This is a genomic window from Sinorhizobium psoraleae, from assembly GCF_013283645.1.
Taxonomy (GTDB): domain Bacteria; phylum Pseudomonadota; class Alphaproteobacteria; order Rhizobiales; family Rhizobiaceae; genus Sinorhizobium; species Sinorhizobium psoraleae.
Window position 1 is genome coordinate 1 of record NZ_JABEKV010000001.1, and the last position, 57,671, is coordinate 57,671.

The 57,671-nt window shown below is 62.7% G+C and carries 50 protein-coding genes (1 of these 50 running past the window's edge); 29 read left to right on the forward strand and 21 right to left on the reverse strand.

The window, feature by feature from the left end:
• The 8 genes from ILFOPFJJ_RS34640 to ILFOPFJJ_RS00035 form a co-directional block, all read left to right on the forward strand.
• A partial coding sequence (locus ILFOPFJJ_RS34640) for a hypothetical protein (protein WP_210267297.1) occupies positions 1-250 on the forward strand: 250 nt, incomplete at its 5' end.
• A 32-nt stretch (positions 251-282) separates the two neighbouring features.
• Positions 283-1,230: a bifunctional Delta(1)-pyrroline-2-carboxylate/Delta(1)-piperideine-2-carboxylate reductase gene (gene lhpI, locus ILFOPFJJ_RS00005; protein ID WP_173508542.1), complete on the forward strand. Its 948-nt coding sequence runs from the start codon at positions 283-285 to the stop codon at positions 1,228-1,230.
• Positions 1,231-1,396: 166 nt separating this feature from the next.
• Entirely contained in the window at positions 1,397-2,623 is a 1,227-nt protein-coding gene (locus ILFOPFJJ_RS00010; protein WP_173508543.1) for an ABC transporter substrate-binding protein, read from the forward strand.
• A complete protein-coding gene (locus ILFOPFJJ_RS00015; protein ID WP_173508544.1) occupies positions 2,607-4,325 on the forward strand; it encodes an ABC transporter permease in 1,719 nt (572 codons plus the stop codon). The genes ILFOPFJJ_RS00010 and ILFOPFJJ_RS00015 overlap by 17 nt, the downstream gene beginning before the upstream one ends.
• Positions 4,326-4,991, forward strand: coding sequence for an ATP-binding cassette domain-containing protein (locus ILFOPFJJ_RS00020; RefSeq protein ID WP_173508545.1), 666 nt, complete (start codon positions 4,326-4,328; stop codon positions 4,989-4,991). It abuts the gene before it with no gap.
• Positions 4,991-7,450, forward strand: coding sequence for an ATP-dependent helicase HrpB (gene hrpB / locus ILFOPFJJ_RS00025; protein ID WP_173508546.1), 2,460 nt, complete (start codon positions 4,991-4,993; stop codon positions 7,448-7,450). Before ILFOPFJJ_RS00020 ends, hrpB begins: the two co-directional genes overlap by 1 nt.
• 110 nt (positions 7,451-7,560) lie before the next feature.
• The gene (locus ILFOPFJJ_RS00030; RefSeq protein WP_173508547.1) at positions 7,561-8,859 is read left to right on the forward strand and encodes an ActS/PrrB/RegB family redox-sensitive histidine kinase; all 1,299 of its coding nucleotides are present in this window, start codon (positions 7,561-7,563) and stop codon (positions 8,857-8,859) included.
• A 104-nt stretch (positions 8,860-8,963) separates the two neighbouring features.
• Positions 8,964-9,548, forward strand: a complete 585-nt coding sequence (locus tag ILFOPFJJ_RS00035; protein WP_173508548.1) for an ActR/PrrA/RegA family redox response regulator transcription factor — start codon at positions 8,964-8,966, stop codon at positions 9,546-9,548.
• A 42-nt stretch (positions 9,549-9,590) separates the two neighbouring features.
• Here the strand turns inward: ILFOPFJJ_RS00035 and ILFOPFJJ_RS00040 are convergent, their stop codons facing one another.
• Positions 9,591-10,118: an MmcB family DNA repair protein gene (locus tag ILFOPFJJ_RS00040; RefSeq protein ID WP_173508549.1), complete on the reverse strand. Its 528-nt coding sequence runs from the start codon at positions 10,116-10,118 to the stop codon at positions 9,591-9,593.
• A 198-nt stretch (positions 10,119-10,316) separates the two neighbouring features.
• On the opposite strand from ILFOPFJJ_RS00040, the gene ILFOPFJJ_RS00045 reads away from it, so the two are divergent.
• Complete coding sequence (locus tag ILFOPFJJ_RS00045; RefSeq protein ID WP_173508550.1) at positions 10,317-10,991, forward strand: L,D-transpeptidase; 675 nt, start codon at positions 10,317-10,319, stop codon at positions 10,989-10,991.
• A 244-nt stretch (positions 10,992-11,235) separates the two neighbouring features.
• Here the strand turns inward: ILFOPFJJ_RS00045 and ILFOPFJJ_RS00050 are convergent, their stop codons facing one another.
• The 7 genes from ILFOPFJJ_RS00050 to hslV form a co-directional block, all read right to left on the reverse strand.
• The gene (locus ILFOPFJJ_RS00050; RefSeq protein WP_173508551.1) at positions 11,236-13,407 is read right to left on the reverse strand and encodes a malate synthase G; all 2,172 of its coding nucleotides are present in this window, start codon (positions 13,405-13,407) and stop codon (positions 11,236-11,238) included.
• A gap of 417 nt (positions 13,408-13,824) precedes the next feature.
• Positions 13,825-15,828, reverse strand: coding sequence for a hydantoinase/oxoprolinase N-terminal domain-containing protein (locus tag ILFOPFJJ_RS00055; protein WP_173508552.1), 2,004 nt, complete (start codon positions 15,826-15,828; stop codon positions 13,825-13,827).
• 170 nt (positions 15,829-15,998) lie between these two features.
• Positions 15,999-17,399 carry a cytochrome P450 gene (locus ILFOPFJJ_RS00060; RefSeq protein WP_173508553.1) on the reverse strand — a complete coding sequence of 467 codons (1,401 nt, stop codon included), beginning with the start codon at positions 17,397-17,399 and terminating at the stop codon, positions 15,999-16,001.
• A 120-nt stretch (positions 17,400-17,519) separates the two neighbouring features.
• Positions 17,520-18,470, reverse strand: coding sequence for a DUF1402 family protein (locus tag ILFOPFJJ_RS00065; RefSeq protein WP_173508554.1), 951 nt, complete (start codon positions 18,468-18,470; stop codon positions 17,520-17,522).
• Between the two features lie 247 nt (positions 18,471-18,717).
• Positions 18,718-20,022, reverse strand: coding sequence for an ATP-dependent protease ATPase subunit HslU (gene hslU, locus ILFOPFJJ_RS00070; RefSeq protein ID WP_173508555.1), 1,305 nt, complete (start codon positions 20,020-20,022; stop codon positions 18,718-18,720).
• Complete coding sequence (locus ILFOPFJJ_RS00075; RefSeq protein ID WP_173508556.1) at positions 20,019-20,537, reverse strand: GNAT family N-acetyltransferase; 519 nt, start codon at positions 20,535-20,537, stop codon at positions 20,019-20,021. The genes hslU and ILFOPFJJ_RS00075 overlap by 4 nt, the downstream gene beginning before the upstream one ends.
• On the reverse strand, positions 20,527-21,084 hold the full coding sequence (gene hslV, locus ILFOPFJJ_RS00080) for an ATP-dependent protease subunit HslV (protein WP_173508557.1): 558 nt from the start codon (positions 21,082-21,084) through the stop codon (positions 20,527-20,529). The genes ILFOPFJJ_RS00075 and hslV overlap by 11 nt, the downstream gene beginning before the upstream one ends.
• Positions 21,085-21,609: 525 nt before the next feature.
• Here hslV and hisB point away from each other — a divergent pair.
• The 7 genes from hisB to coaA all read left to right on the forward strand — a co-directional run bounded on the left by hisB (position 21,610) and on the right by coaA (position 26,333).
• Complete coding sequence (gene hisB / locus ILFOPFJJ_RS00085; protein ID WP_173508558.1) at positions 21,610-22,218, forward strand: imidazoleglycerol-phosphate dehydratase HisB; 609 nt, start codon at positions 21,610-21,612, stop codon at positions 22,216-22,218.
• Positions 22,219-22,244: 26 nt separating this feature from the next.
• A complete protein-coding gene (locus ILFOPFJJ_RS00090) occupies positions 22,245-22,721 on the forward strand; it encodes a DUF2628 domain-containing protein (RefSeq protein ID WP_173508559.1) in 477 nt (158 codons plus the stop codon).
• Positions 22,721-23,371: an imidazole glycerol phosphate synthase subunit HisH gene (gene hisH / locus ILFOPFJJ_RS00095; protein ID WP_173508560.1), complete on the forward strand. Its 651-nt coding sequence runs from the start codon at positions 22,721-22,723 to the stop codon at positions 23,369-23,371. Before ILFOPFJJ_RS00090 ends, hisH begins: the two co-directional genes overlap by 1 nt.
• Positions 23,372-23,404: 33 nt before the next feature.
• Entirely contained in the window at positions 23,405-24,142 is a 738-nt protein-coding gene (gene hisA / locus ILFOPFJJ_RS00100) for a 1-(5-phosphoribosyl)-5-[(5-phosphoribosylamino)methylideneamino]imidazole-4-carboxamide isomerase (RefSeq protein ID WP_173508561.1), read from the forward strand.
• Positions 24,143-24,146: 4 nt separating this feature from the next.
• Positions 24,147-24,923, forward strand: a complete 777-nt coding sequence (gene hisF / locus ILFOPFJJ_RS00105; protein ID WP_173508562.1) for an imidazole glycerol phosphate synthase subunit HisF — start codon at positions 24,147-24,149, stop codon at positions 24,921-24,923.
• A 94-nt stretch (positions 24,924-25,017) separates the two neighbouring features.
• On the forward strand, positions 25,018-25,341 hold the full coding sequence (locus ILFOPFJJ_RS00110) for a phosphoribosyl-ATP diphosphatase (RefSeq protein ID WP_173508563.1): 324 nt from the start codon (positions 25,018-25,020) through the stop codon (positions 25,339-25,341).
• On the forward strand, positions 25,338-26,333 hold the full coding sequence (coaA, locus tag ILFOPFJJ_RS00115; RefSeq protein ID WP_173508564.1) for a type I pantothenate kinase: 996 nt from the start codon (positions 25,338-25,340) through the stop codon (positions 26,331-26,333). Before ILFOPFJJ_RS00110 ends, coaA begins: the two co-directional genes overlap by 4 nt.
• A gap of 219 nt (positions 26,334-26,552) precedes the next feature.
• Here the strand turns inward: coaA and ILFOPFJJ_RS00120 are convergent, their stop codons facing one another.
• The 4 genes from ILFOPFJJ_RS00120 to ILFOPFJJ_RS00135 all read right to left on the reverse strand — a co-directional run bounded on the left by ILFOPFJJ_RS00120 (position 26,553) and on the right by ILFOPFJJ_RS00135 (position 30,281).
• Positions 26,553-27,164: an alpha-ketoglutarate-dependent dioxygenase AlkB family protein gene (locus ILFOPFJJ_RS00120; RefSeq protein ID WP_173508565.1), complete on the reverse strand. Its 612-nt coding sequence runs from the start codon at positions 27,162-27,164 to the stop codon at positions 26,553-26,555.
• A gap of 208 nt (positions 27,165-27,372) precedes the next feature.
• A complete protein-coding gene (lysM, locus tag ILFOPFJJ_RS00125; protein ID WP_173508566.1) occupies positions 27,373-27,846 on the reverse strand; it encodes a peptidoglycan-binding protein LysM in 474 nt (157 codons plus the stop codon).
• A 111-nt stretch (positions 27,847-27,957) separates the two neighbouring features.
• Complete coding sequence (arfB, locus tag ILFOPFJJ_RS00130; protein ID WP_173508567.1) at positions 27,958-28,392, reverse strand: alternative ribosome rescue aminoacyl-tRNA hydrolase ArfB; 435 nt, start codon at positions 28,390-28,392, stop codon at positions 27,958-27,960.
• A 278-nt stretch (positions 28,393-28,670) separates the two neighbouring features.
• Positions 28,671-30,281: a phosphoenolpyruvate carboxykinase gene (locus ILFOPFJJ_RS00135; protein ID WP_173508568.1), complete on the reverse strand. Its 1,611-nt coding sequence runs from the start codon at positions 30,279-30,281 to the stop codon at positions 28,671-28,673.
• Positions 30,282-30,611: 330 nt separating this feature from the next.
• On the opposite strand from ILFOPFJJ_RS00135, the gene chvI reads away from it, so the two are divergent.
• The 12 genes from chvI to trxA all read left to right on the forward strand — a co-directional run bounded on the left by chvI (position 30,612) and on the right by trxA (position 48,592).
• Positions 30,612-31,337 (forward strand): two-component system response regulator ChvI, encoded by a 726-nt coding sequence (gene chvI, locus ILFOPFJJ_RS00140; protein WP_173508569.1) that lies wholly within the window; start codon positions 30,612-30,614, stop codon positions 31,335-31,337.
• 205 nt (positions 31,338-31,542) lie between these two features.
• Complete coding sequence (gene chvG, locus ILFOPFJJ_RS00145; RefSeq protein WP_173508570.1) at positions 31,543-33,327, forward strand: two-component system sensor histidine kinase ChvG; 1,785 nt, start codon at positions 31,543-31,545, stop codon at positions 33,325-33,327.
• Positions 33,324-33,782, forward strand: coding sequence for an HPr kinase/phosphorylase (locus tag ILFOPFJJ_RS00150; RefSeq protein ID WP_173508571.1), 459 nt, complete (start codon positions 33,324-33,326; stop codon positions 33,780-33,782). Before chvG ends, ILFOPFJJ_RS00150 begins: the two co-directional genes overlap by 4 nt.
• Positions 33,783-33,940: 158 nt before the next feature.
• Positions 33,941-34,342: a PTS sugar transporter subunit IIA gene (locus ILFOPFJJ_RS00155; RefSeq protein WP_173508572.1), complete on the forward strand. Its 402-nt coding sequence runs from the start codon at positions 33,941-33,943 to the stop codon at positions 34,340-34,342.
• On the forward strand, positions 34,339-34,632 hold the full coding sequence (locus ILFOPFJJ_RS00160; RefSeq protein ID WP_173508573.1) for an HPr family phosphocarrier protein: 294 nt from the start codon (positions 34,339-34,341) through the stop codon (positions 34,630-34,632). Before ILFOPFJJ_RS00155 ends, ILFOPFJJ_RS00160 begins: the two co-directional genes overlap by 4 nt.
• A gap of 205 nt (positions 34,633-34,837) precedes the next feature.
• The gene (gene ahcY / locus ILFOPFJJ_RS00165) at positions 34,838-36,238 is read left to right on the forward strand and encodes an adenosylhomocysteinase (RefSeq protein ID WP_173508574.1); all 1,401 of its coding nucleotides are present in this window, start codon (positions 34,838-34,840) and stop codon (positions 36,236-36,238) included.
• A 403-nt stretch (positions 36,239-36,641) separates the two neighbouring features.
• Positions 36,642-39,125: a PAS domain-containing sensor histidine kinase gene (locus tag ILFOPFJJ_RS00170; RefSeq protein WP_173508575.1), complete on the forward strand. Its 2,484-nt coding sequence runs from the start codon at positions 36,642-36,644 to the stop codon at positions 39,123-39,125.
• Entirely contained in the window at positions 39,126-40,634 is a 1,509-nt protein-coding gene (gene tsaE / locus ILFOPFJJ_RS00175) for a tRNA (adenosine(37)-N6)-threonylcarbamoyltransferase complex ATPase subunit type 1 TsaE (protein ID WP_173508576.1), read from the forward strand.
• 8 nt (positions 40,635-40,642) lie between these two features.
• On the forward strand, positions 40,643-41,374 hold the full coding sequence (locus ILFOPFJJ_RS00180) for a nucleotidyltransferase family protein (protein ID WP_173508577.1): 732 nt from the start codon (positions 40,643-40,645) through the stop codon (positions 41,372-41,374).
• Position 41,375: 1 nt separating this feature from the next.
• Entirely contained in the window at positions 41,376-44,552 is a 3,177-nt protein-coding gene (gene addB / locus ILFOPFJJ_RS00185; protein WP_173508578.1) for a double-strand break repair protein AddB, read from the forward strand.
• Entirely contained in the window at positions 44,542-48,108 is a 3,567-nt protein-coding gene (addA, locus tag ILFOPFJJ_RS00190; RefSeq protein ID WP_173508579.1) for a double-strand break repair helicase AddA, read from the forward strand. The genes addB and addA overlap by 11 nt, the downstream gene beginning before the upstream one ends.
• A 160-nt stretch (positions 48,109-48,268) precedes the next feature.
• A complete protein-coding gene (trxA, locus tag ILFOPFJJ_RS00195; protein WP_153440576.1) occupies positions 48,269-48,592 on the forward strand; it encodes a thioredoxin in 324 nt (107 codons plus the stop codon).
• Positions 48,593-48,690: 98 nt separating this feature from the next.
• Here trxA and ILFOPFJJ_RS00200 read toward each other — a convergent pair whose 3' ends face one another.
• The 5 genes from ILFOPFJJ_RS00200 to ILFOPFJJ_RS00220 form a co-directional block, all read right to left on the reverse strand.
• Positions 48,691-50,034 carry a bifunctional folylpolyglutamate synthase/dihydrofolate synthase gene (locus ILFOPFJJ_RS00200; RefSeq protein WP_173508580.1) on the reverse strand — a complete coding sequence of 448 codons (1,344 nt, stop codon included), beginning with the start codon at positions 50,032-50,034 and terminating at the stop codon, positions 48,691-48,693.
• A 107-nt stretch (positions 50,035-50,141) separates the two neighbouring features.
• Entirely contained in the window at positions 50,142-51,056 is a 915-nt protein-coding gene (gene accD / locus ILFOPFJJ_RS00205) for an acetyl-CoA carboxylase, carboxyltransferase subunit beta (RefSeq protein ID WP_173508581.1), read from the reverse strand.
• 50 nt (positions 51,057-51,106) lie between these two features.
• The gene (gene trpA, locus ILFOPFJJ_RS00210; RefSeq protein WP_173508582.1) at positions 51,107-51,946 is read right to left on the reverse strand and encodes a tryptophan synthase subunit alpha; all 840 of its coding nucleotides are present in this window, start codon (positions 51,944-51,946) and stop codon (positions 51,107-51,109) included.
• Between the two features lie 5 nt (positions 51,947-51,951).
• Entirely contained in the window at positions 51,952-53,172 is a 1,221-nt protein-coding gene (gene trpB, locus ILFOPFJJ_RS00215; protein ID WP_173508583.1) for a tryptophan synthase subunit beta, read from the reverse strand.
• Positions 53,169-53,843 carry a phosphoribosylanthranilate isomerase gene (locus ILFOPFJJ_RS00220; RefSeq protein WP_173508584.1) on the reverse strand — a complete coding sequence of 225 codons (675 nt, stop codon included), beginning with the start codon at positions 53,841-53,843 and terminating at the stop codon, positions 53,169-53,171. Before ILFOPFJJ_RS00220 ends, trpB begins: the two co-directional genes overlap by 4 nt.
• A 235-nt stretch (positions 53,844-54,078) precedes the next feature.
• Between ILFOPFJJ_RS00220 and ILFOPFJJ_RS00225 the strand changes: the two genes are divergently transcribed.
• Positions 54,079-54,273 carry a YqaE/Pmp3 family membrane protein gene (locus ILFOPFJJ_RS00225; protein WP_173508585.1) on the forward strand — a complete coding sequence of 65 codons (195 nt, stop codon included), beginning with the start codon at positions 54,079-54,081 and terminating at the stop codon, positions 54,271-54,273.
• A gap of 58 nt (positions 54,274-54,331) precedes the next feature.
• On the opposite strand, the gene ILFOPFJJ_RS00230 is transcribed toward ILFOPFJJ_RS00225, so the two are convergent.
• The 4 genes from ILFOPFJJ_RS00230 to ILFOPFJJ_RS00245 all read right to left on the reverse strand — a co-directional run.
• Positions 54,332-55,087 carry a M48 family metallopeptidase gene (locus ILFOPFJJ_RS00230; RefSeq protein ID WP_173508586.1) on the reverse strand — a complete coding sequence of 252 codons (756 nt, stop codon included), beginning with the start codon at positions 55,085-55,087 and terminating at the stop codon, positions 54,332-54,334.
• 88 nt (positions 55,088-55,175) lie between these two features.
• Entirely contained in the window at positions 55,176-55,601 is a 426-nt protein-coding gene (locus tag ILFOPFJJ_RS00235) for a DUF2852 domain-containing protein (RefSeq protein ID WP_173508587.1), read from the reverse strand.
• 166 nt (positions 55,602-55,767) lie between these two features.
• Positions 55,768-57,042 carry a polyhydroxyalkanoate depolymerase gene (gene phaZ, locus ILFOPFJJ_RS00240; RefSeq protein ID WP_173508588.1) on the reverse strand — a complete coding sequence of 425 codons (1,275 nt, stop codon included), beginning with the start codon at positions 57,040-57,042 and terminating at the stop codon, positions 55,768-55,770.
• A gap of 213 nt (positions 57,043-57,255) precedes the next feature.
• Positions 57,256-57,671 carry the final stretch of an amidohydrolase family protein gene (locus ILFOPFJJ_RS00245; RefSeq protein ID WP_173508589.1) on the reverse strand. The gene runs 418 nt beyond the window's last position, so 416 of the gene's 834 nt are visible here — the last part of the coding sequence; its start codon lies beyond the right edge, outside the window — the gene reads right to left on this strand; the stop codon is at positions 57,256-57,258.

Genomic DNA, 57,671 nt, shown 5'->3' on the forward strand with positions numbered 1-57,671 from the left:
TGATCGGGCTTATAGACCCGCACCCTTTCCCCAGTCAACAGCCATTTTCAAAAAATCGTCAAAAAAACACAACACGCTGAAATCATTGCATAATTTTATGAACAGCGGAAAATCACGGCGAAACGCACCGCAGATGGGGGAGAAAAACGTTGACCGCCCGGTAAAATTTCCGGTCGCAGCCTCACTGCCACCAAATGGCGCCTTTTTCCCTCTCCACAGACGCTTTCCGGCAGCAGCCAAAGACTGCTAGTGTTGCGTGGATCTGGCACAGGGAGACTTCGAATGCTGGTACTGGATGCGGCGCAGACGCGCGCGGCTCTGCCATGGGAGGGGCTCGTCAAGGCGCTCGGCGACATGTTCGCGAAAGGATGCGTCATGCCCGTGCGCCATCATCACGATGTCGAGGTTCCGAGCGAGGCGGACGCCACGCTGCTCCTGATGCCGGCGTGGCAACCGGGTGCCTATATCGGCGTCAAGATGGTTTCGGTGTTCCCGGGCAATCAGATGCGTGGCCTCCCCGCCATTCATGGCAGCTATCTCCTTTCCTCCGGCAAGACCGGCGAGATGCTGGCGATCGTCGATGGCGGCGAACTGACTGCGCGGCGTACTGCCGCCGCGTCCGCACTTGCCGCCCGCTATCTCGCGCACGAGGGCGCGAGCCGGATGCTGATGGTCGGCACCGGCCGGCTGTCGGCGAATGTCATCGAGGCCCACGCTTCGGTACGCCCGATCCGCAACGTGACAATCTGGGGCCGCGATCCGAAAAAGGCGGAAGCAACCGCCAGGGAGCTCAGCCTCAAGAACATATCGGTGACCGTCGCGACCGACCTCGAGACGGCGGCGCGCGAAGCGGATGTCGTCTCCTGCGCGACGCTTTCCTCGGAGCCGCTGATCCGCGGCGATTGGCTGAAGCCGGGCGCGCATCTCGACCTGATCGGCGCGTTCAAGCCGAGCATGCGGGAATCGGACGACCGCGCCGCCGAGCGCTCCAGCATCTTCGTCGATACGCGCGAAGGCGCGCTCAGCGAGGGCGGCGATATCGTCCAGCCGATCCGCTCCGGCGCCATCACCAGGGATGCCATCCGCGCCGATCTTTTCGAGCTCGCCCGCGGCACGCATCCTGGCCGCACGAAGCCGGACGAAATCACCCTGTTCAAATCGGTGGGCGCGGCGTTGGAGGATCTGGCAGGCGCCGTACTTGCCTTCGAGACATATCGGACGAAAGCTTGAACCGGGTGGCGCGGGCTTAAACCGCGCCGTGCCTTTCCACACCCGGCAGCCGTGGTCCGTTTCACCGAATCGTGAGAGCGGCTGCCGCTCGCGCGCATTGACGGCTACGGCATGCAGCTTACCTTCGCCCGACTCTGGTGCGAAGACGACGGGAACGAGACATTTCATGATCAGGCGGGCAAGACAGTTCATCACGGCCGTTATGCTGGCGCTCGGTCTCGCCGGGCATGCGGCCGCGACCGACGTCGGAGACTGGTATTCAGTCGCCGCTGAGGCCAGAGGGCAGACCGTCTATTTCAACGCGTGGGGCGGTTCCGAACCCATAAACGCCTATATCAAGTGGGCCGGCGACCAGATGAAAGCGCGCTACGGCGTCACCGTCGTCCATGTGAAGCTCGACGACACGGCAAAGGCGGTTGCCACGGTCGTGGCGGAAAAGGCGGCGGGGAAGGATGCCGGCGGGGCTGTCGATCTCATCTGGATCAACGGCGAGAATTTTGCGGCGATGAAGCGCGAGCGCCTGCTCTTCGGTCCCGATTGGGCAACCAAGCTGCCGAACTGGGTCTATGTCGATCATGAGACCAAGCCAACCATTCTCACGGATTTCACAATACCGACCGGGGGACTGGAGAGCCCCTGGGGCGGCGCCAAGCTTGTTTTCTTCCACGATTCGGCGCGGCCCCCGGGCGGCGAACTGCCAGACTCGGCTGCGGGCCTGCTCAGATGGGCAGAAGCCAATCCCGGTCGCTTCTCCTATCCGCAGCCGCCGGACTTCATCGGCTCCTCGTTCCTGAAACAGGTGCTGATCGAGCTGATCCACGACAAAACCAAGCTGCAAAGACCCGTCGACGAAGCGAGCTTCGCGGCGGATGCGGCGCCGCTCTTTGCCTATCTCGACAAGCTGACGCCGCTGCTCTGGCGCAAGGGCAAGGCCTATCCGCAGAACTATCCCGACATGAAGCAGAAGTTCGCCGACGGGGAGCTCGACATCGTCTTCGCCTTCAACCCCGCCGAAGCCTCGGCGGCGATTGCCAACGGCGAGTTGCCGGACAGCGTGCGTTCCTTCGTCTTTTCGGGCGGGACGCTCGGCAACACGCATTTTGTCGCGATCCCGTACAACGCGTCGGCGAAGGCCGGCGCGCTGCTGCTGGCCAATTTCCTGCTTTCGCCCGAGGCGCAGCTGCGCAAGCAGGACCCGAAAATCTGGGGCGACCCAACCGTCCTGTCATTGGCAAAGCTGCCGGCCGCCGAGCGGCAAGCCTTCAAAGAACTCGAACTCGGCGTCGCGACGCTTCGTCCCGATCAACTTGGACCCGCGCTCGACGAGCCGCATCCGGACTGGATGACGCGGATCGAGGCGGAATGGACCCGGCGATATGGGGCGGCGAACTAGGCAACGGTATCGATACCGAGGAATCACGCACCCGAGCAGCGGGAACGGTCTTCTCGTCCTTATTCTGGGGTTGCCGGTCCTGGCGGGGGTCGCCGGCACAATCCTGCCGGCATTCGGCTATCTACCCGCTCTCGGCGGGCTTCGCCCGACCGTGGCGCATCTCACCGAACTCGCCGGCCAGCCCCATATTCTTCGTTCAGTCCTCATCGCTCTGGCGGCGGGCCTGGTCACGACCTCCGCCGCGCTCGCAATCGTCGGAACCTTTATTGCGGGGTTTGCCGGCACGCCGGTTTTCGCCCGCATCCACCACCTGGTTTCGCCGCTGCTTGCGGTTCCACATGCCGCGGCTGCGTTCGCGCTCGCCTTTCTCATCGCGCCGTCCGGCCTTCTTCTCCGACTGATCTCGCCGGAGCTTACCGGCTTCACGCGACCGCCGGACTGGCTTCTGCCAAACGATCCTCTCGCGCTCTCGATGATCGCAGGGCTGATCACCAAGGAGGTCCCCTTCCTCTTCCTGGTGACGCTCGCCGCCCTGCCGCAACTTCCACTGCGCAGGGCGCGGCAACTGGCGGCGGCGCTTGGCTACGGGCGCGTGTCCGGTTTTATGATCAGCCTGTGGCCCACGCTCTACAGGCAAATCCGGCTGCCGGTCTTCGCCGTGCTCGCCTATTCGGTCTCCGTTGTCGACGTCGCGATGATTCTTGGTCCGCAACTGCCAGCAACACTGCCGGTCCGTATCGCCCATTGGGCGGCCGATCATGATCTCAGGGTGCGGTTCCTTGCTTCGGCGGGTGCATTGCTGCAGCTCTTCGTCGTCGTTGCGGCAATGGCAATCTGGCTTGCGTTGGAGCGGCTCGGAAAGCTTGCGCGGAGCTTCATGACGCTTGCGGGTACACGGCTCCGGAAGGACATGGTAGTTCGCGCAATGTCGGGAATGGCAATGGCCGGCTGCGCCGCCATCATTTTTTCAGGACTGGCCGCCCTTTTCATCTGGTCGGTCGCCGGGCTCTGGCCGTTTCCGAATGCACTGCCGGGGGCGATCACGGGCAAGATCTGGCTGCGCGCACTGCCTCAAATCTCCGAGCCGCTTCTCACGACAGTCGCGCTCGCTCTCTCCGCCTCGGCCCTGGCTTTGATTATCGCGATTTTCTTGCTCCATCGGAATGGCGCTGGCCAAGCCGGAAACGGTGGGAGCTACAAGCTTCTCTACCTGCCGCTGCTCGTACCCGAAATCAGTTTTGTGTTCGGCCTGCAAATCCTGGCAATCGCGGTCGGTTTCACACCCGCTTTTCCAAGTGTCCTCGCCGTCCACTTTCTGTTCGTCCTGCCTTACGTTCTGTTGTCGCTGTCGGCACCTTGGCGCGAACTCGACCCGCGCTACGAGCGGATAGCGGCCGGGCTTGGGAAATCGTCCTTGCGGATCCTTGTCACCGTCCGGCTGCCGCTCCTATTTCGAGCCTGCCTCACTGCGCTTGCCGTCGGCTTTTCGGTATCGGTCAGCCTCTATCTTCCGACGCTGCTGATCGGAGCGGGACGTCTGACCACGATCACCACCGAGGCCGTGGCACTTTCCGCCGGCGGCGACCGGCGTGTCATCGGCGTCTATGCCCTCGTTCAGGCGGCCCTCCCCTTCCTCGCATTTCTCGTTGCGTCGCTTGGTCCCCAGTTGCTATTCCGCAACCGTCGCGCAATGAGGATGTGAATGCAGGCCGTTGATGACCCGATGCCGCTCACGCTGGCGGATGTGACGATCCGACTGGCGGAACGGACGTTGCTGTCCGTGTCGGCGACGGTGTTGCCCGGCGAGGTCCTGACCGTCATGGGCCCGTCCGGATCCGGCAAATCGACCCTGCTCGCCTTTGCCGGCGGGTTTCTCGACCCGGCTTTCCGTGTCAGGGGCCGAATTCTGATCGGAAGCAAAGATCTTACCGACCTGCCGGCAAACGAGCGCCGCGCCGGCATCCTGTTTCAGGATCCCCTGCTTTTTCCGCACCTCTCTGTCGGCGGCAACATCATGTTTGCGATACCGCAGGCGGTGAAAGGGCATCGCATGAGACGGCAAGTCGCCGAGCAGGCACTCGAACAGGTCGGGCTCGCCGGCTTCTTCGACCGCGATCCGGAAACGCTTTCCGGCGGCCAGAAGGCCCGGGTGGCGCTGCAGCGGACACTCGTCTCCGCGCCGCGTTACCTCCTGCTCGACGAACCTTTTTCGAAACTCGACATGGCGCTCCGGCAGCAGACCCGCGCGCTGGTCTTCTCGAAGGCGAAAGCGGCGGGCATCCCGATCATCCTCGTGACCCATGACAGTGCGGACGCAGAGGCGGCGGGCGGCAGGGTGATCGAGGTCGGGACCGAGGGAGAGGCCTGATGCGCGATCTCCCGCCCTTACCGGTGCGCGACATCCTGCCCCGCATGGGAGATGCACTCGCAAATGCGCCGTCCGTCGTGCTCTCGGCACCACCCGGCGCCGGCAAGACGACGCTTGTGCCCCTCTTCCTTCTCGACCAGCCTTGGCTCAACGGCGGCAAGGTCATCCTCCTGGAGCCGCGCCGGCTCGCCGCCCGCGCCGCTGCGGGACGCATGGCCGAGCTTCTCGGAGAAAAGGTCGGAGGCACCGTCGGTTACCGAATGCGGCTCGACAACCGAGTGTCGGCGCGGACGCGGATCGAGGTGGTGACCGAAGGCGTCTTTAGCCGGATGATCCTCGACGACCCCGAGCTCTCCGGTGTTTCGGCCGTGCTTTTCGACGAATTCCACGAGCGCTCGCTCGACGCCGATTTCGGCCTGGCGCTGGCGCTCGACGTGCAGTCGGCTTTGCGCGACGACCTGAAGATCGTCGTCATGTCGGCGACGCTTGATGTCGCGCGGGTCGCCAAGCTGCTTGGCGATGCTCCCGTCATCGAAAGCCAGGGCCGCAGCTTTCCGATCGATATTCGCTACGAGGACAGGAACGCCGGCGAGAGCGCCGAGGACGCGGTCGCGCGGGCGATCGTCGAAGCACACCGAACCGAAGCGGGTTCGATCCTCGCCTTCCTTCCAGGCCAGGCGGAAATCACCCGCACGGCTGAGCGCCTCGCTGGTCGTTTCGACGAAAAGACCGCGATCGTGCCGCTCTACGGCAACTTGAGCCAGAAGGAGCAGGATGCGGCGATCCGCCCGGCACCAGCCGGTACGCGCAAGATTGTGCTCGCGACGTCGATCGCCGAGACCTCAATCACGATCGACGGCGTGCGGATCGTCGTCGACAGCGGGCTGCAGCGGCTGCCGGTGTTCGAAGCCTCGACAGGGATCACCCGGTTGGAAACCGTGCGCGTGTCGCGTGCATCGGCCGATCAACGGGCCGGGCGCGCCGGGCGAACCGAGCCCGGGATCGCCATACGCCTGTGGCACGCGGGCCAAACCGCAGCGCTTGCCGCCTTCACGCCGCCGCAGATCCTCGCGAGCGATCTTTCGAGCCTCCTGCTCGATCTTGCTCATTGGGGCGTTACCGATCCGTCCTCGCTCGCCTTCATCGATCCGCCGCCGGAGACGACATTGCGCGAGGCGCGCAGTCTGCTGATCGAGCTTGGCGCGCTCGAAGCCAACGGTGCGCTGACGCCGCGCGGCCGCAGGATACGCGATCTCGCCCTGCCCATCCGGCTGGCTGCAATGGCAGTCTCGGCAGCCGAAGAGGGCCAGGCGCGAGAAGCCTGCCTGCTGGCGGTGATGCTGACGGAACAGGGCCTCGGCGGCAACAGTCTCGACCTTGAGGAGCGGCTGCGCCGGTTCCGGGCGGACCGCGGCGATCGCGCCGACGCCGCACGGAGTCTCGCAAGACGCATGGCGGCGGATCTCACGACGCAAAAGAACGACGGCGAAAATGCGATGCCCGGTCCGTTGCTGATGCACGCCTTTCCTGATCGGATCGCGCTCCAGCGCGGTGGGCGCGGGCGTTTCGTGATGGCGAACGGCCGCGGCGCCGAGGTGCCCGAGACCGAACGACTTGCCGCGGCGGGCATGCTCGTCATTGCCGACCTGACCGGGAGGGCCGGCGCCCAGCGTGTGCTCGCAGCCGCGGAAATCACCAGGACCGATGTCGAGGCGCATATGCCGGAGGCAATCCGGCGCGAGGAGCAGATTTTCTTCGATCGGGCGAGCCGCCAGGTGCGCGCCCGCCGCGTCACCCGGCTCGGCGCCATTATTTTTGAGGAAACGCCGCTTTCGCGCCCGAGCGGCGAAGCCGCGGCACGCGCGCTCGCCGACGGCGTTCATCAATTAGGGCTTGCCGTCCTGCCATTTTCGAAGGACGCCGCGCAGCTGCGCGATCGCATCGGCTTTCTCCATCGCTCGATCGGCGAACCGTGGCCGGACGTCTCGGATGAGGCACTGCTGTCGCGCCTCGACAATTGGTTCGTGCCGTTTCAGCATGGCGCCGGCAGCATCGACGGCATCAAGGCCTCCGACCTCGCCGAGGGTCTCTTGTCCCTCGTTCCCTACGAGCTTCAGCGCGAGCTTGGTAAGCTGGCCCCGACGCATTTCGAAGCTCCGACGGGGCATCGCCATCCCATTCACTATGACGGCGACGAACCCTTGCTTTCAATCCGCGTGCAGGAGCTTTTCGGCCTGAAAGTGCATCCGACGATCGGTAACGGCAGGCTGCCGCTGTTGCTGGAGCTGATCTCTCCCGGCCACCGCCCGATCCAGACGACGCGCGACCTGCCGGGCTTCTGGGCCGGATCGTGGAGGGATGTAAGAGCCGACATGCGCGGACGCTATCCCAAGCACCCCTGGCCGGAGGATCCGGCAAGCGCGAAGCCGACGACACGCGCCAAACCGCGTGGTACATGAAAGCACGGTATAATTGGTGATCGAAACACGTTTGAGGGATTATATCGAACACGAAGTCCGCGCAGCGATCCCGCATCCGGCGGCGCGGCGTTGAAGCGGAAAGCAACAGCATGGCAGCAGCAATGGCACTCGACCACAACGACATGAACAGCAATCGCAGTCTCAGGCTGCAGACGCTCGTTCGCCTGCGTTGGCTGGCCGTGGGTGGTCAGTCCATCGCCGTCGTCATTACTGCGCTGTGGCTGCAGTTTCCATTGCCGCTCGTTCCCTGTTCGGTGCTGATCGCAAGCCTGGCGCTTTTGAATACCTTCCTCACGATCCGCTTTCCGCCGACGCACCGGCTGACGCCGCCTGCTGCCTTCGCGCTGCTCGGCCTCGATCTCGCGCAGCTGACCGCGCTGCTCTTCATCACCGGAGGCCTCGCCAATCCCTTTGCGCCGCTGCTATGCGTGCCGGTCATTATCTCCTCGGCCTCCCAGCCGAAGCCGCATAGCATCGTGCTGGCGGGCCTTGCCGTCATCGGCGTTACCGCGCTCGCCTTCTCGCCCTTCCCGCTGCCCTGGTATCCGGGAACCGTTCTGCTGATCCCGCGGGTGCTGACGGCCGGCATCTGGTTCGCGATCGTTTCCATGACGGCTTTCGCCGCCTTCTACACCTATCGGGTCTCGCTGGAGGCGAGCGAACTTTCAGAGGCCCTGACTGCGACCGAGCTTGTACTCCAGCGTGAAAAGCACCTGTCGCAGCTTGACGGTCTCGCCGCTGCCGCCGCGCATGAGCTCGGAACGCCGCTCGCGACCATCAGCGTCGTCGCCAAGGAGATGGAGCGGGAACTCGGCGACGACCCTCGCTTTGGAGAGGATGTCCACTTGCTGCGCAGCCAGAGCGAACGCTGCCGCGATATCCTGAAGCGAATCACGACGCTCTCGTCCGAGAGCGAGGAGCATATGCGGCTCCTGCCGCTTTCATCGCTGATCGAGGAAGTGATGGCTCCCCATCGCGAATTCGGGATAGAGATCGAGCTCAAGGAAAAAGGCGATCGCGCTTCCGAACCGGTCGGCATCCGTAACGCGGGCATTCTCTACGGGCTCGGCAACCTGCTAGAAAACGCGGTCGACTATGCGCGCAAGAAGGTGACTGTCACGGCGGAGCATACGGCCGAGCGCGTGAAAGTGACAATCGAGGATGATGGCGATGGTTTTTCGCCGGATATCCTCATGCGCATCGGCGAGCCTTACGTCACCAAGCGCCAGAAGGACGACAGCGCCGGCGGTCTCGGCCTCGGCCTCTTCATTGCCAAGACCCTGTTGGAGCGCTCAGGGGCCCGGCTGCGCTTCGAGAACGGCAGCTCCGGTGCGCGTGTCAGCGTCGAATGGCCGCGCACGCTGATGGATACGAAACTGGCGAAATGACCTTTGGCAGTTTATTGAAGACTGTTGTGAGAAAACCCACATAATTTCAGCGAGAACGCCCGCTTTTTTGCTGAGGGCCAGGTTTTTGCCTAGGGATTGGAAGTATGACGGAAAAATCGACAGCCGCGCCAAGCGCACAGTCTCCGGACGCCGACCTGATCGGGCCCGACAGAACCCTGTTGATTGTCGATGATGACGGTCCGTTCCTGCGTCGTCTGGCGCGCGCAATGGAGGCGCGAGGCTTCACGGTCGATATTGCCGAGTCGGTCGCCGAGGGCATCGCCAAGGCCAAGGGCAACCCGCCGAAGCACGCCGTCATCGATCTCCGGCTCGGCGATGGCAGCGGCCTCGACGTGATCGAAGCCATCCGTGGACGCCGGGACGACACCCGAATGATCATGCTCACCGGTTACGGCAACATCGCCACGGCCGTGAATGCGGTCAAGCTTGGCGCGGTCGACTACCTCGCAAAGCCGGCCGATGCCGACGACATTTTTGCCGCGCTCGTCCAGCGCCAAGGCGAAAGGGTGGAGCCGCCGGAAAATCCGATGTCGGCAGACCGGGTGCGCTGGGAACACATCCAGCGCGTCTATGAGATGTGCGAACGCAACGTCTCGGAAACGGCTCGCCGGCTCAACATGCACCGCAGAACGCTGCAGCGGATCCTGGCGAAACGCGCCCCGAAATAATCAGCTATCGGGGATTTCGGAATGGTGGCGTAAGCGGGGTGCCTAGTCGTCGCGCGTGCCGGCAACGATATCGCGAATGGAATCACCGAGTTCCCCGTTTCGCTCCGCCGCCCATTCGGCGAGCATCAGTCGCTGGGCCGCGGTTCGCGCGAATGCCTGAATGACGGACTTGCGCGTTGCCGCCGCCAGGCGATGTTCCGGCGCCTCGCGCAGCATATGCGCGCCGTAACCATCGGAAAGCAGGAGCCCGCATTCCTCCGGGAAGATGTCCAGCGGTACGTCGCCATGCGTGGCAAAAAACAGCCGGTCGCAATGCAGCCGGTACTCCGGCCACTTGCGGTCCACGCGAAAATCCTCGATCGACGTCTTGATTTCGACAATCCAGATCTCGCCCTTCGCGGAAAGCGTAATGAGATCGGCGCGCCTGCCGCTTGCGAGCGTCAGCTCGGGCAGGACCGCGTGGCGCAATTCGGCAAGCAGCCGCTGGACGCCGCGGCGTACTTTCATCGCCCGTGCGGACTGGCGTCCGTCCGCCAGCGGATTGTCGCCATGGATCGATAGAATTTTCATCGGTTGATTCCCATTCCGGCGCCGTCCACGCCGCCGTTTTGTTGCAAAAAAGCAATCGTCACGGAATTTACACTTTTCGGCCAAATTGCGGCAGCGCAGTCCCTTGCGCGGCGCGGTGCAATAGAAAATAAGCTGTTGTTGCTGACGGCCGGGCACCCTCCCTCCCGTATTTTCCTTACTTCCTTTTACGAGACCCCCATGCGCTTCCGCAACGCTCTCCTTTTGTGCAGCCTGGCCGCCACAGTTGTCCTTGCCGGCTGCTCGCAAACGACGTCCACAACCGGCTCCGCTCCCGAGGGGCAAAAAATTGCGACGAATCAAATCTTCTCCGGGGATTACGGCGCCGTCGAGGACCACGGCTACGCGGTGCCCGCCATTCCGATCAACCGTGTCGACTCACGTTTCCACCGCCAGATCGTCGACTACGCAACGAAAGAACGCCCGGGCACGATCGTCGTCAATACGCCGAATCGCTTCCTCTACTACGTTCTGCCGGGCGGCAAGGCCGTGCGCTATGGCATCGGCGTCGGCAAGGCCGGATTCGCCTGGGAAGGCGAGGCCTACGTTGCCTGGAAACAGGAATGGCCGACCTGGCATCCGCCGAAGGAAATGGCCGAGCGCAAGCCGGAAGTCGCCAAATATGTGGAAGACGGCATGGGTCCGGGCATCAGCAATCCGCTCGGCGCACGCGCCCTCTACCTCTTCAATGACGAGGGCAGGGATACGCTCTTCCGCCTGCATGGCACGCCGGAATGGGCCTCTATCGGCACCGCGGCATCTTCGGGCTGTATCCGACTGATGAACCAGGACATTATCGACCTCTATTCGCGCGTCCGGCCGGGCAAGGGCGCAAGAGTCGTCGTGCAGCAGTAACGCTGCCGCGATTTGATAAATGAGAGGGCCGCCGACCGATGTCGGCGGCCCTTTTTGCTTTTAACACCGCGTGTTCGCGGAGATTATGACCCTCACCCTACCTCTCTCCACGTTCGCGGGGAGAGGGGACGCCTTTGCGGCGCTCTGCAATCATCCACGAGGCAGAAAGGAGCGAGCGGGTGCGGCATCGCACCTTCTCCCGCCTGCGGGGAGAAGGTGGCCGGCAGGCCGGATGAGGGCCTACTTATGCCCCTAACTTCGCCTTCAACTCCAATCGACGGCGGTGCAGCACCGGTTCGGTATAACCGTTCGGCTGCTCGCGCCCCTTGAGCACGAGGTCCAGCGCGGCCTGGAAGGCGACCGATTCGTCGAACCGGCCAGCCATCGGCGTATAATCAGGATCTTCCGCGTTCTGCTGGTCGACGACTGCCGCCATCCGCTTCATCGTGTCGACGATCTGCACCTCGCTGACGATGCCGTGGTGCAGCCAGTTAGCCATGTGCTGCGCCGAGATGCGCAGCGTCGCGCGATCTTCCATCAGGCCTATATTGTTGATGTCCGGCACCTTGGAGCAACCGACACCCTGATCGACCCAGCGCACGACATAGCCGAGAATCCCTTGGGCATTGTTGTCGAGCTCGCGCTGGATTTCGGCCTCCGTCCAGTTAGGCCGCGTCGCCACCGGCACCGAAAGGATATCCGCGAGCTTTGCGCGCGGCCGGCTCCTAAGGCCTGATTGAACCTCGGTGACGTTGACGCGGTGATAATGGGTCGCATGCAGCGTCGCCGCCGTCGGTGACGGAACCCAGGCAGTGTTCGCGCCCGCTTTCGGATGGGCGATCTTCTGTTCGAGCATCGCCGCCATCAGGTCCGGCATCGCCCACATGCCCTTGCCGATCTGCGCATGGCCGGAAAGCCCGCATGCGAGACCGATATCGACATTCCAGTTCTCATAAGCCGCGATCCAGGCCGCCTGCTTCATGTCGCCCTTGCGGATCATCGGCCCGGCTTCCATCGAGGTGTGGATCTCGTCGCCGGTCCGGTCGAGGAAACCGGTGTTGATGAAGACGACGCGCTCGCGGGCGGCGCGAATGCACTCCTTGAGGTTGACCGTGGTGCGCCGCTCCTCATCCATGATGCCCATTTTCATGGTGTTTACCGGCATTCCGAGGGCCGCCTCGACGCGCGCGAAGATTTCGCAGGCAAAGGCGACCTCTTCCGGCCCATGCATCTTCGGCTTGACGACATACATTGAACCCGCACGCGAGTTCGCCCGCCGGCCGTTGGGTCCGATGTCGTGGAGCGCGATCAGGGCGGTGACCATGGCGTCCATGATACCCTCCGGCACCTCGCCCTCGTCGCGGTCGAGGATCGCCGGATTGCTCATCAGGTGGCCGACATTGCGCACCAGCATCAGCGAGCGTCCCGGCAGCGTCAGCGCCGCGCCGTTCGGGCTGGTGTAGCGACGATCGGCATTGAGCTTGCGAGTGAAGGTCCTGCCGCCCTTGGTAACCTCCTCCTCGAGGTCGCCCTTCATCAGGCCCAGCCAGTTGCGATAGACGACGACCTTGTCTTCGGCATCGACGGCGGCGACGGAATCCTCGCAATCCATGATCGTGGTGATCGCCGATTCCAGGATGATGTCGGAAATATGAGCCGGGTCGTCCTTGCCGATTGGCGTCGTCGCATCGAGGACGACGATGGTATGAAGGTTGTTTCGGAAGAGGACGACCTCGGCAGGCGCTTCGGCGGCACCGGAATAGCCGGCGAAGCAAGCCGGGTCGGCGAGCGCCGTCTTCGTGCCGTCCGCGAGCGCGATCGCAAGCACGGCGCCTTCAACCTTCAACGTCGTCACGTCGCTCCAGCGGCCCTTGGCAAGTGGGGCGCTCGCATCCAGAAGGTCGCGAGCCCAGGCGATGACCTTGGCGCCGCGCTTCGGATTGTACCCCTTGCCGCGCTCCGCGCCGTCGGCATCAGGGATTGCATCCGTGCCATAGAGTGCATCGTAGAGCGAACCCCAGCGGGCGTTGGCGGCATTCAGCGCATAGCGCGCATTCATCACGGGGACGACGAGCTGCGGTCCGGCGATCGTCGCGATCTCGGGATCGACATTCGCGGTCGAGATCGAAAAGTCCGCTCCTTCCGGCAGGAGGTATCCGATTTGCCGGAGAAAGGTCTCGTAGGCGTCGAGATCGACGGGGGCGCCGTTTTCGCGATACCAGGCGTCGAGCTGCTCCTGCATATCGTCGCGTTTGGCGAGAAGCGCACGGTTCTTCGGAGCAAGGTCGTGAACGAGTTCCGACAGCATGGAAAAGAACCGTTCCGAGTCGATGCCGCTGCCCGGCATGGCCTCGTCAACCAGGAAATCATGGAGACCGGCATCGATCTTCAAACCATACTTCTCAACGCGGCCCATGCGGCAACTCCTGCGATATCTTTGCACTGGATCACGATACGCCAGGATTGAACCGATCCAAGCCATCGCTTCGATTATCTAGATCGCTGTTTCATGGAAACAGTGACCTAACTTCTGGACATGACGCAATTCCGGACGGAAGACCATCAGACGCTTTTCCTGGAATTGCTCGAACAACAAGAGCGGGATGTATCTGGAAAAACATTGCTGGTTTCCTCATCCCGCTCTTGGCAATGGCAGTTTCTCATCAATTCATTCACTGTCAATTCCGCAAGGATGCGAAGAATTGTTTCCAAACTGGAAAAAATCAGAGCGGGATCAGGAAAAGTGTGCGCGGTTTTCCGCTCCCATCCCGCGTCTCGACTTTTTGGAATCGCGTTTATGATTTGGGTCGATTCGACCCAAAATCATCGTGATCTAGTGATGCGCGATACGCGGCCTGCCGCTTGCCGAAGCGGTGAACCGCGCCTCGATCAGTCTGCGGGCCCCTTCGATCTCCGGCGCGTCGATCTCTTCCCACATGGTCGCCGCCGGCTCTTCGGCGCCGTTCGCGCGCGCGGTTTCGAGCGCCATGGTTTGTGCGCGGTGCCGGGCGACACCGAAAGCCTGTTCCTGATCGATGAAGCGCTCGCTTGCGCCGGCGCCATTGACGATGAAGATGCCCTCCTCGGGCGTCGTCACGAACACGGTGACGGAGGCCCGCACCTGCCCCACGACCGCGCCCACCGCATTCGCCACGTCGGCCTCGGCGGGTATCGCGGCATCGGTGCCCAGCATCACTGCGATAGCCGGATAGTAGACGGGCGCCGAGGCCCCGAGACCGACGAGAGGCCGATCGAGCCCGATCGAAAAACGGACGATGCCGGGTTCGCGCTTCAGCGCGCGATCGACGGCCACCGATGCCGCCGGATCAATGGTGCCGGCGCCGTCCTCGCCAAGGCAGGCCTGCAGGATCACTTCCGAGGATTGGCGCGTCAGCCGGTCGACAATCATCTCAGCCAGGTTTTCGGCGGATGCGGCGATCGGCTGGCCGGAACCGTCCTTCATTCGCGCCGCAATCTCGAGGCCGAGGCGGGCCGCCGCCGCGTTCCATTGCGCCTGTCTGCCAAGTACATGCATCGCATCGGAGGGCGTGATGCCGCAGATATGGACCAGTCCGCGCGCCACGAGGCGATCGAGCGTCGCCTTCTGCGGCGTGCTGACAAGCAGGTCGGCGAGCGCCGACGGTATCATGCCGATCCGATCATAAAGCGCCTGCTCCTGGGGTTGAAGACCGCTTGCGAGGTGATCGGGCAGACCGGTCCGCACGGCGAGCCGGCCGTCGTGACGTCCCGCATGCGTCGCGCGCAACTGCTTCTCGAGCACGGCGAACACGGCATCGCCGTGCAATGCCGCCGCAAGGCTCAACGGCAAAAACCGCCTTGGCCCAAGATCGATCCTTGCCTTGAGGCCGCGATCGTTGATCCGCACTTCCGAATCGCCACCGAGCCCATAGGTGCGCATCGCGACGGCCTCGACCATGGTGCGGAACCCGCCGACGACGGCACCATCGGCGTCGAGCCTCGGACGGCCCTTTTCCAACACGGCGACGTCCGTCGTCGTGCCGCCGATATCCGAGACGACCGCGTTTTCGAGACCGGTCAGATGCCGCGCGCCGACGAGGCTTGCAGCCGGGCCGGACAGGATCGTCTCGATCGGCCTCAGCCGCGCTTCGGCTGCGGAGATCAACGCGCCATCGCCACGCACCACCATCATCGGCACATGAATGCCGCGGCGCTTGAGGAAATCCTCACAGGAGCCGATCAGCCGATCGATCATCGAAACGAGCCGGGCGTTGAGAAGCGTCGTCAGCGCGCGGCGCGGGCCGCCGAGCTTGGACGAAAGCTCATGGCTGCACGTCACCGGCAGGTGCGAAACCTCGCGGATGCGTTCGCGCACGCGCTTCTCGTGCGCGGGATTGCGCACCGCGAAATAACCGGCGATCGCGAAGGACGACACCTGGCTCGCGAGCATCGGCAGCGCCTCATCGAGCGCGCTCATATCGAGCGGCGTCTCGCCACCATGGACGTTATGGCCGCCGGGCAGGAAAAGGACAGGATCCGAGCCCAACGCTTCGAGCAGGCCGTCGCGCTTCAAATCCTCCGGCCCGAAACCGATCATCACCAGGCCCGCTCTGCCGCCCTGCCCCTCGACCAACGCGTTTGTAGCGAGCGTCGTCGAAAGCGAGACGAGGCTGATCGCCGTCACCGGAACCTTCGCCTTTTCCAGGACCGCTTCCACGGCGCCAGCGATGCCGACCGCAAGGTCGTGCCGCGTCGTCAGCGCCTTGGCCTTCGCGACGACACCCGCCGCTTCGCTGAAGAGAACGGCGTCGGTATAGGTTCCGCCGGTGTCGATGCCGAGAAGAAGATGCGAGGTCAATTTCTGCTCAGTCCAGTGTTGAGGATCGGGAGGAGTCCCGAACGCGGAAGAATCGTCCGGTGATAGGGCATATTTCCGGGAAAGACCATCGCGTGATAGCGACGTTTGCGCGTCTGATCAGAGCGGGCACGATCCGATACCCTCTCTGCACTGCCGGGCAGCGCGGAATGCTATCTCGCCCGCACCGACACCTTCATCGGCAGGCCGCCCCTCGGCTGCGTCGTCAGTCTTTGTACGGGCCAGGGGTGCGTCTCCTCAGTCAGATCGAAGCGGAAGCGGTGCATGAGCACGCCCAGCGCGATGACCGCCTCCTGCAGGGCGAAGGTCGCGCCGATGCAGACGCGCGGGCCCGCGCCGAAGGGCAGATACTGGAACCGGTTGATCTTCTCCCGGTTTTCGGGGAGGAAGCGCTCCGGCATGAAGGCGCGCGGCTTCTGCCAGTAAAGCGCATGGCGATGCAGTGTCCACGGCATGATCAGCACCGATATGCCCTTGCGGATCGGCACGCGCTCGCCTTCCGGCGACGTCCATTCGTCCTCCTCGATCGCTGCACGATTGATCGACGGCGCCGGCGGGTAGAGCCTCAGCGCCTCCTCGAAGGCGGCAAGCACATGCGGCATGCGCCCGAGCCAATCGATCGGCTCGGCGCCGCTCGCCAAGACGCCGTCGATCTCGCGCTCCATCGTCTCGCGATAGGTCGGCGTGTTGGCGATGCAGTAGAGGCACCAGGCAAGCGCCCGTGCCGTCGTCTCGTGACCGGCGCCGATGAAGGTCAGGATATTGTCCTCGATCTCGGAGGTCGAAAGCCCGTCCGGCCCTTCGAGCTGCAGCAACAGCGTGAGGAAGTCGTTCGGGACGCTGCCCGGTTCTTCCGCCATTCGCCGCCGGCGCTGTGCCATCGTTTCGGAGACGACGCCGCGGAAGCGGTCGAGCACCTTCCGGCCACCGGTTCGGGTCAGTCGCGGCACCCAGCTTGGCGCCACGAGCAGGTCCATCGGATCGACGCGGCCCATGCGCTGCAGCAGTTCCTCGACATTGGCGGCGAAGCCTTGCTTTTCGACGGCGATTTCCCCCGAAAAGAGCGTCTCCGCCAGAATCTCGAAGGTGAGTTCCGTCATGTCGACGGCGATATTGGTGACGAAGGGCTCGGAAGCGGCGCGCGCATAGCGTTCGGCGAATTCCTCGGAGACGCGGAGCATCTGGCCGGCGAAGCCCTTCGCGTGCCGGGGCGTGAACACCGGCGCCATGGCCTTGCGCGACCGCTTCCAGACCTCCCCTTCCGCCGTCAGCAGGCCGTCGCGCAGGATCGGGCGCAGGATCAGCCGCCGGACGTTCGACATTTCGTAGTTGCCGGCGTTCTCGACGAGAATGTAGCGGATGAGGCCGGGATCGTTGACGATGAGCGTGCGCTGGTTGATGAACTTCGTCTCGATCCAAGGCAGCGTATAGGAGGGCTCGCCCCAGAGTTCGAGCGGGTTGCGGAGCACGGTGCGAATGATCTGCAGCCGCGTCGGAATGCCGGTGCGCGGCACCGGCGCGGGCGGCTCGAAAGGTTCCGGTCGCGTATCCATGATGGAGTGCCTTTCTCGATCGTCTACCGTTTCAATTATATACGGCGCAATCAAGGAAGATGCTTCACGTGAATCACGGAAGAACCGAAAGATACGGGCGGAAAACCGCGCGCACTTTTCCTAGAGCAGGCCTTCCAGCTCGGCAAGCTTGTCGTTGACGAGCCAACCGTAATAGTTCTCCTCCGGCCAATGGACTTCACCGCCCTGGTTTTTCGCCGCAAGCACCGCGGCGCGCTGGTCCGGATTGCCGACGTTATAGAGCGTCGCCGTCAGACCCGGATTGTCGGAGATGTCCATGCCGGCGATCGAGCGATAGGCATCGATCGAATGACGGATCGAGGCTGCCATATAGGCGAGCGATACGTCCGGATCCATGATTGCCTCATAGACGGCGGCGGCGTTGTTCTCGTCCAGGCGCTCATAGCCCGAAACGCGCGAAACCATGTCCGTCAGCATCAGCGCCGTCAATGGATTGATCTGACCGAGACCGAACGTCTGGCCGGCGAAAAAGGGCTGGAAGAAGACGGCGCTGAAGCGGTTGTCGGGGAAGGATTGCCCCCCGATCGAACGGCCGCGGAACTCACTGTCCCAGACGCGCTCACGGCAGCTCCACAGCGCATAGGAACCGTTCTTGCCGGCGCAGGAGGCAAATTGCGGACGGGCGACGAACTCGGCGACGCTTTCACCGTCATGGCCGAACTGGAAGCTGTTGCCGGCATAGGCGGCCGCCTTGACATAGTAGGATTGCAGCCGGTCGTAGGCGTCGACATTGTAGGTGTGTTCGCCGACAATGGCGCCCACCATATGGATCGGCGCGATGCCGTAGGCGCTGGCGACCGACTTTATTTTGCCGACGAGCTGCCGGTCGCTGGCAAGCAGATCACGTACCTTCTCGTATTTCGCGTCGAAGGAGGTCCGGCCCGCCTTGGTGCGCCGAACCGAGGCGCCCGGTATCTTCGGCTGCTCGATGTGACGGTTGCCCTCGGGAACCACGGTGATTCCCGTTGCTGTTCCCGGGCCGGCAGAGAGGCAAAGCGTGGCTATGACGAGAAAGCAAGCGGTGAGACGCACGATCTGTTCTTCCTATGAAACTCCGGAGCCCTATCATTCGAGCGCGCGGCCCCTACGGCAAGATCATGTCGGAATGATGCCCGGCCTTTGATCGATTACCGACCGCTGTAGAAAAAATGAAGGCGCCTGTCGAGTGACAGACGCCTCACAATTCGGCGATTGCCGGAGTTTGCAGCGCTCCGGCCCTCTACCACTGCATGTTTTCCTTAAATCGGAACCGACTAAGGACAAACGCGCGGCGCCGTAGTCACAGAATATAACGTGACAGATCCGTGTTGGCGGCGAGATCGCCGACGTGCTTGCGGACATATTCCGCATCGATCATCACGGTCTGGCCGCCACGATCAGGCGCATTGAAAGAGACGTCGTCGAGGACACGCTCCATTACCGTCTGCAGGCGGCGCGCCCCGATATTCTCGACGTTGGCGTTGAGCTGGACGGCTACCTCGGCAAGAGCGTCGATCGCGTCCTCGGTGAAATCGAGCTTCACCTCCTCTGTTTCGAGAAGCGCCTTGTATTGACGTATCAGGCTCGCCTCCGTCTCCGTCAGAATGCGGCGGAAGTCCTCCTTGGTCAGCGCGCGCAGCTCGACGCGGATCGGCAGGCGCCCCTGCAACTCCGGCAGCAGGTCCGACGGTTTGGAGACATGGAATGCGCCGGAGGCGATGAAGAGGATGTGATCCGTCTTCACCGGTCCGTATTTCGTCGCGACCGTCGTGCCTTCGACCAGCGGCAGCAGGTCTCTCTGGACACCTTCGCGCGATACGCCGGCGCCCATGCCGCCGTCGCGGGCGGCGATCTTGTCGATCTCGTCGAGGAAGACGATGCCGTCGTTCTCGGCAGCCGAGACCGCTTCGCGCTGGATCTGTTCGGTATCGAGCAGCTTGTCGGATTCGTCGTTGATCAGGAGCTCATAGGAAGACTTGACGGTCGTCTTGACCTTTTTGGTCCTGCCGCCGAGCGCCTTGCCGAACATTTCGGAGAGGTTGAGCACACCGATATTGGCGCCCGGCATCCCCGGAATCTCGAAGCCTCCCGGCGCGCCGGTCTCGGCGATATCGATCTCGATCTCCTTGTCGTCGAGCTCATTGGCCCTGAGCTTCTTGCGGAAGGAATCGCGCGTCGCCGGCGAGGAGGTCGCACCGACAAGTGCGTCGAGCACCCGTTCCTCGGCATTCTGGTGCGCCTTCGCCTTGACGTCGGCACGCTTCTTCTCGCGCACCAGGCCGATCCCGACCTCGACGAGGTCACGCACGATCTGCTCCACGTCGCGACCGACATAGCCGACTTCGGTGAACTTGGTCGCCTCGACCTTGACGAAGGGAGCGCCGGCGAGTTTCGCCAGCCGCCGGGAGATTTCCGTCTTGCCGACGCCGGTCGGGCCGATCATCAGGATGTTCTTGGGCATGACCTCGTCGCGCAGCTCGTCGTCAAGCTGCTGACGCCGCCAGCGGTTGCGCAAGGCAATGGCCACGGCGCGTTTCGCGTCCTTTTGGCCGATGATGTAGCGGTCGAGTTCCGACACGATTTCCCTGGGTGAAAAGTTGGTCATGAATTCCTCTCAAACTCCGTGCGCGTCAGCTCCATCAGGAGTGTCCGGCCGGACTCGTCTATCCATTCGCCAAAGGGCACGAAGCCTGCCTTCGAATAGGCCCGGACCGCGCGGCGGTTGCCCGCGTCCGGATCGATCACGATACGCGCGGCGCCGTTTTCGAACAGCCTTCCGGCAAACGCCTTGAGCGCCAAGGCAGCGATACCTTTTCCAGTCATTTCCGGCGGGCCGACGAAGATATCCACTCCGGGCGTATCGGACGGCAGGTCCTTCGCCCAGGGCTCGTCATATTGCGACGGCGTCCAGGACTGGATGTAGCCGGCGGGTTCTCCGTCGACATGAAAAATGAAGCCCTTCACTTCGCCGCTCGCGCAGCCGTCGCGGATCGATTCCAGCTCCTTGTCCGGGTCACCCCACCACTGCCGTACATGCGGCTCAGAGAGCCAGCCACGCAGCATCGACAGGTGGTTGTCAGCCACGGACAGGAAACTGACATCGACCCCGTCAGTCCGCATCCAGCGTCTCCACCACGACATTATGGTTGGTGTAGACGCAGATATCGCCCGCGATTTCGAGCGCGCGCCGAGCGATCTCTTCCGCCGACCTGTCGCTGTCCATCAAGGCGCGTGCGGCCGCGAAGGCATAGTTTCCGCCCGAACCGATAGCGATCGTGCCGTGTTCGGGTTCGAGCACGTCGCCATTGCCTGTGATGGCCAGCGTGACGGACCTGTCGGCGACGAGCATCATCGCCTCGAGATTGCGCAGATATTTGTTCGTGCGCCAGTCCTTGGCGAGTTCGACGGCGGCGCGCATGAGCTGGTCGGGATATTGCTCGAGCTTGGCCTCAAGCCGTTCGAGCAGCGTGAAGGCATCCGCCGTCGCACCGGCGAAGCCGGCGATCACATCGCCCTTCGACAGCCGCCGGACCTTGCGAGCGTTGCCCTTCATGACCGTCTGACCGAGGCTGACCTGACCGTCGCCCGCCATCACCACCTTGCCACCTTTTCTCACCGTGATGATGGTGGTCGCATGCATCGTTCCGTAGGGATTGTTTTCACTCATGAGGATACCTATTGCCCCAAGAACCGGGGCGTTGCGGCTCGGCTGCATGACTCCTTAAATCGGAATGATTTAAGGGCGAAATCATGCGGCGCCCTACAGCGCCGTACGTCTTTTCAGATGCACAAAGGTCGCTGTGGCACTTTGGATTGCTGCATATTTTCATCCTTAAATCGGCTCCGATTTAAGGAACATGCAGTAGAGTGCTACAGAGATCTTTGCGCGTCCAGTTGGACGCGACGCGCTGTAGGCGAGCCTGGTTGCTTGGGGCCTATGTAAGTGCACACCGCGCGATTGCAAATGTCCATCGGTCATCTTGCGATTTTCAGTCTGACGCCTGCGGCTCGGTCGAATTTCCGTCGCAGTTCTGGATATTTCGCGCCTCCCCTGATATGGAGCGGCTCTGGAACGGCGCGGGAAAAGCACGAAGCGGTTTTTCTCCTGCATTCAGTTCCAGTTTTGGTATCGATGCCTCTGATCTGGGTCGTTTCAGTACCAACCCGGATCGAGCGCATACAGGAGAGCCTGATGGCAGAAAGCATGCCCAGCCGCACCGGCCAAGTTTCCCGAAAGACGAATGAAACCGCCGTGTCCGTCTCCGTCAATGTCGACGGGACGGGAGCGTCGAAGATTGCGACCGGCGTCGGCTTCTTCGACCATATGCTGGACCAGCTTTCGCGCCATTCGCTGATCGACATGGAGATCAAGGCGGACGGCGACCTGCATATCGACGACCATCACACGGTCGAGGACACCGGCATTGCGCTCGGCCAGGCGCTTGCCAAGGCGCTCGGCGATCGCCGCGGCATCGCCCGCTATGCCTCGATCGATCTTGCGATGGACGAAACGATGACGCGCGCCGCAGTCGACGTCTCGGGCCGGCCCTTCCTCGTCTGGAACGTGACCTTCACGTCGCCGAAGATCGGCAGCTTCGACACGGAGCTGGTGCGTGAATTCTTCCAGGCGCTGGCGCAGCACGCCGGCATCACGCTGCATATCCAAAACATCTACGGCGCCAACAACCATCATATCGCCGAGACCTGTTTCAAGTCCGTCGCCCGTGTGCTTCGCACCGCAACCGAAATCGACCCGCGCCAGGCTGGGCGCGTCCCCTCGACCAAGGGAACGCTCGCCTGAGCCGGCCAATATCCCGGCTGATAACCATGGCTTCCTATCTGATCATGACCCCGCCCGGCGCACCGGCCACTGACGAAAGGGCGCGGTTCATCGCGGACGGTTTTTCCTGGCCCGCCTTTTTCTTTCCCGCGCTCTGGCTGCTGAGCAAGCACGCATGGCTTCTTGGAATCCTGGTTGCCGTTCTGCAAATTCTGTTGATCGTCTCATCCAGCGTTCCCGGCGCCTTTGCCGCCTCGCTCATCATGCAGCTCGCGCTCAGCCTGCTGGTCTCGCTCGAAGGTCCGCTTCTGGTGGCACGAAATCTCAGGAAAAGAGATTGGACGCTTCGTTCCATCGTTCCGGCGCGCGACCTGGAAACGGCTGAAGAGATCTATTTTTCCAATGTATCGGCGACGACGCATCGCGGTACCGCAACTGCGTTGCCATCGAGCAAGCAACCTGCAGCGAAGCAGGGCGAAAACACTGCCGGCCTCGGCCTCTTTGAACCCTATGGAGAACGCTGATGCGGGTCGCCATCATCGACTATGGATCGGGCAATCTGCGCTCGGCCACGAAGGCCTTCGAACGGGCAGCGCTTGAAGCTGGCATCGCCGCGGAGATCGATCTCACCGACAAGCCGGAACGGGTGGCGTCCGCCGATCGCATCGTTCTGCCTGGGGTCGGCGCCTACGCCGATTGCCGCCGCGGCTTGGCCAGCGTCGCTGGCATGGAGGACGCCCTGAAGCAGGCCGTCGAGAACGACGGGCGGCCGTTTCTCGGAATCTGCGTCGGCATGCAGCTCATGTCCTCGCGTGGGCTCGAGAAGACGGTCACCGAGGGCTTCGGCTGGATTCCGGGCGATGTCAAGGAAATGACGCCGGCCGATCCGTCGCTGAAGATTCCCCAAATCGGCTGGAACACGCTCAGGCTCAATCGGCCGCATGCGCTCTTCGAGGGAATCGCGACGGGCGAGAGCGGGCTGCACGCCTATTTCGTGCACTCCTATCACCTCGCAGCAGAGAACCCCGAGGACGTGATCGCGGAGGCAGACTACGGCGGGCCGGTGACCGCTTTCGTCGCACGCGACAACAAGGCGGGCTCACAGTTTCACCCGGAAAAGAGCCAGACCCTCGGCCTCGCCCTCATTTCGAATTTCCTGCGTTGGAAGCCTTGAGCTGCCGGCATTCTTTCTTGATCGGATCAACACATGATTCTCTTCCCCGCGATCGACCTCAAGGACGGACAATGCGTACGCCTGAAGCTCGGCGACATGGAACAGGCAACCGTCTACAATCCCGATCCCGCCGCCCAGGCGCGCGCCTTCGAGGAGCAGGGCTTCGAATGGCTGCATGTCGTCGACCTGAACGGCGCCTTTGCCGGTGAGACGGTGAACGGCGCGGCGGTCGACGCCATTCTCAAGGCGACCCGGAACCCGGTGCAGCTCGGCGGCGGCATTCGCACGCTGGCGCACATCGAGAACTGGCTTTCGCGCGGGCTTTCGCGTGTCATTCTCGGCACGGTGGCCGTGCGCGATCCGGCACTCGTCATCGAAGCCTGCCACAAATTCCCCGGCAGGGTCGCCGTCGGCATCGACGCCAAGGGCGGCAAGGTGGCGGTCGAAGGCTGGGCCGAGGCCTCCGAACTCGGCATCATCGAGCTTGCGAAGAAGTTCGAGGGTGCCGGTGTCGCGGCGATCATCTATACGGATATCGACCGTGACGGCATCCTGACCGGCATCAACTGGGCGTCGACGCTGGAGCTTGCCGGCGCGGTATCGATCCCGGTGATCGCCTCGGGCGGCCTTGCCTCGATGGACGATATTCGCCGCATGCTTGCGCCGGACGCGCGGAAGCTCGAGGGCGCGATTTCCGGTCGTGCGCTTTACGACGGCCGCATCGACCCGGAGGAAGCGCTGGCCTTGATCCGCGCAGCGAGAAAGGGATGATCCGATGACCTTGAAAGCCCGCGTGATACCCTGCCTCGACGTCAAGGACGGACGCGTCGTCAAGGGCGTCAATTTCGTCGACCTCATCGATGCCGGCGATCCGGTGGAGGCGGCCAGAGCCTACGACGCAGCCGGTGCCGACGAGCTTTGCTTCCTCGACATCACCGCATCCTCGGACAACCGCGAAACGATCTTCGACGTCGTCGCCCGCACCGCCGAGCAATGCTTCATGCCTCTGACCGTCGGCGGCGGCGTGCGACAGGTTTCCGACATCCGCAAACTGCTGCTGGCCGGCGCCGACAAGGTGTCGATCAACACGGCGGCGGTGAAGAATCCGGATTTCGTGGCGGAAGCCGCCGACAAGTTCGGCAACCAGTGCATCGTCGTTGCGATCGACGCCAAGAAGGTCTCGACGCAAGGCGAGGCGAACCGCTGGGAGATTTTTACGCACGGCGGCCGCGAGAGGACAGGCATAGACGCGGTCGAATTCGCGCGAAAGGTCGTCGATCTCGGAGCTGGCGAAATCCTGTTGACGTCCATGGATCGCGACGGCACGAAAAGCGGCTACGACATTGCGCTGACGCGGGCAATTGCCGATGCCGTGCGGGCACCCGTCATCGCGTCGGGCGGGGTCGGGACGCTTGATCACATGGTGGAAGGTGTGCGCGACGGCCACGCGACGGCGGTCCTCGCCGCATCGATCTTCCATTTCGGCACCTACAGCATCGGCGAGGCGAAGCGCTACATGGCCGAGCACGGCATCGCCATGCGAGTCGATTAGGCGTGTGGACAGTTAAAGTGGAAACACCGAACGACGGCGGCGATTGCCACCGTCAACAGGGGTCGCAGCCATTTGAGACCCAAGGGAAAGCACCATGAGCGAGTTCACCCTCTCCGACCTCGAAACGATAGTGGCGACCCGCGCCAAGGCAGCGCCGGAAGACTCCTGGACGGCCAAGCTGGTCGCAGCCGGTCAACGCAAGGCGGCCAAGAAGCTCGGCGAAGAGGCGGTTGAAGCCGTCATCGCGGCGATCAGCGAAGACCGCAAGAATCTGGTCGATGAGAGTGCCGACCTCCTTTATCATCTTATGGTCGTATTGAACATCGCAGCCATCCCGTTGCAGGATGTGATGGACGAACTTGCCAGGCGGACCAGCCAGTCCGGCCTGCAGGAGAAGGCAAACCGGCAAAATCCATGACTATCGCCGCGAAAGACATCGACGCCGCAGATATTCCAGGCAACCTCCAGGGCGGAGACTATTCGCCCTACCACGTGTTCTCGGCCGAGGAATGGTCGCGCTTTCGCGCCGACACGCCGTTGACGCTGACGGCCGATGAGGTGCAACGCCTGCGCTCGCTCAACGACCCGGTCGATCTCGGCGAGGTACGCCGGATCTATCTGTCGCTGTCGCGGCTGCTGTCGGCCCACGTCGAGGCTTCGCAGATCCTGTTCCAGCAACGCAAGCGGTTCCTCAGCATGTCCGACGAAACGAAGACACCCTTCGTCATCGGCATCGCCGGTTCGGTCGCCGTCGGCAAATCCACGACGGCGCGTATTCTCGCCGAACTGCTGGCACGCTGGCCCTCGAGCCCGAAGGTCGACCTGATAACGACCGACGGCTTCCTCTATCCGAACGCGATCCTGCAGCGTGAAAACATGATGGATCGCAAGGGTTTTCCCGAGAGCTACGATATCGGGGCGCTGCTACGCTTCCTGTCGGCCATCAAGGCGGGCCAGCCGAACGTCAGGGCGCCCACCTATTCGCACTTGACCTATGACGTCATCCCCGACCGGTTCCAGACCATTGACCGACCGGACATCCTGATCTTCGAAGGAATAAACGTCCTGCAGTCGCGCAATCTGCCGGCGGACGGCAAGATCGTGCCGATGGTGTCCGATTTCTTCGATTTCTCGATCTATATCGACGCCGAGGAAAGCCTCATTCACAGCTGGTACGTGAGCCGCTTCATGCGGCTGCGCGAGACGGCGTTCAAGAATCCGCAGTCCTTCTTCCATCGCTACGCGACGATCGGCGAGGATGCTGCGCGCGCCATCGCCGAGGGGCTCTGGCACAACATCAACCTGAAAAACCTGCACCAGAACATCCTGCCGACGCGACCGCGCGCCGATCTGATCCTGCAGAAGGGTCCGAACCACCTCACCCAGACGGTGGCGCTCAGGAAGCTGTGAGCGGAACTTTCACGCGATCCGATAAGACCCCTCCCCCAGAAGAGGGAGGGCTTCCGATGCCGCGCCCCGCTCCATCCATGTTCTGACGTTGCGGATGGGGCACCGGGCGGGCGACGCGCGCAAGCCCCCTTGTGGGCACGGGTTGGGGAGAAGGTCTTGGCGAAATCGGGATGAACGCAAGCGGCGCCCACGTCGTCCCGGCGTCGGCCTCGCTCCTCTTCAAGGATTGACTCGGCGCAAGGTGAGGTTTAGCCGGCCACCATTCTTCAAGAGCGTCGACGTATTCGGATAGATGCGGTCGACGCCATGGAAGGCGAGCCGCCCTTCGCCGCCAAGCACGACGACGTCGCCGCTCGCAAGCTTGAACGAGACCGTCCGTCCGCCGCGTTCCTTGCCGCCGACACGGAAAAGACAGGTATCGCCGAGAGAAATCGAAACCACAGCCGTCTCGAGATCCCGCTCGTCCCTGTCCTGATGCAGACCCATGCGTGCGTCTGCGGAATAGAAGTTGACGAGGCAGGCCTCCGGCTCCTTGTCGCTCGCCGACACGGCGCGCCAGATGTCGAGCAGCGCCGCCGGTATTGCCGGCCAGGACTTGCCCGTCACCGGGTGTTCCGCCTGATAGCGATAACCCCGCTCCCGATCGGTGACCCAGCCGAGCGGACCGCAATTGGTCATCCGTACCGACATCGGCTTGCCGGTTTTCGGCATTTCCGGCACGAAGAGCGGCGCCTCGGCCACGACGAGGCGGACAGCCTCTACCAGTTCCTCCTGGCGGGAGCGGTCGAGGAAGCCCGGAATGTGTCTTACCCCTTTCGGCAGCACCTGCATCGCCTGTATCCCGTGCTTCGCTGCGGCGATCGACGGCGCTCAACTCGCAAACCCCGAAATCGCCAGCGATCCAATATCTGTCGCCCAAACGTATGCAGCGGGACAACGCCATGCATGGAAAAGATGTAAAGCGCCTTGCACGAATTCGTGCACGCCGACGCGCTTTAGTCTTTGCGGGATCTGGTTGCCACCCGAAAATACCGCCCGCTCAGCCGGCGTCCAGATCCGGAATACGCAGAACCTGTCCCGGATAGATCTTGTCAGGGTCTTTCAGCATCGGCTTGTTCGCTTCGAAGATTACCGTGTGTTTGGCGCCTTTGCCCTTGCCGTACTGCGCCTCGGCAATCTTCCAGAGATTGTCGCCCTTCTTCACGGTGTAGAAGACAGGCGCCTTGGCGGGCGCCGGCGCGGCGCCTCCTTCCGCGACCTTGAGGTCGGATGCCTCGACGGCTGACACGCCGAGCGTGTTGCCGACGGCCACGACGGCCTTTTCAAACGTCGACTGGTCCTTGACGACGCCCTTCAGAACGACCTTGTCGTCCACGATTTCGACCTGCACGTCCTTCGTGCCGAGGTCATGGGAGGCAAGCTCCTTCTGGACGCTGTCCGCATCCGGCGGTGTGTCGTCGCCGCCAATCCCGAGCTTCTTGCCGGCGTTCTTGATAAAGCTGAACAAACCCATGGTTGTCTCCTCTTTCGCAGTGCCCTTCGATAAGAGAGGGCGACACCGGCAAAAGATCAAGGGAGCGATCGAAAGATTCGTTTGCGTGCCGCCTCGCAGCCTGAACAACGTTCACTCGCCGCCCGGCCGGCCGCGAAGCTTCTTGATTTCGGCTCGACCGGATTTTTCCTTCAATCGCCGCTCGATCGAACTGCGGGTCGGCCTGGTCTTCTTGCGCGGCGGCGGTGGCGGTTCGGCCGCCTTCAGGATCAGCTCCTTCAGCCGCTCCCGGGCATCCTCTCTGTTGCGTTCCTGGCTGCGAAACCGATTAGCCTCGATCATCAGCACGCCGTCCTTGGACACACGGCGGCCCGCAAGCCTCAGTGCATTCGCCTTGACCTGGTCCGGCAGCGACGGCGAGGCCTGAATGTCGAAGAAGAGCTGGACGGCCGTCGATACCTTGTTGACGTTCTGTCCGCCCGGTCCGCCGGCCAGCACGAACTGCTCCGTCAGTTCCCAGCCGGCAATGACGATGCGGTCGTTTATGTATAGCGGATCGCTGGCCATGTTCGCTCCTTGACCGCTTCTATTGCACGAGTGCAGCAGGGAGGTGCAAGTGGCTCCCCTGCCCCTCCAACTCATTAGAATCGATCACGTTCATGATTTTGGATTGCATCAATCCAAAATCACCCTGGTCCGGGCAACGCCAGGAAAGTGTGTACCCGTTTTCCATTCGTAGTCGCGCATTTTCAAGAAACCAGAGCGAAGCACCTGAAAACAATCAGGAAAAACGCGAAAACCCGGCCTTCGAGGCCGGGTTTCACGTGAATCATAGCCAGCGATCTTTATTCGGCGGCGACCTTCGCCCCGGGAGCCGCGTCGCGCACACTGCCGTCGACATGGTTTTCGAACTTGGCGAAGTTGGCGATGAACATGTCGACCAGGCGGCGCGCCTGCGCGTCATAGGCAACACCGTCCGCCCATGTAGACCGCGGATCGAGAATACCGTCGTCCACGCCCGGTACCGACACCGGCACCGCAAAGCCGAAGTTCGCGTCGGTGCGGAACGACGCATCGTTAAGCGAGCCGTCGAGTGCCGCCGAAAGCAGCGCGCGCGTCACCTTGATCGGCATGCGGTTTCCGGTGCCGTAGGCGCCGCCGGTCCAGCCGGTGTTGACCAGCCAGCAGGTGACGCCATTCTTGGCGATCAGATCCTTCAGCAGGTTGCCGTATTCGGACGGATGGCGAGGCATGAACGGAGCGCCGAAGCAGGTCGAGAAGGTCGCTTCCGGTTCGGTCACGCCCTTTTCCGTGCCGGCGACCTTGGCCGTGTATCCGGACAGGAAATGATACATCGCCTGTTCCGGCGTCAGCCTGGCGATCGGCGGCATGACGCCGAAGGCATCTGCCGTCAACATGATGACGGTGCGCGGCTGCGGCGCCGTTCCGGTCTCGCTGGCATTCGGAATGAAATCAAGCGGATAGGCGCAACGGGTGTTTTCCGTCAGCGAACCGTCATCGAAGTCGGGCACGCGGCGCTCGTCAAGTATGACGTTCTCCATAACGGTGCCGAAGCGCCGGGTGGTGGCGTAAATCTCCGGCTCGGCCGTGGCCGAAAGCTTGATCGCCTTGGCATAGCAGCCGCCTTCGAAATTGAAGACGCCGTCCTCGCCCCACCCGTGCTCGTCGTCGCCGATGAGTGTGCGGGACGGATCGGCCGAGAGCGTGGTCTTGCCGGTGCCCGACAGGCCAAAGAAGATCGCGGTGTCTCCCGCGGGACCGACATTGGCCGAGCAATGCATCGGCATGACGGCCTTCTTCGGCAGCAGATAGTTGAGCACCGTGAAGACCGACTTCTTCATTTCGCCGGCATAGGACGTACCGCCGATCAGGACGAGACCGTTCGTCAGGTCGCAGGCGATCACCGTTTCGCTGCGGCAGCCGTGACGCTCCGGATTCGCCCTGAAGCTCGGCAGATCGATGATCGTCAGCTTCGGCTCGAAACCTGCCAGCGCTTCGCGCGCCGGGCGGATCAGGAGATTGCGGATGAACAGCGAATGCCAGGCGAGTTCTGTAATGACGCGCGTCGGCAGAGCATGCGCCGGATCGGCACCACCAACGAGGTCCTGCACGTAGAGCGACTTGCCCTTGGCATGATCAAGCATGTCCTGCCGCAGACGCTCGAAGTTTTCCGGCGAGATCGCGTTATTGTTGTCCCACCAGATCTGATCAGCGGTCGCCGCGTCGCGGACGACGAACTTGTCCTTGGGGGAGCGGCCCGTGTGCTGGCCGGTCCGTGCGCAGAGCGCGCCATGCGCCGTCACTTGCGCCTCGCCCCGGCGAAGGGCGTCCTCGTAAAGCTCCGCTGCCTCGAGGTTGTAGCGGACGAAAGCCAGATCCGAAAAGCCGATTGTTTCCAGTCCGTTCGAGGGGTTGCGGGTGCCGAGTTGCTCCATGGTCAAGCTTCCTTTGTCATTGGCCATTGGTATTGAATTCTGTCGGAACATACCGGCAAGATAGATCGAAGACAAGATATCGATTCCTAAAACAATAATGATATCAGTATATTAATCGATTTAAAGAAAAATATGGATTTTTTAATCGGTTGAATCTGGCTTTGCCAAGACACATTTGACAGCTTCCCGCTCGACGATTAGCCGCGGGCCTTTTGTGCTTCGCCACAATTTGTTCCACGTTTATACTCAAGTAACGCCGGTGACTCGCGGTTGCCGCGGTTCTTGAAGCGGTTCCGGCCACCCGGACCTCAAAAGACGGAGTTGAATACGATGCAGACCATCGCGCTTGTCGATGACGACCGCAATATCCTGACATCTGTGTCCATCGCGCTGGAAGCCGAGGGCTACAAGGTCGAAACTTATACCGACGGTGCATCGGCGCTCGAAGGCCTGCTGGCGCGTCCGCCGCAACTCGCGATCTTCGACATCAAGATGCCGCGCATGGACGGCATGGAACTCTTGCGCCGCCTGCGGCAGAAATCCGACCTGCCGGTCATTTTCCTCACCTCAAAAGACGAGGAAATCGACGAACTCTTCGGCCTCAAGATGGGCGCCGACGATTTCATCACCAAGCCATTCTCCCAGCGCCTGCTGGTCGAGCGTGTCAAGGCGATCCTGCGTCGCGCGCCGAACCGCGACCTCGCGGCGGCCGGCCCAATGGGCACGGCGAAGACTTCCGATGCCCCGTCCCGTTCGCTGGAACGCGGCCAGCTCGTCATGGACCAGGAGCGCCACACCTGCACTTGGAAGAACGAATCGGTGACCCTGACGGTCACGGAGTTTCTCATCCTGCACTCGCTGGCACAGCGTCCGGGTGTGGTGAAGAGCCGAGACGCACTGATGGATGCCGCCTATGATGAGCAGGTCTATGTGGATGACCGCACGATCGACAGCCACATCAAACGGCTTCGCAAGAAGTTCAAGATGGTCGACAACGACTTCGACATGATCGAAACGCTCTACGGCGTCGGCTACCGTTTTCGCGAAACAGCCTGACGGCCGCTCCGACTTGCCACAACGGAGATTGTGGATCATGCAGAAATGGCGTAACGGCGACGCGGGAGAGGCCCCGTCGGGCAGGCCGTAAGCCATCCATAGGCAAAAGCCTGGCCGGCCGGGACGAGGCAGACGAGAGGCCGGTCGTTGTGCCGGCGCAAGGAAAAAGAAGGCGACGGAGTTTTCCGTCGTGGGAGCGGGAGACTTGGTAGACGTCTTGCAGGGCGATCTGGAGGATATTGAAGGGCGGGCATCGGCGCGCAGCCAGCGCCGATGGGCGCATCCCTTCACCCTGATCCGCCGCCTGTTCGGCAATGCCGTCTTTTCGAGCCTCACCCGACGCATCGTCTTCTTCAACCTCGTCGCGCTCGTGGTGCTCGTCGGCGGCATCATGTACCTCAACCAGTTCCGGGAGGGTCTGATCGACGCCCGGGTGGAAAGCCTGCTGACCCAGGGCGAGATCATCGCCGGGGCGATTTCCGCCTCCGCATCGGTCGATACCAACTCGATTACCATCGATCCGGAGAAGCTGCTCGAACTCCAGGCCGGCGAAAGCATCACGCCGCTGCCGAGCGACGAGGATCTCGAGTTTCCGATCATCCAGGAACGGGTAGCGCCGGTCCTCAGACGCCTGATTTCCCCGACGCGGACCCGCGCGCGCCTCTTCGACGCCGATGCCGATCTGCTGCTCGACTCCCGTCATCTCTATAGCGGCGGTCAGGTCCTGCGCTTCGATCTTCCGCCGGTCGATCCGGAGACGACAGGCATCGCCGACAAGCTCAGCATGTGGCTCAACCGGCTGCTGCAGCCCGGCGACCTGCCGCTCTACAAGGAGCCACCGGGCGGCAACGGCTCGATCTACCCGGAGGTCATGAACGCGCTTACCGGCGTGCGCGGTGCCGTCGTGCGGGTGACGGAGAAGGGCGAGTTGATCGTTTCGGTCGCCGTGCCGGTGCAGCGGTTCCGCGCGGTGCTCGGGGTGCTGCTGCTTTCGACGCAGGCTGGCGACATCGACAAGATCGTCCATGCCGAGCGCCTCGCGATCATCCGCGTTTTCGGCGTCGCCGCGCTCGTCAACGTCATCCTGTCTCTGCTTCTTTCGTCGACCATCGCCAATCCGCTGAGAAGGCTGTCGGCTGCCGCGATCCGGGTGCGCCGCGGCGGCGCGAAGGAACGGGAGGAAATCCCGGACTTCTCCTCGCGCCAGGACGAAATCGGCAACCTGTCGGTGGCGCTCCGCGAAATGACGACGGCGCTCTACGATCGCATCGCGGCGATCGAGAACTTTGCCGCCGACGTCAGCCATGAGCTCAAGAACCCGCTCACATCGCTGCGCAGCGCCGTCGAGACCCTGCCGCTCGCGCGCAACGAGGATTCGAAAAAACGGCTGCTCGACGTCATCCAGCACGACGTGCGCCGCCTCGATCGGCTGATCAGCGATATTTCCGACGCGTCGCGACTCGATGCAGAGCTGGCGCGCAGCGACGCCAAGAAAGTCGACCTGGAAAAGCTGCTTGGCGATCTCATCGATATTTCCCGACAGATTCGCAGCAAGAAGAAGCCGGTGCTCCTGGACTTCGTCATCGATCGCAAGGACAATCCGAGGGCGAGCTTCGTCGTCAGCGGCTATGAGCTGCGCATCAGCCAGATCATCACGAACCTCATCGAAAACGCCCGCTCCTTCGTCCCGGAGCAGAATGGTCGCATCATCATCCGCCTGACCCGGTCGCGCTCCCGCTGTCTCGTCTATGTGGAGGACAACGGTCCGGGCATTCAAGCCGAAGACATCGATCGGATTTTCGAGCGCTTCTATACCGACCGGCCGGAAGGCGAGGACTTCGGTCAGAATTCGGGTCTCGGTCTTTCGATTTCACGCCAGATCGCCGAAGCCCATGGCGGTACGCTGAAGGCGGAAAACATTGTGGGGCAAGGCGGGCACGTGACCGGCGCCCGGTTCATCCTCTCCCTGCCGGCCGAGCCGCACCAGTGACCGCGCCAGCTTGCAATATCCACGCAACGGCAATCGTTCTCGGCACGACCGGATTTCTGATCACCGGACCCTCCGGCTCGGGCAAATCCGCCTTCGCCCTTTCCTGCATTTCCGAGGCGAGGCGCCGTGGTCGTTTTGCGGCGCTCGTCGCCGATGACCGGGTCGATCTTACCCTCGAGAATGACCGGATCATCGCCCGTTGCCCTGCGTCCATTCGCGGCCTGATCGAGGTTCGCGGCGGCGGCATCGTCGCCGTCGAAACGGTGTCCGCCTGCGTTCTGGACTGGGCGATCATGCCGGCGAGACCGTCCCGCGATCAGCGTCTGCCACCCGAGAACGAGGAGCTGCAGCTACAAATTGGGCGAACTCTGCCGCTGTTGCGCGTTCCCGTTGAAACCCTCGTCTCGCCTCTCGATGCACTGCACGCACTGCTACCCAAAAATTTAGCACTTTAGCCTTATCCGAGGGCAGAAGGGCTGCTTTTTCGGCATTTTTGGCTTGCACTTCGCCTTTTCCTTGCCAAGATGGCCGCCCCAGCAGGTGGACGAAATTGCTGCATTGCGATATCTGACCATCAACGAGAGTTGCATATGCAGTTGGAGCAAAGATACCCATGATCGGACTTGTGCTTGTCACCCATGGCAAGCTGGCGGAAGAGTTTCGGCATGCGTTGGAGCATGTCGTCGGTCCGCAAAAAGCTATCGAGACCGTCTGCATCGGGCCCGAGGACGACATGGACCAGCGGCGTCAGGATATTCTCGATGCAGTTGCTGGCGCCGACGTGGGCAATGGCGTCATCATTCTGACGGACATGTTCGGCGGCACGCCATCCAACCTCGCCATCTCGGTCATGCGCAGCGGCAGCGTCGAGGTGATTGCGGGCGTCAATCTGCCGATGCTGATCAAGCTTGCCGGCGTTCGCGGCGAAAGCGACATGGACAAGGCCCTCGTCGAGGCCTCCGAGGCGGGACGCAAATACATCAATGTCGCCAGCCGCGTGCTGAGCGGAAAATGATGGACCATCGCCCCGCCATGTCGCTGACGCGCGAGCTGCTGATCATAAACAAACGCGGCCTGCATGCACGGGCGTCGGCGAAATTCGTCCAGACCGTCGAAGCCTATGACGCCGAAATCACCGTCTCCAAGGACGGCATGACGGTTGGCGGCACGTCGATCATGGGCCTGATGATGCTTGCGGCCAGCACGGGCTCTACCGTCTTTGTCACCGCCAGCGGCGTCCAGGCGGAAGAAGCGCTCAATGCCCTCGACGCGCTTGTTCGCGACAAATTCGGCGAAGAGATCTGACGCGCTCGTGGGCGCCAGAGCTGAAGCCCCTCCAGCACTCGCACGATATAAACATATAAAGACTTCTTTATATCGTGGTTGCCCTCCCCTCTGATTCCTGATAGACCGGGCGCACTCTCCCCGTGATCCTGCGCGGGAGGCATTGTCACGCCGCCGGACGGCCAAAGGGCCGGCGCGGCCGGAAAAGATCAGCCTGGAGAACTCCATGACCGCAACTCAGGACTATATTGTCGCCGACATCGGCCTGGCCGATTTCGGCCGCAAGGAAATTGCCATCGCCGAAACGGAAATGCCGGGCCTGATGGCCTGCCGTGAGGAATTCGGTGCATCGAAGCCGCTGAAGGGCGCACGCATCACCGGTTCGCTGCACATGACCATCCAGACGGCCGTGCTGATCGAGACGCTGGTTGCGCTCGGCGCCGAGGTTCGCTGGGCCTCGTGCAACATCTTCTCGACGCAGGACCACGCCGCCGCAGCGATCGCAGCAAGCGGCGTTCCGGTCTTTGCCGTCAAGGGCGAAACGCTTGAGGAATACTGGACCTACACCGACAAGATCTTCCAGTGGGCCGACGGCGGCCTCTCGAACATGATTCTCGACGACGGTGGCGACGCCACCATGTACATCCTGCTCGGCGCGCGCGCCGAAGCCGGCGAGAACGTGCTTTCCAACCCGGGTTCGGAAGAAGAGGAAATCCTTTTCGCCCAGATCAAGAAGCGTCTTGCGGCAACGCCCGGCTGGTTTACGAAGCAGCGTGACGCGATCAAGGGCGTGACCGAAGAAACGACCACCGGCGTCAACCGTCTCTACCAGCTCCAGTCCAAGGGCCTGCTTCCGTTCCCGGCGATCAACGTCAACGACAGCGTCACCAAGTCGAAGTTCGACAACAAGTACGGCTGCAAGGAATCGCTCGTCGACGGCATTCGCCGCGGCACCGACGTGATGATGGCCGGCAAGGTTGCCGTCGTTTGCGGCTATGGCGACGTCGGCAAGGGCTCGGCCGCTTCCTTGACGGGTGCGGGCGCGCGCGTGAAGGTCACCGAAGTCGATCCGATCTGCGCACTGCAGGCAGCGATGGACGGCTATGAAGTCGTCCAGCTCGAGGACGTCGTCTCGACGGCCGACATCTTCATCACGACGACCGGCAACAAGGACGTCATCCGCATGGACCACATGCGCGAGATGAAGGACATGGCGATTGTCGGCAACATCGGCCACTTCGACAACGAAATCCAGGTCTCGGCGCTGCGCAACCTGAAATGGACCAACATCAAGCCGCAGGTCGACATGATCGAGTTCCCGAAGGGCAACCGCATGATCCTGCTTTCGGAAGGCCGTTTGCTGAACCTCGGCAACGCCACCGGTCATCCGTCCTTCGTGATGTCGGCTTCCTTCTCCAACCAGGTTCTGGCCCAGATCGAGCTCTTCACCAAGGGTGAGAACTACAAGAACGAAGTCTACGTTCTGCCGAAGCAGCTCGACGAGAAGGTTGCCCGCCTGCATCTCGCAAAGCTCGGCGCCAAGCTGACCGAGCTTTCGGAAGAACAGGCTGCCTATATCGGCGTGAAGCCGCAGGGTCCGTTCAAGGCCGAACACTACCGCTACTAATCGTTACCCGGGCAATCCACAACATGTTGTGGCCGCGATCTTGACAAGAGATCGCGGCCGCTTTTTTGAGCCGCGCACTTTCCGGCGATTCGTCAAACAAGTATGCTTAAGCCATTGATTCGTGACGCTACTGCATGTCTCCTCAAATCGTAGCCGATTTGAGGAATAAACAAGCAGCAATTCAAAATGCTACAGCGTCCTTTGCGCGGCTGATTTAAGACGCGCGGCGCTGTAGTGAGTACCTTCGAGCGTTGCGAATGGGGATGTCTTGTCGGACATGCGGCAAACAGACGGAGACAGACCGGGGATGCAATCGGAACTGAAGCGAACCCTTTCCAGGGGTTTCGATGCGTGGCGGCGCGAGGTCGGCGGCAATTTCCGGACAAACGGGGACGGCGGCGCCATGGAAACACAACGATCCACGCTTTTCGGCGGAGGCCCCAAGGCGCCAGCACTGGTGCGGCGGCTGCTCGCAGGCGCCGCCTTCTTCGCGGCAACCGAGGCTGCGGCCCAGGCGTCGACACCCGTCACCAAGGCCATATTCGGCTCCTCCGAAGTCGTCACGTTCTCCGTCCTGATCGGCGTCATTTCCGCCGCCATGATTTCTGCAATCTGGCTGATCCGCCAGCGCGGCAATATCGAGGCCGAGAACCGTGAGCTCAGATCGGACCTGTCCGATGCGAACCAGCGAATTTCCCGTTTCCAGGCCCTTATCGCCGACAAGAACCGGCGCATCGTGATCTGGGACGGTCTGGCCGAACGCCCGGAATTTCTCGGACAACTCCCCGTCGAGACCGGCGCTCCACAGGGCGATCGGGATTTCCTCGCCTTCGGACGCTGGCTGAGGGCGCCGTCCGCCAGCCAGCTCGAAAAGGCGATCGAGACCCTGCGCGCGCAGGCACAAAGCTTCGATCTCGTGCTCGAAACGCAGCGCAACGAGGTTCTCGAGGCTCAGGGCCGCGTTTCCGGTGGACGCGCATTCGTGCGTTTCATCGCGCTCAACAATCTCCGGGCCGAACTGGCAGAACTGAAGCTTGAACGCGATCGGCTGCACGCATCGCTGTCGACGTTCCGCACGCTGCTCGATGCGGTCGACCTGCCGGTCTGGCAGCGCACCGCGGACGGCAAGCTCGAATGGGTCAACCAAGCCTATGCCGAGGCGGTCGAGACATCGAGCGCCAGCCTGGCTGTCGCCGAAGGACGCGAGTTGCTTTCGACCGCGGCACGCGAAAAAATCCGTGCCGTTTCGACCTTTGAAACGCCTTTCACCGACAAGCTTTCGACCGTGGTCAGGGGCAATCGCACGTTCTACGATGTCGTCGACGCTCGCAGCCCGGCCGGGTCTGCCGGTATCGCCGTCGACGTCTCCGGCACCGAAGCCGTGCGCGAAGAGCTTGCACGGACCTTGAAGAGCCATGCCGAAACGCTCGATCACTTGGCCACGCCGGTAGCGATCTTCGACGGCAACCAGCGCCTGCAGTTCTACAACCAGGCGTTCCAGCGGCTCTGGAATCTCGACATGGGCTTCCTCGAGCGCAAACCGGACAACGGCGAGGTGCTCGACCGGTTGCGGACCGGCGGCAAGCTTCCCGAGCAGCTCAACTGGAAACAGTGGAAGGCGAATGCGCTGTCCGTCTATCAGGCGCTCGACACGCAATCCGACCTCTGGCACCTGCCGAACGGCCAGACGCTGCGCGTCTTCGCCACGGCACGGCCGCAGGGCGGGGCAACCTGGGTCTTCGAGAACCTGACCGAGAAGGTCGATCTCGAGACCCGTTACAACACGCTCGTCCAGGTCCAGGGCGAAACGATCGATCATCTCGCCGAAGGCGTTGCGGTGTTCGGGCCCGACGGTCGCATCCGGCTTTCAAACCCGGCCTTCCGGGCGATCTGGGGTATCAGCGAGGCGGAGGCGAAGCCCGGCACCCACATTCGCGCCGTCGAACAGGCCTGCCTGCCTTCCTACGACCAGCCGGACGGCTGGAAACGCTTTGCCCATATCATCACCAGCTTCGACGACGAGCGGCCATCGAGCCGCGGCATGCTCGAATTGCGGACCGGCTTGATCCTCGACTATGCCGTGATCCCTCTGCCGAACGCCCAGACGATGCTGACTTTCGTCAACATCACCGACAGCGTCAGGGTCGAACGGGCATTGACCGAGAAGAACGAGGCGCTGCGCAAGGCCGACGCGCTGAAGAACGACTTCGTGCACCACGTTTCCTATGAGCTGCGCTCGCCGCTCACGAACATCATCGGCTTTGCCGATCTTCTGAAGACACCGGCCTTCGGAGAGCTGAACGAGCGCCAGGCGGAATATGTCGACCATATCGCCACCTCCTCGTCGCTGCTGCTGACGATCGTCAACGACATCCTCGACCTGGCTACCGTCGATGCCGGCATCGTCGAGCTTGACATGTCGGAGGTGAACCTCGGCGATTTCCTCGATGACGTCGCGCATCAGATGGCGGACAGGCTGCTCGAAAGTGGCGTGACCCTGCGGGTGGACGCGCCCGACAATCTTGGCCGGATGATCGCGGACCAGCAGCGGTTGAAGCAGATTTTCATCAAGCTTCTCACCAACGCCTCCAATTTCGCGCCCGATGGCAGCGCGATCGATCTCAAGTGCCGGCGCGAAGGCACCGATTTCGTGTTCTCCGTCACTGATTCCGGCCCCGGCATTCCACAGGATGTCCTCAACACCGTATTCAACCGCTTCGAAAGCTACGGCCAACACGGCGGTGCCGGTCTCGGACTGTCGATCGTCGAGAGCTTCGTCAGCCTCCATCACGGCACCGTGTCGATCCGCAGCAAAGAGGGCGAAGGCACGGAGGTCACCTGCCGCATTCCGTCGTCCGAAATGCCGAAGATCATCGCGGCCGAATAGATGAAAAATCTGCAACGGTTTCTGAAGGACGAGGCAGCCACGATCGAACTGGGCGAAGACCTGGCGCTGGCGCTGAAGGCGGGAGACTGCGTGGCCTTGTCAGGCGACCTCGGCGCGGGAAAATCGACTTTCGCCCGTGCCCTGCTGCGGGCGATCGCCGACGACGATGCACTCGAGGTGCCGAGCCCCACCTTCACGCTCGTTCAAAGCTACGACCTGCGCATCCCGGTCGCCCATTTCGATCTCTATCGTCTCGCCGACGCGTCGGAACTCAACGAACTTGGCTTCGATGAGGCCCTTTCCGAGGGTATCTGCCTTGTCGAATGGCCGGAAAAGGCGGGAGAAGCGCTGCCGGCCGAACGGATCACACTTGCTTTCACGCACGAGGGCGACGGACGTCGGCTTGCCATTTCCGCGCCCGATGCTGCGTTCGAGCGTATCTCCCGCTCGCTGGTGATCCGGAGTTTCCTCTCGCAAAACGGCTACGCGACGGCCCGTCGCCGGCACTTGAGCGGCGACGCTTCGGTCAGGGCCTATGAGCGTGTCGAGGCGGCTGGTGAGCCGGCAAAGATTCTGATGGATGCGCCGCGGCATAGGCCCGGCCCCATTCTCCAGGACGGAAAATACTATCAGCAACTTGCGCACCTTGCCGAAGATGTCGTTCCGTTCGTCGCGATTTCCGAACTGCTGCGCGGACGTGGCCTCGCGGCGCCGGCAATTTATGCCCGCGACCTCGACAATGGCATCTTGCTGATCGAGGATTTGGGTTCCGAGGGTATTCTCGACGCGGAAGGAAAGCCGGTTGCCGAGCGCTATCTCGAAAGCGTGCGGCTGCTCGCCCGCCTTCACGCGGAGCCGGCGACGCGCGAAATTGCGGTAGGCGGCGGCTTGGTCCATCGCATTCCCGATTTCGACCGCACCGCGATCAAGATCGAGACGAGTCTGTTGATCGACTGGTACCTGCCATGGAAGCGCGGCGAAGCGGCCTCAGACAGCGAGCGTAAAGAGTACTTCGCCATCTGGGATCAACTCATCGACGTTCTTGAATCGGCCGAGAAGAACCTGCTGCTGCGCGATTTTCACTCGCCGAACATTCTATGGCGCCCAGATCGCAAGGGGCTCGACCGCGTCGGCGTCATCGACTTCCAGGACGCGATGATCGGTCCGACGGCCTATGACGTTGCGTCGCTGGTCCAGGACGCGCGCGTGACAATCGACCAGCACTTGGGCGCACGCCTGTTGGATGGCTATCTTGCCGAGCGCAAGGCCCTCGGCCCGTTCGACGAGGCGGCCTTTCTTCGCGACTGGCACCTGATGTCGGCGCAGCGCAACTGCAAGCTCGCCGGCATCTGGGTCCGGCTGATGCAGCGGGACGGCAAACCCGGCTACATGAAGCACATGCCGCGCACCTTCGCATATCTGAGGCATGCGCTCGGCCATGAGGTGCTGACACCCTTGCGCGATTGGTGCATTAAGGCTGGAATCCTCGTTCCCGAATCAGCGAACTGACAGAAACGATGCCCATCACCAATGCCATGGTGCTTGCCGCCGGACTTGGCACGCGCCTCCGGCCGATTACCAACACACTGCCGAAGCCCCTGGTCAAGATCGCCGGCAAGCCGATGATCGACTATGTGCTGGACATACTGGAGGCCGCCGGCGTGACCAAGGCGGCGGTGAACGTCCATCACTTCGCCGACCAGATGGAAGCGCATCTGCGTCACCGTGAGACGCCGCATATCCTGATTTCGGACGAGCGCGACGCCTTGATGAATTCGGGAGGCGGGCTCGCCAAGGGGCTGAAGCTGCTGGACGACGGACCGCTGATCGTCATGAACGCCGATCTTTTCTGGGTCGGCGAGAAGGTCGGAGAGCCGAGCAATCTTCAAAGACTGGCCGGGTTCTTCGATCGGGGAAAGATGGACATGGCGCTGCTCTGCGTGCGGCTCGAGGACACGACCGGGCACAACGGCAAGAAGGATTTTTCGCTCGCCGAGGACGGCAGGCTGACGCGCTACGAGGAAGGCATGGAAAATCCCGTCGTCTATGCCGGCGCGATCGCCATGGAGTCGCGCCTCTTCGCCGATGCGCCGAGCGATGCCTTCAACCTCAACATCTATTTCGATCGCGCGATCGCCAACGGACGCCTCTTCGGCCTGATGCTCGACGGCCACTGGATGACCGTCGGCACACCTGAAGCGATCGCTGAAGCCGAGGCGGCGGTGCGGCGCTTCCAGCCGGGAGGATAAGATGCCCGGTCACGCCTCGAACGTCTTCACGATCCCCGCCGGCCTGCCCTTCCTGAGGACGTTGGCGCAAAAGCTCTGCGACGGCGGGCTCGTGCCGGGTTTCAAGTACGATCCGGCGGATCCGCTGATGCTGGCTGGCGTGACGATTTTCGTCCCGACCCGGCGCTCGGCACGCGTGCTTCGGTCGGAGTTCGTCGACCTGCTCGGCGGTCGCTCGGCCATCCTGCCGACGATCCGCGCGCTCGGCGAGACGGACGACGATAGCGGCTTTTTCGACGCCGAGGCGCCTGCGATCCTCGATCTTGCTCCGCCACTTTCCGGCACGGCACGCCTGATCGAACTCGGCCGCCTCATTCTTGCCTGGCGCAATCAGCTGCCGCAGGCGGTTCTCGATATCCACGGCGAAAGTCCGCTGATCGCCCCCGCGAGCCCTGCCGATGCCATTTGGCTCGCGCGCAATCTCGCCGACCTGATCGACGCGGTGGAAACCGAGGAGCTCGCCTGGGAGGCTCTCGACACGCTCGACGCGGGCGAACATGCGCTCTGGTGGCAATTGACGCTCGCCTTCCTGAAGATCGCCCGCACCTATTGGCCGGAGCGACTGGACGAACTCAAGCAATCCTCGCCTTCGCGCCACCGCAATGCCGTTCTGCAGGCGGAAACACAGCGCATCGCCGCCGGCAAGGTGGCCGGGCCGATCATCATCGCTGGCTCGACCGGTTCGATCCCTGTGACTGCCGCGCTGATCGCGGCCGTCAGGATGCTGCCGAACGGCACCATCGTTCTGCCGGGTCTCGATCAGACGATGAGCGACACGGAATGGGAACTGATCGTCGGCGCTTCTTCGACCGGTATCACGAAAGATCCGGCAAGCCGCAGCCACCCGCAATATGGTTTTCATCGCCTGCTGAAGCGCATGGGCATCGCGCGTCGCGATGTGGAGACCCTGGAGCCCGCAGGCAGCGCCCTCGATTATCGCGGCACGGTTCTCTCGCGCGCCCTGCTTCCGGCAAATGCGACTGACGGTTGGACCCGCGCGCGTGAAGATTTCGACCAGGAAAAACTTCTCTCGGCCTTCGCCGACGTCGCGCTGATCGAGACGGCCAATGAGCGCGAAGAGGCGACGGCGATCGCTATCGCGCTCAGGCTCGCGCTTGCCGACGACGATGAAAGCCAGGCGGCATTGATCACCCCGGATCGCGGGCTTGCGCGCCGCGTCGGGGCGGAACTCGCCCGTTTCAGCATCGAAGCCGACGATTCCGCCGGCACGCCGCTCGCTGCCACAGCCGCCGGCGCCGTTGTCCGTTTGTTGCTGGAGGCGGCGTTGCGGCCGGGCGATCCCGTGCCACTGGTCGCTCTGCTCAAGCATCCGCTCGCCCGCTTCGGCGAGACGATCGAGGGTGTTCGGCGCGCCGCCGATGCGCTGGAACTTCTGGCGCTGCGCGGCGGTACGGTCGCTGCTGATATTTCCGCGCTTGGCCCCTTGCTCGAGCATGCGCTCGAAAGACGAAAGCATGATCGTCATCCACCCCCGTGGCAAAGCCGCCTTGATGACGAGGATATCGCCGCTGCACGCACGCTTGCCGAACGCATTGCATTAGCCGTCGAACCCCTGGCCAGCGCATCCGCGCTTCGCACCGATGGACGGCCTCGATCCAAGGTTCTCACGCTCGCCGACTGGGCGGAGCGAACCGGCCGCGCGCTGGAAGCCATTTGCATGGACGAGCGCGGCAGCCTTGGCGGTCTCTGGTCGACGGAGGCCGGCGAAGCATTGGCAACGCTTCTCAAAGGCATCATCGAAACGGAAGGCCAGATGAGCGCCGACGGGCCGCAATGGTGCGACATCGTCGAAGCGCTCGCGGCAAGCGAAGCGGTCAAGCCGCAATCGATGCGGCACCCCCGCGTCTTCATCTTCGGGGCGCTGGAATCGCGACTGCAGAGCGTGGACCTCGTGGTGCTCGGCGGCATGAACGAGGGGACATGGCCGGGACAAACATCAAACGATCCCTTCCTGTCGCGGACGATGAAATCCGGAATCGGGCTCGAACCGCCGGAGCGGCGCATCGGCCAGCTCGCGCATGATTTCCAGATGGCTTGCGGTACACGTCGGCTGATTTTTTCTCGCTCCATCCGACAGGGATCGGCACCGACGGTCGCTTCGCGGTGGCTGCAGCGGCTGCAGGCGCTCGGTGGCGAAAAGCTGACGAAACTGCTCAAATCCAACGGTGCGGCCTATCTCCACTGGGCGCGCATTCTCGATCAAGGCAAAACCCAGCCGCTCGCCACGCGACCGGAACCGAAGCCGCCCGCCGAGCTGCAGCCGCGCAAGTATTCCTTCAGCGAAGTGACGCGCCTTCGGCGCGATCCCTATGCGGTCTATGCTCGGCGGATCCTGCGGCTGCAGCCGATCGACCCTTTCAATCGCGATCCCGGGGCGGCCGAGCGCGGAACGCTCTACCATCGGATCGTCGATCGTTTCGTCAGGGGCGGCTTCGATCCGGCCGCGCCCGAAGCGGAAGCGGTGATGATTGGATTGCTTAACGAAGCCTTCGACGAGGAAGGACTTCCGCCGCATATCGACACGATCTGGCGCCCGCGTTTTGCGGCCGTGGGAAGGGCGTTCCTCAAATGGGAGCGCGATCGCCGGAAGAATATCGAGAAGTCGTTCACCGAGGTTCCCGCCTCCATGGATATCGGCCTTGCGGATATTCGGCTGACCGGTATCGCCGACCGTCTCGACCGACGTGCGGACGGCACCGTCGACATCATCGATTACAAGACCGGCTCCAGCCCCTCGCCCAGAGAAGCACGCAGCCTGCTCGACCCGCAGCTCGCACTAGAGGCGGCGGCACTCAAGGCCGGAGCCTTCGGCCCGACGGGACGCGCCGAGCTCAATGCGCTTCTCTACGTGCGGCTGAAACCCGGCAGCCGCTTCTGCGTCGACAGTGTCAACAACGAGGGCGGCAGGCAAAAGGAAACGAAATCCGCCGATCAGCTGGCGGAGAAATCGCTCACCGAATTAAAAAAACTGCTCTCAGCACTGATGACCGGCAGGCACGGCTTCGCCTCACGCCTGATCGTTCAGAAGGAGCGCGACTACGGAGGCGAATACGATCATCTGGCGCGGGTCGCCGAGTGGGCGACCGCCGAAGGCGAGGATGATGGCGATGAGGGATGACACGTTCGGGCCTTCGGAAAGAACACCCGGAGCCTGGCTCGACTGGACGACGGAGCGGCAATCGCTTGCCTCCGATCCGGCGCGCTCGGCCTGGGTCTCCGCCAATGCCGGATCGGGCAAGACACACGTCTTGACCCAACGCGTCATCCGGCTGCTGCTCGCCGGTTTCCGACCCTCTGCAATCCTCTGCCTCACCTATACGAAGGCGGCCGCTTCCGAGATGTCGAACCGCGTCTTCGAGCGCCTGGCGGAATGGGCGACGCTGGATGATGCCTCGCTTGAGAAGCGCATCGAGGTGGTCGAAGGCGCGCGCCCCTCCAGCGTGAAAATTCAGCAGGCGCGGCGTCTGTTCGCCGCGGCCCTTGAAACCCCCGGCGGCCTAAAGATCCAGACGATTCACGCATTCTGCGAAGCGCTCCTGCATCAGTTCCCGCTGGAGGCCAATGTTGCAGGGCACTTTTCCGTACTCGACGACCGCGCCGCGGCGGTCCTGCTCGCGGATGCACGGCGCGCGCTGCTGACGGCGACCACCGCTGACGACGCGGAGCTTGCCGATGCCTTCGCCACGGTTCTCGATCTCGCCGACGATACCGGCCTTGAAAGGCTGCTGGAGACGATCGTCGCCAACCGCACGCCCATTCAAGCCTTTCTCGATCGCGCCGCGAAACGGGGCGGGTTGGAAACGCATCTGCGTGCATCGCTCACGATTGCGCCGGGCGAAACGGCAGCGAGCGTGCTGGCGAAAGCCTGGCCGCTCGCTGGCCTGAACGGGGCAGCCCTCGAGCAATATCTCGACTTGGCGGCGCACAAAGGCGGCGCCAAGCCCTCCGAATTTGCGGAAGGATTGAAGGCGGTCGCAGGACTCGCCGATCCCGAAGAGCGCTATCGCAGACTGGTTGGGCTCTTCATCAACGGAGGCGGAAAACCGAAGGCCGACTCCACCTTTTTGAACGCGGCTATGCGGCGCGAGGCGCCTGACCTCGCACCTCTGGTCGAACAGGCGCGCGATCATATCGTTGCCTGCGTGGATCGCCTGAGCATCGTCAGGATGTACGAGGCGACGCGCGCCGCCCTCACCCTCGCCGAGAAGCTCAACAGCGATTACGAGGAAATCAAAAAGGCGCGCAGCCAGCTCGACTTCGAGGACCTGATCAACCGTACGGCAGCACTTCTAGCCCGTGGCGATGTTGGCGCCTGGGTTCACTACAAGCTCGATCAGGGCATCGACCATATCCTCGTCGACGAAGCCCAGGACACGAGCCCAACGCAATGGACGATCATCCAGTCGCTTGCGGCGGACTTCTTCGCCGGCGAAACGGCGAGAGCGGACGAGCGCACGATCTTCGCGGTCGGCGACGAGAAGCAATCGATCTATTCGTTCCAAGGTGCGCGGCCGGAGCGGTTTTCGCGCGAGAGCGTGGTGACGGAGCGGCGGGTGCGCGCCGGTGGAAAATACTTCAGCCCAATCCGCCTGCAGCTTTCCTTCCGATCGACTGTCGACGTCCTGTCGGCCGTCGATACGGTCTTTGCCAACGAGGCGAATGCCAAGGGGCTCAGCGCGCAACGTGAGGCGATCGTGCACGCCTCGAACCGCATCGGCCACCCCGGAGCCGTCGACATATGGGACGTGATTGCGCCCGAACCGACGCTCGCGGAAGAGGAGTGGACGGCCGCTTTCGACGCGACGCCCGAGCGCGCGCCGGCAAACATACTGGCGCGACGCATTGCGGCGGTTCTCGATGACTGGATCGGCAAGGAGACGGTGATCGAGAAGGGCGTTCGCCGACCGATGCGCCCGGGGGACGTCATCGTCCTCGTGCGCAAGCGGGATGCCTTTGTCAACGCCTTGACGCGGGCGCTGAAGCGCAGAAGCAATATCCCGGTCGCCGGCGCCGACCGCCTCGTCCTCACCAGCCACATCGCCATTCAGGACCTGATGGCGCTCGGCCGCTTCGTCCTCTTGCCGGAGGATGACCTTTCTCTCGCCGCGCTGCTGAAAAGCCCGCTCTTCAATCTCGGTGAAGAGGATATTTTCGAGCTTGCAGCGCGAAGAGTCGAAGATGAAAGTCTATGGCAACGCCTGCGGACCCTTGGCGCCGAAGAGATGAGCCCCTACCAGGAGGTCGTACGGACGCTTGCCGGATATGCCGATCTCGCCCGGCACTTGCTGCCGCATGATTTCTATGCGCGGGTGCTCAGCGTTCATGGTGGCAGGGCAGCGTTCCTCGCCCGGCTGGGCAGCGAGGTCAGCGACATTCTCGACGAATTCCTGACCTTCGCGCTGGATCACGAAAGATCCGGCTTGCCCGGGCTGCAGGCCTTCATTTCGACGCTCGAAATCGAAGCGCCGACGGTCAAGCGCGAGCAGGACAAGGAGCGCGACGAGGTGCGCGTCATGACCGTGCACGCGGCAAAAGGACTCGAAGCACCGGTCGTCTTCCTCGTCGACGGCGGCGGCAAGGCATTCAACAACCAGCATGTTCCCGATCTGCGCTTTTTCGAGAAGCCGCGGGCCGACGGCTCTGTCGTGACCGTACCGGTTTGGCGGGCGCCCGGCTCGGGATCGAATTCCCTGCTCAACGCCGACAATGCGCGCCTGAAGGCGCTCGCCGAGGAAGAATACCGTCGCCTCCTCTATGTCGGCATGACGCGCGCCGCGGACCGGCTCGTCATTTGCGGCTATCGTGGCCAAAGGGAGAATGCCGATACCTGGCATGCCATGGTCCAGGGGACGCTGGCGCAGGATATCAAAGGACGCGGGACGCCCGCGGTGTTCCGTGCGGGCGGCGAAGAATGGACGGGCCATGCGTGGCGCGAGGCGCATCCGCATGTCGACGCTGCCGTTACTGACGGCGCGCTTGCGGAGAGGGAGCACATGGCGTCGGGCCTGCCGGCCGCGCTTTCTGCTCCCTTGCCGGCGCCGCGTCGGCTGCCGCGGCCCCTCACCCCATCCGGGACGGGCATCGTCATCGACGATCCGGACAGCGAATCGATGGTCGCCTCGGCGCTTTTCACCGAAAAGGCGGCACCCAATCGCTCGCTGCTGCGCGGCGCAATCCTTCACCGCCTGCTGCAGGTTCTTCCATCGATCGATTCTGCGGAACGCCGGGCGGCCGCGGACCGCTATCTGCTTCGGTCGGTCCCACGCTGGCCCGAGCCGGAGCGTCAGGGGCTCGCCAATGCGGTGATCGATGTGCTGGAACACCCCGATCTGCAGACACTCTTTGCCGCGCACAGCCGGGCGGAAGTGTCGGTCATGGGAACGCTCGCGCTCGGCGCGCGTGAGTTCGCCGTGTCGGGCCGCATCGACCGGCTGGCCGTTTCCGTCGATACGGTCACGATTGCGGACTTCAAGACGAATCGCCAGGTGCCAACGTCCCTGACCGAGATCCCGCCCACCTACCGAACGCAGCTTGCCATCTACCGTGAACTGCTGAAGCCGCTCTATCCCGGGCGGCGGTTCCGCTGCGCGCTGATCTTCACCGAGGGACCGACGATCCAGATGCTTCCGGAGGCGATGCTGGACAGGAGCCTTGAAGAGCTCGCGACAAAGTGAGATACACGATATTGAAAATCCGGTGGCGACGCCTCACATGAGGCACAACATCTGGACACGCCGCGCCGCCCCGGTTCAAACAGAAAGGCGCGGTAACATTTTGAAGAACCGCAGGATCAGAGGTCGTGCGGTCGCCATTTCCGAAAGCAAGGAGCAGCAGATGGCCACTGTGAAAGTCGATACCTCCAATTTTCAGCAGGAAGTCCTGAACTCGGCCGAGCCGGTCGTCGTCGATTTCTGGGCGGAATGGTGCGGTCCGTGCAAGATGATCGCGCCGAGCCTTGAGGAAATCGCAACGGAGCTCGCCGGCAAGGTCAAGGTCGCCAAGCTCAACATCGACGAAAACCCCGAGCTTGCCGCTCAGTACGGCGTACGCTCGATCCCGACGCTCGCCATGTTCAAGGCCGGTGAAGTGGCGGACATCAAGGTCGGTGCCGCTCCGAAGACCGCATTGACCTCGTGGATTTCGACTGCCGCAGCCTGAGCTGCCAGGTTCCCAAGGAACCGAACTCAAAAAAGCCCGGCACGCCGGGCTTTTTTCTTATCTCGGATGGAGGGCGACAGGCCGAACGGGGCATGCCTTTATCGCGGCGGCGTGCCATTTTCGGAGAGTACGTCACCGACGAGATAAAGCGACCCGCCGATCAGGATGCGCGGCGGTACCGGATCCTCTTCGACAAGCTCTGCAATAATCCCGAGCGCTTCTGCCACCGACGAGGTCGCGGTGGTCTCGAAGCCGACGGCGCCGGCATCCTCGGCAAGCGCCACAGGGTCGAGGCCGGAATCGGAGCCGTGGATCGGTACGGTGAAGACCTGCTCCGCAAGGTCGAGGAAGGCCTTGAAATAGCCGATCGGATCCTTGGTGTTGATCATGCCGATGATCAGGAACAAAGGCCGCGGCTCGCGCTCCTCGAAACTCGCCATCGCCTCGGCAATGACCTGCCCCGCACCCGGATTGTGTCCGCCATCGACCCAGATCTCGGCACCTGGCGGGCCATGATGCGAAAGCTTGCCGCCGCCTAACCGCTGCAGGCGCCCGGGCCATTCGACGCCGGCCAAGCCCTTTTCGATGGCCGCCTCTGGAATATCAAAGCCGGCCGCCCTGACCGCGCGGATGGCCGCGGCAGCGTTGGCATACTGGTGGCGGCCGGGCAGTCGTGGCAATGGCAGGTCCGCCAGTCCGCGTTCGTCCTGGAAGACGAGCCTGCCAAACTCCTCATGCGCCATGAAATCCTGGCCGTAAACGGACATCGGGCAGCCGAGACGCTCGGCTGTGGCGACAAGGACGTCGCGCACGCCGTCTTCCTCCTGGTGGCCGATCACCACCGGGCAGCCGCGCTTCATGATCCCCGCCTTTTCGGCGGCGATCAGTTCCACACGGTCGCCGAGATAGGACTGGTGGTCGAGCGAAATGGGCATGATGACGGAGACCGCCGGTCGGGCGATGACATTCGTCGCGTCGAACCGGCCACCAAGCCCGACCTCGATGATCGCGACGTCGGCGGGATGCTCGGCAAAGAGCAGGAAGGTGACCGCGGTAAGGATTTCGAAGACGGTGATGTGCTGACCGGCATTGGCCTCAGCCACCCGCCGCACCGCGTCGGCAAGCACCCGATCGCCGACAAGCGCACCCTTGCCGCCCTTGACGCCCAATCGATAGCGCTCGTGCCAGTTTACGAGATGCGGCGACGTGTGGACATGGACGCTCAGGCCCGCAGCCTCGAGGATCGCCCGCGAAAAGGCCGTGACCGACCCTTTTCCGTTGGTCCCTGCAACATGGATGACGGGCGGCAGCCGCTCATGCGGATTGCCAAGTGCGGCCAAAAGCCGGGTAATCCTGTCGAGCGACAGGTCGAACCCTTTTGGATGCAAGGCGAGAAGCTTCTCGATCTCCTGCGCCGCTTCGCTGACCTGCGTCGCCGTCATGTCAATCGCCTCGAAAAATCATCTGCCGGCACGCGATACCGACACAGTGTAAAGCGGTTTCCGCATGCATGCCGCACCAAGTCAACCGAACCGAGCGGACGCGACGTCTAGGCGCGCGCCGCGACCGGCAAGGCGGATGCTTGCGGCCCAACCTCGCGCTTGGCGGCTTCAACCGGCTTCTTCATCAGAATCTTGAGGACGCGTGCAATGGTCGTCGGGATGTCATGCCGCTTGACCACCATGTCGACCATTCCATGCTCCAGAAGATATTCGGACGTCTGGAAGCCTTCCGGCAGCTTCTCGCGCAAGGTCTGCTCGATCACCCGCTTTCCGGCGAAACCGATCTCCGCGCCGGGCTCGGCGATGTGAATGTCGCCAAGCATTGCGTAGGAAGCTGTCACGCCGCCCGTCGTCGGGTTGGTCAAGACGACGATGTAGGGAAGTCCTGCTTCCTTGAGCATGTTCACTGCCACGGTCGTCCGCGGAAGCTGCATCAGCGACAGGATGCCTTCCTGCATGCGGGCGCCACCGGAGGCGGGAAAGATCACCAGCGGGCATTTTTCGGCGATCGCCCTTTCGAAGGCCTTCACGATCGCCTCGCCTGCCGCCATGCCGAGCGAGCCGCCGATGAAGTTGAACTCGTGCACGACGGCAACGAGTTTGACGCCCTGCACGAGGCCAAGACCGGCAACGATCGTATCCTCAAGCTCGGTTTTCGCACGGCTGTCACGCAGGCGATCGATGTATTTCTTCGAATCGCGGAACTTGAGCGGGTCCTGCGCCACCTTCGGCTGCGGCAGCGTTTCGTAGATCCCGCCGTCGAAAAGATCCTTCAACCGGGCTTTCGCCGGCATCTTCATGTGGAAGCCGGACTGCGGAATGACCCACTTGTTCTCTTCGAGATCGCGATGGAACACCATCTCGCCGGTTTCAGGGCACTTGATCCAGAGATTTTCCGGAACTTCCCTGCGACCCAGCATCGAATTGATCTTCGGCCGAACGTAGTTTGTGATCCAGTTCACTTATAAACTCCTGAAGAATTCCTTCGGGTTGTGCGCGTTAATCTGGGCAATTATTCGGCTGCGGCGAGCCTTGCCGCCCGCACACCGGCCGAGAGGCCCATTACCAACGCTTCAACACCCGGAACCGTCGCATCGGTCGCCCGTCCCTCTTCCGTGAGGCTGGAGGCGATCTGATTGACGATGGCTGTGCCGACGACAACACCATCCGCCGATGCGCCGATCGCCCGCGCCTGTTCTGCCGTCTTGACGCCGAAGCCGACGCAAACGGGCAGTTGCGTGTGCGCCTTGATCCGCTCAACGGCGCCTGCAATCAGCGACGGATCCGGCAGGGCCGAACCGGTGATGCCGGTCATCGAAACGTAGTATACGAAGCCGGACGTGTTTTCGAGCACCTTGGGCAGGCGGCGGTCATCGGTGGTCGGCGTCGCCAGGCGAATGAAATTGATGCCCTTGTCCAGCGCGGGGATGCAGAGCTCGTCATCCATCTCCGGCGGCAGGTCGACGACGATCAGACCGTCGATACCGGCAGCGAGCGCGTCCGTCAGGAAACGATCGACGCCATAGATGTAGATCGGATTGTAGTAGCCCATCAGCACGATCGGTGTCTGCTGGTCGTCGCGGCGGAAGAGGCGCGCAAGCTCAAGGGTCTTGGCGAGGGTTTGGCCGGCCTTCAACGAACGTTGCCCGGCCAGCTGGATCGCCGGTCCGTCGGCCATGGGATCGGAAAAGGGCATGCCGAGCTCGATCACGTCTGCGCCGGCCTTGGGCAGCGCCTTCATGATCGCGAGCGAGGTATCGAAATCCGGATCGCCGCCCATGAAATAGGTGACGAGGGCTGGTCGACCCTCCGCCGTCACGTCGGCAAACCGTTTCTCCATGCGTGCGGTCATGATCGTTATTGCCCCATACCCAGAATTTTGCCGACCGTGAAAATGTCCTTGTCGCCGCGACCGGAGAGATTCATCAGGATGATCTCGTCCTTGCCCATCTTCGGCGCCCGCTTGATGACCTCGGCCAGCGCATGCGATGGTTCGAGCGCCGGAATGATGCCTTCGAGCCGCGTCAGCGTCTGGAAGGCTTCGAGCGCCTCATGATCCATGATCGGGACATATTCGACGCGGCCGATATCGTTCAGCCAGGCATGTTCCGGCCCGATGCCAGGATAGTCGAGACCGGCCGAGATCGAATGCCCTTCCTTGATCTGGCCGTCGCCGTCCTGAAGCAGATAGGTGCGGTTGCCGTGCAGGACTCCCGGCGAGCCGGCCGTGATCGAGGCGCAATGCTCGTCGCCTTCAAGCCCCTTGCCGCCGGCTTCGACGCCGACGATCTTGACGCCCTCGTCATCCAGGAACGGATGGAAGATGCCGATCGCATTGGAGCCACCGCCGACCGCCGCGATGACGAGATCGGGAAGCCGGCCTTCGGCTGCGAGAATCTGCTCCTTTGCCTCCTGGCCGATGACGGACTGGAAGTCGCGGACCATTTCCGGATAGGGATGCGGACCGGCGGCGGTGCCGATCAGATAATAGGTGCTGTCGACATTCGTGACCCAGTCGCGCAGCGCCTCGTTCATCGCATCCTTGAGCGTGCCGTGGCCGGCCGTTACCGGTTTCACCTCGGCACCGAGAAGCTTCATGCGAAACACATTCGGCGCCTGCCGTTCGACGTCGGTCGCGCCCATGTAGACAACGCACGGCAGGCCGAAGCGGGCGGCGACAGTCGCGGAGGCGACGCCATGCTGACCCGCGCCGGTCTCGGCGATGATCCGCGTCTTGCCCATGCGCTTGGCGAGCAGGATCTGGCCGATGCAATTGTTGATCTTGTGGGAGCCCGTGTGGTTCAGCTCCTCGCGCTTGAAATATATCTTCGCGCCGCCGAGTTCGGCCGTCAGGCGCTCCGCGAAATAAAGCGGGCTCGGCCGTCCGATGTAGTGCGCCCCAAGCTTTTCAAGCTCGGCCTTGAAGGCCGGATCCGTCTTTGCCTTGTTCCATTCATCCTGAAGGTCGAGGATCAGCGGCATCAGCGTTTCGGCGACGAAACGGCCACCAAAGATACCGAAGCGGCCTTCCTCGTCGGGTCCGGCTCTGAAGGAGTTCAGTTTAGGCGCCTCGTTCACGTCTTGCTCCCTGCTCGCGTCCGCTCGCCGTCTGCCCGGCGAACGGCATCGAAAAATGCTTCCATGAGCTTCAAATCCTTGACGCCCGGCGCGCTCTCGACGCCGGAGGAAATGTCGACCGCCCGCGCGCCGGTCAGCGCCAGAGCTTCGCCGATGTTGTTTGCATTCAATCCACCGGAAAGCATGTAATCGACGCCGCCGTCAAGCGCGTCGAGCAGCCGCCAGTCGAACGAAACGCCGTTGCCGCCCGGCAGGTCGGAACCCGCCGGCGGCTTGGCGTCGAAAAGAAAGCGATCCGCAATGCCGAGATAGGGTTCGATCCGGTCGAGGTCGGATGCCTCGCGTATCGACAAGACCTTCATGACGGGAAGGCCATAAACCGCCTTGATGGAAAGCACCCTGTCGGGACTTTCGGAACCGTGAAGCTGCAGGATGTCGGGCTTGAGGGCGGAAACTATCTCGTCGAGTTCATCATTGTCCGCGTCGACCGTCACCGCCACGGTCTTTGCGCGGCCGCGAATGCGCTCGGCGATACGGCCGGCATCGTCCGGTTCGATATTGCGCGGGCTCTTGGGAAAGAAGATGAAGCCTGTATGCGATGCGCCAAGCGCCACCGCGCGCTCCGCAGCCTCCGCGGTCCTCAGCCCGCAAATCTTCACGTCAGTTTTCATGGGAAGCGACCTTGCACGAAATGTCGCCCGAGTCGAGCCAAAACGTTGCGTCGCCTACAGCGCCGCGCGCCAAAATATGACGGGCAATAGACGCTGCAGCATCTTAAACTCGCTGCATAATTTTGGCCCTAAGTCGATTCCGATTTAAGAAATTATGCAGCAAGCACGACCGGCGCAACGTTGCGGCACGGCCAGCTTCTCACCATATGCATTCTACCACAACGGAGAAGGAATTATGCGTCTGCTGATCGCCCTCATTCTGCCCTGGCTGCAGTTTTTCACGATCGGTCGGCCCTTTGCGGGCATCATCTGCCTCATTCTGCAGATCACACTGATCGGTTGGATTCCGGCGGCGATCTGGTCGGTCTACGCGCTCAGCCAGTACAAGACGGACCAAAAGATCAAGGCGGCGCTCAACGGCCGCGCCTGACCCATTGAAACCACGCAATCCGGACGGAAACCCGTGTCCCGGTTGCCCGGGGAACTGCTTAGCCGAAGTCTATCGCATGCAGCATGGTGCCGTTGCGCTTCAGCCAGTGCTTGGCGTCGCGGGTGTCGGGACACAATTTCTCGCAGAGCGCCCAGAAACCCGGTCCGTGGTTCATCTCCTGGAGGTGAGCAACCTCGTGCGCCGCGAGATAGGCGATAACCTTCGGCGGCGCCATCGCGATCCGCCAGGAGAAGCTCAAGTCACCTTCTGCGGAACAGGAACCCCAACGGCTGCGCGTGTCCTTGAGATTCAATGACCGCGCCCGGCGCCCGAGCCTACCGGTATAGACGGCAACGAGACGTTCGAGATCGTTGCGCGCCTCCTTCTTCAGAAAGTCGGCAATCCGCCGACCCAAATGTTCTTCCCCGCCGCTCACCCGCAAAACGCTCTCGTCGCCAAGCGTCAGGGCCTCCGTCAGACCGCGGATCCTGCCGGTCCTCTCGATGCGGTGGGCGACGCCGCGGATCAGGATGGAGCCCCCATCCTCGAGTTCGCTTTCACCGGAAAACCGCGCAAGCTTGGTCATCAGCCAGCCCTGATGGCGGTTCAGGAAGGCGTGGACTTCGCGCTCGGGCAGGCCCTCCGGGACGGTGAGCTTCAATGCCCGGCCGCCTGGCTCGATGCGAAGAGTCATCCGTGTAGCACGGGCATTCTGGCGGATGGTCAGCGGCAGAAGCTTGCCGGCGACCTCGATGTCGCGCGTGACATCTGCGGGAGATCCATCGTGGCGGCGCCGCTTGAGAGAAGGAAACATGGCGCCTTTCTATCCGATTCGCGGATCATTCGCAGCAGCGGTTGGTTATCCGGCGTTTCATGTGAAACGCCGGATAAGTGCTTTCGGCTCAGCTTGTCTCGGAACCGGCGGACGGAGCGGGGCCGCCGTTCTTGCGCTCGCGCATGAAGCGGTCGAACTCGTCCTGGTCCTTGGCGCGGCGAAGTTCGCGCACATAGGCGTCGAATTCCTCGCGCATTTCGTCGAGCTTGCGGCGTTCCTCATCGAGGCGGGCAAGTTCCGCTTCACGCCAATCGTCGAAAGCGACGTTGCCGGTGCGATGATGCGCCCAGTGCTGACGGCGGTTGCGCCGGAAGCCGGCGCACATGCGATCCACGCTGCCGTTGGCGTTCTTCTTGAACGCCCTCAGCTTTTCGCCGAAGAGGATATACGCGAGCATTGCCAGGCCAAGCGGCCAGAACACAACGAAGCCGAGCACCATCAACGCAATGGTCGCGGGCGTCCAGTCCGGACGGATCAATGCAGATTGGTTCATCTTCACGATTCCTCGCAGTCAGCGGGCCGCCCATCGCGACCCGATGAAAACGATGTGGGAAAGGCCTACCGTCGCTGCAAGACTTTCGGTGTCGGAATCGGACAAGATCTTGACTCTACACCGGCAAAAACGACCTCGCACGGCCGAAAAGCGGAATCGTCTCCCGTCAGGCCGACTTGCCGCCCTTGATGAGCTGCTTGACCGGCGGCGCGCGACGCGAGTGCTCCCGCTGGAAAGCGACGATGCGCGGCGCGATCTCGCGGCGGAAGCGCGATCCGTTGAAGACGCCGTAATGTCCGACATCCGGCTGCATGTAATGCAGGCGCATATGCTCCGGGATGTTGGTGCAGATCGTCTGCGCGGCCTTCGTCTGGCCGACGCCGGAAATGTCGTCGTTTTCGCCCTCCACCGTCAGAAGCGCCACCTTGCGGATGGCCGACGGGTCGACGCGCCGTCCGCGGTGCATCATCTCGCCCTTCGGCAAGGCATGCTGCATGAAGACGACCTGCACGGTCTGGAGGTAAAACTCCGCCGTCAGATCCATGACCGCCAGATACTCGTCGTAGAAATCGCGGTGCTTGTCGGCGGCATCACCGTCGTTCTTGACGAGATGCGCGAAGAATTCCTTGTGGGCGATCAGGTGCCGATCGAGATTCATCGACATGAAGCCGGAGAGCTGCAGGAAGCCCGGATAGACCATGCGCATGAAGCCCGGCTGCGGCCACGGAACGGGCATGATGACATTGTCGCGGAACCATTCGATGGAGCGCTCTTCCGCCAGTTGATTGACCGCCGTCGGATTGATGCGGGTGTCGATCGGGCCGCCCATCAGCGTCATCGACGCTGGCGCAAGGGGGTCTTCCGCCGCTTCCATCAGCGAAACCGCGGCCAGGACCGGCACCGCCGGTTGACAGACGCCGATCACATGGGTGTCGGGTCCAAGGTAGTGCAGCATCTGGGTGACGTAGTCGATATAGTCGTCGAGATCGAACGTGCCTTCGGCTAAGGGCACCATCCGGGCATCGATCCAGTCGGTGATGTAGACATCTGCATGCGGCAGCAGCGCTTCGACCGTCCCGCGCAGCAGCGTGGCGTAATGCCCGGACATCGGCGCGACGATCAGAACCTTGTGGTCCGGCGTTCTTCCCTTCGGAAGGGAGCGCTCGAAGTGGATGAGATTGCAGAAAGGCGCGCGCCAGACGATCTTCTCGTGAACCGCCACAGGTTGCCCGTCGACGATCGTTTCCGGAAGGCCGAATTCCGGTTTGCCGTAGCGCCGCGTGGCGCGCTCGAAAACCTCCAGCCCCGCAGCCGCAGCACGACCGAAATAGGTGTGCGAGACGGGATTCATCGGATTGTTGAAGGCGAGGCGCAGCGCATCCGCGGCCGTACGCCACGGGGCCATCATGGCATGGTTCAATTCGTAAAGCTGGTAGAACATGGGACGCGTACCCCTTGTTTCAATCAATGACAACGCCGCTCCCAGTCGGACGCAAGCTTGCGATTGTTTGTCTTGGTGTCCGCAATCGCCGCCAGACTACCACGTTTCTTGTGCAGTGCAACAAATATGCCCTTCTCGCTCCGGAACAAGGTGCTGCAAGAAATGTTACCGGATTCGCGACAGTGCGCCGGAAAGCCCGGCAAAGGCAAGTCCTTAGCCGGAAATTCCATAAAAGCGGGCCGCTGTGTGGGAAAAGACACTCTCCTTCTCTGACGACGTGAGATGCGCCGTCAGTTCCTGCGCCGCAGCAAACCATGCACCATAATCCGCGTCGAGCAGCACCACCGGCCAGTCGCTTCCGAACATCACGCGATCCGGCCCAAAGACATCGAGGAGATGCGCTGCATAGGGCTTAAGTCTTTCGACCGACCAGCCGGCTCCAGCCTCCGTCACTAGCCCCGAGAGCTTGACGTGGACATTCGGGCGACGCGCGAGCGCTGCCATATCGGACCGCCAGGGCTCCAGCTCTCCCGCGGCGATAAAGGGCTTGGCGCCGTGGTCGACGACGATCGCAAGCTCGGGCACCTCATCGGCAAGGGTCGCGATGACAGGCAAATGCCGCGGCTGGA

Bases quoted from the DNA above. Each gene is read 5' to 3' on its own strand.
- lhpI (WP_173508542.1), top strand. From the start codon at position 283: ATGCTGGTACTGGATGCGGCGCAGACGCGCGCGGCTCTGCCATGGGAG.
- ILFOPFJJ_RS00010 (WP_173508543.1), top strand. From the start codon at position 1,397: ATGATCAGGCGGGCAAGACAGTTCATCACGGCCGTTATGCTGGCGCTC.
- ILFOPFJJ_RS00015 (WP_173508544.1), top strand. From the start codon at position 2,607: ATGGGGCGGCGAACTAGGCAACGGTATCGATACCGAGGAATCACGCAC.
- ILFOPFJJ_RS00020 (WP_173508545.1), top strand. From the start codon at position 4,326: ATGCAGGCCGTTGATGACCCGATGCCGCTCACGCTGGCGGATGTGACG.
- hrpB (WP_173508546.1), top strand. From the start codon at position 4,991: ATGCGCGATCTCCCGCCCTTACCGGTGCGCGACATCCTGCCCCGCATG.
- ILFOPFJJ_RS00030 (WP_173508547.1), top strand. From the start codon at position 7,561: ATGGCAGCAGCAATGGCACTCGACCACAACGACATGAACAGCAATCGC.
- ILFOPFJJ_RS00035 (WP_173508548.1), top strand. From the start codon at position 8,964: ATGACGGAAAAATCGACAGCCGCGCCAAGCGCACAGTCTCCGGACGCC.
- ILFOPFJJ_RS00040 (WP_173508549.1), bottom strand. From the start codon at position 10,118: ATGAAAATTCTATCGATCCATGGCGACAATCCGCTGGCGGACGGACGC.
- ILFOPFJJ_RS00045 (WP_173508550.1), top strand. From the start codon at position 10,317: ATGCGCTTCCGCAACGCTCTCCTTTTGTGCAGCCTGGCCGCCACAGTT.
- ILFOPFJJ_RS00050 (WP_173508551.1), bottom strand. From the start codon at position 13,407: ATGGGCCGCGTTGAGAAGTATGGTTTGAAGATCGATGCCGGTCTCCAT.
- ILFOPFJJ_RS00060 (WP_173508553.1), bottom strand. From the start codon at position 17,399: ATGGATACGCGACCGGAACCTTTCGAGCCGCCCGCGCCGGTGCCGCGC.
- hslU (WP_173508555.1), bottom strand. From the start codon at position 20,022: ATGACCAACTTTTCACCCAGGGAAATCGTGTCGGAACTCGACCGCTAC.
- ILFOPFJJ_RS00075 (WP_173508556.1), bottom strand. From the start codon at position 20,537: ATGCGGACTGACGGGGTCGATGTCAGTTTCCTGTCCGTGGCTGACAAC.
- hslV (WP_173508557.1), bottom strand. From the start codon at position 21,084: ATGAGTGAAAACAATCCCTACGGAACGATGCATGCGACCACCATCATC.
- hisB (WP_173508558.1), top strand. From the start codon at position 21,610: ATGGCAGAAAGCATGCCCAGCCGCACCGGCCAAGTTTCCCGAAAGACG.
- ILFOPFJJ_RS00090 (WP_173508559.1), top strand. From the start codon at position 22,245: ATGGCTTCCTATCTGATCATGACCCCGCCCGGCGCACCGGCCACTGAC.
- hisH (WP_173508560.1), top strand. From the start codon at position 22,721: ATGCGGGTCGCCATCATCGACTATGGATCGGGCAATCTGCGCTCGGCC.
- hisA (WP_173508561.1), top strand. From the start codon at position 23,405: ATGATTCTCTTCCCCGCGATCGACCTCAAGGACGGACAATGCGTACGC.
- hisF (WP_173508562.1), top strand. From the start codon at position 24,147: ATGACCTTGAAAGCCCGCGTGATACCCTGCCTCGACGTCAAGGACGGA.
- ILFOPFJJ_RS00110 (WP_173508563.1), top strand. From the start codon at position 25,018: ATGAGCGAGTTCACCCTCTCCGACCTCGAAACGATAGTGGCGACCCGC.
- coaA (WP_173508564.1), top strand. From the start codon at position 25,338: ATGACTATCGCCGCGAAAGACATCGACGCCGCAGATATTCCAGGCAAC.
- ILFOPFJJ_RS00120 (WP_173508565.1), bottom strand. From the start codon at position 27,164: ATGCAGGTGCTGCCGAAAGGGGTAAGACACATTCCGGGCTTCCTCGAC.
- lysM (WP_173508566.1), bottom strand. From the start codon at position 27,846: ATGGGTTTGTTCAGCTTTATCAAGAACGCCGGCAAGAAGCTCGGGATT.
- arfB (WP_173508567.1), bottom strand. From the start codon at position 28,392: ATGGCCAGCGATCCGCTATACATAAACGACCGCATCGTCATTGCCGGC.
- ILFOPFJJ_RS00135 (WP_173508568.1), bottom strand. From the start codon at position 30,281: ATGGAGCAACTCGGCACCCGCAACCCCTCGAACGGACTGGAAACAATC.
- chvI (WP_173508569.1), top strand. From the start codon at position 30,612: ATGCAGACCATCGCGCTTGTCGATGACGACCGCAATATCCTGACATCT.
- ILFOPFJJ_RS00155 (WP_173508572.1), top strand. From the start codon at position 33,941: ATGATCGGACTTGTGCTTGTCACCCATGGCAAGCTGGCGGAAGAGTTT.
- ILFOPFJJ_RS00160 (WP_173508573.1), top strand. From the start codon at position 34,339: ATGATGGACCATCGCCCCGCCATGTCGCTGACGCGCGAGCTGCTGATC.
- ahcY (WP_173508574.1), top strand. From the start codon at position 34,838: ATGACCGCAACTCAGGACTATATTGTCGCCGACATCGGCCTGGCCGAT.
- ILFOPFJJ_RS00170 (WP_173508575.1), top strand. From the start codon at position 36,642: ATGGAAACACAACGATCCACGCTTTTCGGCGGAGGCCCCAAGGCGCCA.
- tsaE (WP_173508576.1), top strand. From the start codon at position 39,126: ATGAAAAATCTGCAACGGTTTCTGAAGGACGAGGCAGCCACGATCGAA.
- ILFOPFJJ_RS00180 (WP_173508577.1), top strand. From the start codon at position 40,643: ATGCCCATCACCAATGCCATGGTGCTTGCCGCCGGACTTGGCACGCGC.
- addB (WP_173508578.1), top strand. From the start codon at position 41,376: ATGCCCGGTCACGCCTCGAACGTCTTCACGATCCCCGCCGGCCTGCCC.
- addA (WP_173508579.1), top strand. From the start codon at position 44,542: ATGAGGGATGACACGTTCGGGCCTTCGGAAAGAACACCCGGAGCCTGG.
- trxA (WP_153440576.1), top strand. From the start codon at position 48,269: ATGGCCACTGTGAAAGTCGATACCTCCAATTTTCAGCAGGAAGTCCTG.
- ILFOPFJJ_RS00200 (WP_173508580.1), bottom strand. From the start codon at position 50,034: ATGACGGCGACGCAGGTCAGCGAAGCGGCGCAGGAGATCGAGAAGCTT.
- trpA (WP_173508582.1), bottom strand. From the start codon at position 51,946: ATGACCGCACGCATGGAGAAACGGTTTGCCGACGTGACGGCGGAGGGT.
- ILFOPFJJ_RS00220 (WP_173508584.1), bottom strand. From the start codon at position 53,843: ATGAAAACTGACGTGAAGATTTGCGGGCTGAGGACCGCGGAGGCTGCG.
- ILFOPFJJ_RS00225 (WP_173508585.1), top strand. From the start codon at position 54,079: ATGCGTCTGCTGATCGCCCTCATTCTGCCCTGGCTGCAGTTTTTCACG.
- ILFOPFJJ_RS00230 (WP_173508586.1), bottom strand. From the start codon at position 55,087: ATGTTTCCTTCTCTCAAGCGGCGCCGCCACGATGGATCTCCCGCAGAT.
- ILFOPFJJ_RS00235 (WP_173508587.1), bottom strand. From the start codon at position 55,601: ATGAACCAATCTGCATTGATCCGTCCGGACTGGACGCCCGCGACCATT.
- phaZ (WP_173508588.1), bottom strand. From the start codon at position 57,042: ATGTTCTACCAGCTTTACGAATTGAACCATGCCATGATGGCCCCGTGG.